Source organism: Streptomyces sp. NRRL F-5755 (genome assembly GCF_001279365.1).
Taxonomy (GTDB): Bacteria; Actinomycetota; Actinomycetes; order Streptomycetales; family Streptomycetaceae; genus Streptomyces; species Streptomyces rimosus.
On the sequence record NZ_LGCW01000003.1, the window covers coordinates 1 to 57,671 of the forward strand.

Genomic DNA, 57,671 nt, shown 5'->3' on the forward strand with positions numbered 1-57,671 from the left:
AGCCGTCGTCTTCCTGGAGAAGTCCGGCGTCGACCTGTCCGCCGCCCTCGACGTCCTCAACGGCGGGCTGGCCGGCTCGACCGTGCTGACCCGTAAGAAAGACAACTTCCTCACCCGCGACTTCACGCCCGGCTTCCGCATCGATCTGCACCACAAGGACATGGGCATCGTCACCGACGCCGCCCGCACGGTCGGCGCCGCCCTGCCCGTCGGCACCCTGGTCGCCTCCCTGATCGCGGCGCTGCGCGCCCAGGGCGACGGCGGCCTCGACCACTCCGCCCTCCTGCGCGGCGTCGAACGCCTCTCCGGCCACACCACCGGCTGAGTCCGGCCCGTACCGTACAAGGACCGCCCGAGCCACCGCCGCGCCCGCAACCCGCGACGGTGGCTCGGGCACACCTGTGGCCGGACCCCTACGGCTCGCGCCCCACGCCCGTCATGCCGGGTCCGGCCAGTCGTCGCCCGCAACACGGGCGTGCAAGTGCTCGTCGTGCCAGCCGTCGGCGTGCAACAGCGCGCTGCGCATGGTGCCTTCGAGCCGGAAGCCGGCCCTTTCCGCCACACGGCAGGACGCAGGGTTGGCGACGGAGTGCGAGATCCGCAGTCGGTGCAGGCCCAATTCGTCCATGGCCCACCGGCTGATCCGTACGGTCGCCGACACGGCCAGTCCGCGTCCGCGTCCGGCCGGCAGCAGCCAGTAGAGGAACTCGGCGCTGCCACCGCGGAGATCGATGTCCCCGATCCCGGCCAGCCCCACCGCCGCGCCGCCGCCCGCGCCCGCGACGGCCCAGATGGCGGCCTGTTCGTCGTGCCACCGCCGGTGCCAGTGGGCGATCTTGTCCCGGGCGCCGTCCGGCGAGATCCGCGCGGGCCGGTTCCAGTGGACGATGTCCGGGTCCTGGCACGCGGCGACCAGCACCTGCGCATCGGCGGGCCGCCACGGACGCAACTCGGCGTCCGTGGACAGCGCGAGGGTGGGCTGCTCACTGTCGCGCAGCCGGCCTGCGGGCACGACGGGAGGTATCGGGGAAGCCGTGGGGGAGGACGCGGGTGAAGTCATGGGTGGATCTTGCCAAGAGCCGTGTACGGGCGGTGTATGGGAAGGCCGCCGCGCCTCTTGCGCCAGCCGTGCCGCTCCGGCGCACTTCCGTATCACGAAGAGCGCTCCCTCATATGGGCGACAATTCAGGTAATGGACCAGTGATGGTGGTCAATATCGCTATGGTGGCGAAGTGTCTGGTTCGGCCCCATCGGCTGGACCGGCCTTCCGGGTCACCCCACGTTTCTCGATGTGCGGCGTCGGCCGCTCTCCCACCTGGCCGGCGCACGCCGTACCGCCGGGCACCGCGCATCCGGCGGTGTCCGGGTCGCGCGCTCCGACGACTGATGGAACCGGATCACGCCTGCCTGTGGGGCGTGAGGCCCCGCCGGGGCAGCACCGGGCCTCGCCAGATCGCAGGAGGTACAGGGTCCCTTGGCAGAACCAGCACCCGCCCCCACTTCGCACTTCAGGCTCTTCACCCCGACAGCGGTCCCGGCCGAGCCCTGGGCGGGCGCTCCCTGGACCGGTGTTTGCGTACTGGTCGCCGAGGCGGCGGCCGGTCCCCTGGCCGGAGAACTCGCGCGGGAACTGGCGCTGGCGGGCGCCCGGGTCCAGGCGCTCGACGTGGTGGAGCTGACCGGCCGCCGGACGGACGGGACGGCGCCGGTGCCGCGGCAGGCACGGGCCCTGACCGAGCCGACGGGGCCCCGCTGGCTGGTGTGGGTATCGGCACGCGGCGGAACCGGTCAGGCTCCGCTGAGCAGTTCCGACGGTGCACGCACGCTGGCCGAGCTGGCTTGTCTGCGGGCCCTGGTCAAGGAGTTGGCCGAGGGCTGGGAGCGATACGGTCCGGGCGGTCTGCTGCTGGTCACCGCGGCGGACGGCCGGTCCGGTGGCTCCCCGGCGGGGCTCGACCCGGCGGGCGGTGCTCTGGCGGGCTTCGCCCGGGCGCTCCGTGATGAGTATCCGTCGGTGGCCACCCTCCTCGTCGACGTCGGCCGGGGCCCGCACCGGTCGGCGGCCCGCCGTATCGCCCGCATGGGCCGCCCGGCCGGCGGTCGGCACGCCCTCGGCCTGAGCGCGGGCGGCTGCTGGACAACGCGGCTGACCGCCCTACCACTCACCGACCGCGATCAGGACGCTTCCACACCGGGGCTGTTGGACGCGCTGCGGGAACCGGGTGCCGCGATTCTCGTGTCCGGCGGCACGACCGGCATCGTCGGCGATGCGCTGTGCGCCGCGGCGGAGCGGCTGTCCGGTCCGCTGCCGGGAAAGCTGGTGCTGCTGGAGCGCGCACCACACGTATCCCAGCGCCGTCGGCATCGCCCGTCGCGCCCGCCCGCCGCCCGGTCGGCGCCGCCCCGGCTGCGCGGCATGGGCGTCACGGTGGACCACGAGGTGATCGACGTCTGTGACGTACGGGCCATGCGCGTCCTCGGCGAGCGGCTCGGCCTGCTCGGACTGACGGTCCGTACCGTCCTGCACGGCGCCGGGAGCGAGCACCCCCTCAAGCTCACCGAGAAGCCCGCCGACGCTTGGGAGAACACCGCTGCGGCGAGGATCGCGGGGTTCCACAATCTGCTGGACGCCGCCGGGGACGGACTCAGGCTGGCCGTCGTCTACGGCTCCGGCTCCGCGGGCCTGCCCGGCCGGACGGACTCCGCAGCCGGTGACGCATACCTTGCCACCGCCGTCGCCAGGCTCCGGGCGGGACGCCGGGACGTCACGGCACAGTGCGTCGCCTGGCCGGTCCGGGACCACCCTGGGACGGACGATCTTCCGTGCACGCAGCGGCTCGAAAGCACCGGACCGTGGTGCCTGGACCCGGACCAGGGCGCGCGCTGGGCCACGGCCATCACCGCGCAGGCGCGCACGCTCCCGGCCCACGTGCTGCTGCTGCCCGTTCCGCTCACGGGCCAGGCGGCTGCGGACTGCACGCCCGTCGAGGGAGGAGTCCCGTGGACACGGTGACCTGCCCGGGAGCGACGGCGCGGGCGGGATCACGTCTCGGGCGCGGCACCGGTACGCCACCGCGGGCCGGTCTTCACGGAGTACGGCCGCGGCCACCCGCGCTCCGGCTCCGGGCCGGTGAGCGACACCACCAGCCGACCGTCCCTGTGACCGGCCCCCGCCAGAGGAGTTGACGTGAGGAAACGTGTACTGATCACCGGAGGCGGCGGCTTCATCGGGCACAGTCTGATCCAGCGGCTGTCCCGACGGCGCGACTCCCTCGAACTGGTGGCGGCGGACACCGACAGCCCCCGCCTGCCCGCCGGCGCTCCGGCCATGACCGGGCACATCGCGGCGCTGCGCAGACGCCGCGTCGCGGACCTGGCGACGCTGGTGCCGCTCGATGTGCGGGACCCGGTGAGCGTCACCGACCTGATCCACGAGGTGGCCCCGTCGGTCGTGGTGCATCTCGCCGCGGTGTCCGTCGCGGAGGACGCGGCCCGCGAGCGGGCGCTCGGTGAGCAGGTGAACGTCACCGGTCTGCGCCACGTCCTCGACGCGCTGGCCGGCCGGCGGGCCCGGCTGGTCTTCGTCTCCTCCAGCTTCGTCTACGGGGACTTCGAGTCCTCGTCCGTGGACGAGAGCCATCCGCTGCGGCCCAGCGGGGCGTACGGCGTGGGGAAGTTCCGGGGCGAGGAGATGGTGCGCGCGGCGAGCGCCCTCGACGGGCAGAGCGCCGTGATCGTCCGGCCGTCCGCCGTCTACGGGCCGTACGACTCCAACGGCCGCATCGTGCAGAGGCTGCTGGAGCAGGCACGTACGGGTGTGCCGGGCACGCTGCGCGGGGCCGGAAGCGCGCTGGACTTCACCTACGTGGACGACCTCGCCGCCGGGCTCGATCTCGTCGCGTTCCATCCGCGGGCGCCCGGCCGCACGTTCAATCTCACCGCGGGCAGAGGCCGTACGCTGCGGGAGCTGGCGGACATTCTGCGTACCCACTTTCCCGGTTACACGGTGCACGAAGAGCCCGCCGATCCGAACAAGCCGAAGCGCGGCACCCTGGACATCGGCCACGCCCGACGTGTGCTCGGGTACCGGCCGTGCTTCGATCTGGAGTCCGGCATCGAGCGGTACGCCGACTTCTACCGTTCGCTCGACGCGCCTGCCGCGACGGAACCCCTGCCCGGCCCGCGCGTGGCGGGGGCGAACTCCGAGCCTTCGAGGTGACGGGCGGTGCTACGGGTACTGCACCTGATCACGTGTACGTCTCCCGCCCCGCGGACCGGGCCCGGCCCTGCCGACCAGGTTCTCCGACTGGCCCGGGCGCTGGCCGCCGCGGGCGTGTCGGGCGGGGTCGTCGCGGCGACGGCGGGGCGGCCCGAGGAGGATGCCCGCACCATGAGCCACCACCCCGGTGTGTCCGTCGTGGAATTCCCATGGGTTCCCCCAGAAGACCCCGCGCGCTGCCTCCCGGCACCGGCCGAACTGGCGGACGGACTGTCCGCAGGGCTGCGCGCGCTGCTCGGCAGGGTGGCCGGCTTCGATCTCGTACACGCCCACGACCCCGTATTCGCGCCGCAGTTGGCGGCCATGACCAGGTCGCTGACCGGCACGCCGTTCCTGACCTCCAGCCATCAATTCCCTACGGCCGGCGAGCCGGGCACCCTGACCCACCGGCTGCTGAGAGCGAACGACTACGGCGCCGCGCTCATCGTGCCGCACACGCAAGCACGAGACCAGCTGACCGCGGTGGCCTGCGCCACCCCTGTGCTCGTCGTCCCGCCGGGAATCGAAACGGCCGGTCCTCCGGAGGCGCCTCCCGGCGGGCGTACGGCTGACGAGGTGCTTTTCGCCGGCCCTCCGCAGGACACCGTGCACCTGCCCGCGTTGCTCACCGCCCTGTCCGAGCTCCGGCCCGGCATGCGGCTGCGGACCGTCGGAGCGGAGCCGCTGCCGGACCCCGTCATGCGGCGCGTCGCGCTCGTCGTGGCGGCGGGCAACGTGGCGGACCGTACGCGGGAATGGGTGCTGACCGCCGCCGCAAGCGGCCTCCCGGTGATCGCCGCCGACTGTGACGGCGCGGCCGACGCCCTGGGCCCCGGCTACCCCGGCCTGCTCCCGCTCCCGCTGGCGGAGACACCCGTACGGCGGGTCGTCGCCCTGGCCGAGCAGCTGTTGACAACGGGAGCCGCGGAGAAGGCGCTTGACGCGGCACGCGGACGGATCGTGGAGCGTTACGGATGGGGCGCGGTGGCCGACCGGCACCGCGAGATCTACGAGTCCGTGGCCCACGGGCGGTCACCGCGCGTGGACCCGGGCCCGTACGACCGTGTCCCGATGGCCCCGCCCGACGTCACGGACCGGGACGTACGCGCCGCCGGTACCGCTCTGCTCTCCGGACGGCTGACAGCGGGCCACGAAGTGGAGAGTTTCGAGCGGGAGTTCGCCGACTGGCACGGGGCGCGGCACGCGGTCACGGTCAATTCGGCGGCCTCCGCGCTGTTCGCCGTCCTGAGCTGCGCGGGCGTCCGCGGCGAGGTCCTGGTGCCGAGCTTCACCTGGGCGGCCACCGCGAACGCGGTGGTGGCGGCCGGAGCGGTGCCGGTCTGGGTGGACATCGACCCGGACACCCTGGGCATGAGCCCGCGAGCGGCTGCCGCCGCGATCGGGCCCCGTACCGAAGCCGTGCTGTGCGTGCACTACGCCGGTCACCCGTGCCGGGTGGCGGAACTGTCCGGGCTCTGCGAACGGCACGGTCTGCTGCTGGTGGAGGACTCCGCGGAAGCGGCGGGCGCGCGGCAGGGCGGCAGGCTCACGGGAACCTTCGGTACCGGCTGCTTCAGCTTCTATCCGACCAAGAACATGACCACCGGAGAGGGCGGCATGGTCCTCACCGACGACCCCGGGATCGCCTCCGCGGTCCGGACGCTGCGCGCGCACGGCATGCGGCCGGTGCCCGGCTCCCCGTACCCCTGGCGGAAGGAAGCCGTCGTCGCCGGCTTCAACTTCCGCATGCCGGAGCCGCTCGCCGCCGTCGGCCGCCGCCAGCTGGAGCGCCTGACCGGTATGAACGAGCGCAGACGCGCGGTCGCCGCCCTGCTGGACTCCGCGCTGGCGGACTTCGGTGACCGGCTGCGTCCGCACGGCGAACTGCCCGGCTTCCACCACGTGTACCAGATGTACGTGATCCGGCTGGCGGACCCGTCGATCAGGGACGGGCTGGTGGCGGGCCTGCGCGCGGCCGGTGTCGAGGCGTCGGTGCACTTCGATCCCCCCGTGCACCGGCACCGCTTCTACCGCGAACGGTTCCCGGCCGGACCGGCGGAGCTGCCGGTCACCGACGACCTGGCACGCCGTGTCGTGACCCTGCCCATGCACGCCCGCCTGACGGACCGGGCCGCCCTGCGGATCGCCTCGTCGCTCGGCCGGGCGCTCGAAACCGGAGTGACCCGATGACCCCGGCCCTCTACACGTCACCCGCGGGATTGTGGCACGCCGGGCGCTACCGGACGGCACGGGGCGAGATCGAGGTGCCCGCGCTCTGGGGGCGGCCGACGGACGTCGTGGCCCACCTCATGGACTGGGTCCACCAGCACGTACGGAAGGCGCTGCCCGACGAGCGGTGGATGCGGACCCGCTTCCTGAAACGCTCGGTGCCGGACATCCTCGCCGAAGGCACGACCTACTGCCTGAGGCCGTGCGCGGAACGGACCCTCGTCGCCGCCACCCTGCTCTCGCTGCACGGATTCCGCCACCGCATCGTGACCCACGAACGCCGGCTCGCCGGTCTCGGCCCGCCGAGCGGCCACCTGGCCATCGAGTTCGACACCGAGCACGGGCCATACTGGTTCGACTTCGGCACCTGGGAATCGAAGTTCTTCGCGGGCACGTACACCTTCCGCCAGGAGATCGGACGCACGACGGCGGTCGAACGGGTCCGGTCGCCGTTCGGACAGGACACGCTGCACACCGCGTTCTGCGATCTCATGCCCCTGCTGCCCTCCCAGGTGACCGCCGCCGACCTGGAGCAAGGCAAGGAGTGGTTCATCCGCAAGGAACTGCCGCACGCCCGCCCGAGGCATCTGTCCGACCGCGTCGTCTTCAGCAAGGAGGCCAGCCGCTACACCCCGCGCTGGCAGCGGCTCGGCCTTCCCGAGCCCGACGGCCCGGCCTCCGACGGGACGGGGTGGACCTCATGACGCCACCGGCCCACGGCGGCCCGGAGGCCGTCATCACCCTCCGCCACGTGACACACCACTACCCCGGACTCGTGCGGCCCGCGCTGGACCGCGTCTCCCTGACCGTCGCCCCCGGGGAGCTGTGCGGCATCCTCGGCCGCAACGGAGCCGGCAAGACCACTCTCGTACGCACCATGGTGGGGGCCCTGCGCCCGGCGCACGGCGAAGCCAGGCTCTACGGGGCTCCGGCGGCCGCGGCCGGGGCGGCCCGGTCGTCCACCGGCTACCTCGCCCAGGACGCCACGCCCATGTGCCTGCTCACCCCCGCCGAGGCGGTACGGCTGACCGCACGGCTGCGCGGACTGCCGAGGGCCGCGGCGCGCGACGAACGGGACGCGCTCATCGACTGGTGGGGGCTCGGCGCCTTCGCCCGCCGGCGGCTGAACCACCTGTCCGGGGGCCAGCGGCAGCTCGCCCTGATCGCGATGGCCTGCGCGGGCGCGGTGTCCCTGGTGATTCTGGACGAGCCGACCGCCGGCCTGGACCCGGGCCGCCGCGCCGAGGTCTGGAGCAGGCTCGGCGAACTCAACCGGAGCCTCGGGCGCACGATCGTCCTGGTGACCCACGACCCCCTGGAGGCGGAACGGGTCCTGGGCAAGGTCGTCATCCTGGTCGCGGGCCGGGTCGCCGCGGCCGGCCGCCCGGCCGAACTGAAACGCCGGCTCGGCAGCGCGCTGCGTGTCGAGGTGGTCGGTGACGGCGCCCTGGGGCCGGATCTGCCGCCGGAGTACGCGTGGGACCGGGCCGGGGCCGGCCTGTGGCGCACCCTCGCCGAACCGGAGGCCGTCACGGGGCTGTTCAAGCGGATGGGGGACAACGACCGCATCGCCGACATCCGGGTACGTTCCGCGAATCTGGAGGATCTGTACTTCCACCATGCCGAACACCACTGAAACCGCCGATACGGCCGGTGTCCTGCCCGTCATGCAGCCGCCGGACGCCCGGTCCCGGCCCGGCATCCTCACCGAACTCGGCCAGCTGATCAGCCTGCAAATCCTCAACTGGCGATGGACCTGGCGCACCTTCCTGGTCCTCGGCACGATCCTGCCGGTCCTCTACGGACTGATGCTGGGCACCGCGCTGCGCCATGCGACCCCCGGCGCGGTCAGCCACGCCCTGATCGGGGCGGTGCTGCTGTCCGCCTCCGTGGACTCCATGGGCAAGACGTCCGCCCACTTCGTCAACCTGCGGCAGACCGGCGGTCTCGATCATCTGCTGCGACTGCCCATCCGGCCCGCGCTGCTGATCGTCTCGACCGGCGCGGCCTTCTGCGCGTTCGCGCTGCCCGGCATCATGGCCACCATCGTGCTCGACGCCTGGCTGCTCGACGTCGAACTGGCCGTCTCGCCGCTCGCCGTCCTGGTCGTCCCGGTCGCGGTCTTCGCCTACGTCGGCGTCGGCGCGCTCATCGGCGGCCTCACCCCCACACCCGAACTGGCCTCGCCGCTCAGCCTGCTGGTCTCCCTCACCTCGCTGGGGGCCGGGGCGGTCGTCCTGCCCGCCCCGCTCCTCCCGCCGGCCCTGCGAGCCGTCGGCGACTTCAATCCCGCGACCTATATCGCCGACGCCCTGCGCGGGGTCCTGCTGCCGGGCGACCACCCGCACCTCGCGATCGGCGTTCTGATCACCTGCGTCTTCACCGCGACGGCGGTCGTGTCCGCCGGCGCCTGGGTCCGCCGGTGGGCGGCCTGAGCCGGACGGCCGCACGGCCGTCCACGACCAGCCGGAGGCAACCGTGCATCTGCTCGTCATGGGAAAGTCCGCCTACAGCCGGGTGATCGACGGGACCCCGGTGCCCATCACGATCGCCGGGCACACCGCCCAGTTCACGCGGCCGCTCATCTCGTACGCGCTCGCCCGCGGCATGGCGGTGTCCTACGCCTATCCGCTGCGCCCCTCGGGGTGCCTGATGCTCGATCCGCGCGACGCGGTGCCCGACGGGGTGGTGGAGGTCCCGTTCAACGACCTGTCCGCGCAGAAGGCGCCCCTGCACATCGGCTGGCTCTCGGTGGAGGCGTCCCTGCGCCAGGCCGTGGAACGGCAGGGCGGCATCGACTGGGTCTTCCTCCCCTACGCGTTCCCGCTCGCACCGCTGCTGGCCGGGCTGAAGGAGAAGTACGGTTACCGGCTCGCCCTCTTCCTGCGCGGCGGCGACGGCTACCAGTGGCCGGACCCGCGATGGGTCGCCGAAACCCTCGGCGACGCCGGTCACGCGCACCAGGTGTGCGGCCTGTACAAGGAATCGCTGGCGGCGGCGGACTTCGTCGGCGTGGCCTCGAAGTGGCTCGGCGACGTCGTGGCGGGACACGGGGTGCGCTGGCACGCCGTGGTGGAATCGCCCGCCGCGATGTGGCTGGGCACCGGGCCGGAGCCGCCCTGGGACAGGGCCCGGTTCAGCGCCGATCCGGGCGTGACCCGCAGGATCGGGGATCTGGACGCGTCGAAGAAGTGGGTGCTGTCGGCCGGGCGGATCCACCCGGACAAGCACCTGGACCTGGCGGCCGACATCTTCGCCTCGGCCGGACTGGACGGCTGGCAACTCGTCCTCTCCGGGGTGGGCACCGGCCTCGACGGCCTCGCGACCGGCGCCCTGGCGGAACTCGTGGCGAAGGGATCGGCATGCGTGCTGGAGGTGCCGCCGCGCATCGTGCACGCCCTCTTCCAGGTCTCCGACGCCTATCTCCAGACATCGCTGCCCTCGGCGACCTTCGTCGACGCACGCCCGTCGTCGGTGACCTCGGCGGCCTTCCACGGCAAGCCCGTCGTCCTGCCCATCGCGGCCGCCGGGGGCGTGTCCGAGAGCGTGGCGCCGGAGAACCTGCGGGAGTTCGGCTTCGACGTACGGGGCCTGGACCCCACCGGCCCGGACGGCCGCGCCGAGACGGTACGCCGCGGCGCCGCCGCGCTCCGCGGCCTGGAGGACGCCGACCTGGCCGCCCGGGCCGGCGCCGCGAACGCGCGGCACGCGAGCGGTTCCTCGGTCGACGCGGTGTTCGACCGGGTATGGGCCCGGCTCGGGGAGCGCTGAGCGGAGCCGGGCCGGCGCCCTACGGCTGCGGGGTGGCCGGCCGCCCCAGCACCCGCAGGCCCCGCAGCCGGTTCAGGGCCGCGGCGACCTCGTGGCGGCGGGGCAGCGCGAAGTCCTCGTCGCGGACGGCGAGGAGGCGGTGCGCGCCGTCCGCCAGGTCGCCGTCGAGCAGGTCGAGCGCCTCGGCCAGCGTGCGCCCGCCGTCCACGTACCCGCGCCGCACCATCAGTTCCAGGGCCAGGCCGATGCCCACCACCTGGCGCGCGTCCGCGATCTGCTCGACGGCCCGCAGGTCGACGTCGTGCTCGCCGAAGGTCAGCGCGTCGTCGCCGCGGGCGCGGATACGGGAGCGGCCGCGTACCGACGTGTCGAGCGAGCCGGGGTCCGGGCGGCGGTGCGCGACGCCGGGGAAGGACTCCGCCTCCGCGGTCCGGCCGGTCGGCACCGCCGCCAACTGCCGTGCCCGCGCGGTGACATCGGACGGCAGGTACGCGTCCATCATGAGCACCTGGTCCGCGACCTCCATGTAGTCGCCGGAGCCGCCCATCACCAGCACGGTGGAGACGCCGTGGTCCCGGTGCAGCGAGCGCACCAGGTCCACGAACGGCGTCAGCGGCTCCCGCTCCTTGGCCACCAGCGCCTGCATCCGCGCGTCGCGGATCATGAGGTTGGTGGCCGCGGTGTCCTCGTCGATGAGCAGCACCCGGGCGCCCGCCTCGACGGCCTCGCACAGGGAGGCGGCCTGCGAGGTGGATCCGGAGGCGTTGTCCGTACGGAAGTCGGTGGTGTCCGCGCCGCTCGGCAGGTGGTCGACGAAGGCGTGCACGTCCACCCGCTCGACCCGCCGGCCGTCCTCGGAACGGATCTTGACGGTGTCGGGCCGGGCCACCACCAGCTCACGGCCGTCGCCCGGCACGTGGTCCCAGATGCCGGTCTCCAGGGCGCGCAGCAGCGTCGACTTGCCGTGGAAGCCGCCGCCGACGATCAGGGTGACGCCCTCGCGGACGCCCATGCCGGTGACCGTCCCGGCGTGCGGCAGGTCGACCGAGACCCGCAGCTCCTCGGGCGAGGCGAAGGGGACGACCCCGCCGCCGGCCGCCGGGCGGTCGTCCACGCCGCTGCGCCGCGGCAGCACCGCACCGTCCGCGACGAACGCCACCAGGCCGAGGCCGGGCAGCGCGGCCCGCAGCGCGTCCGAGTCCTCGACGGCGTCCGCGAAAGCGCGTACGTCATCGGCGTCCAGCGCCGTGTAGCGCAGCGCGCGCTCGACGACCTTCGGCAGCAGGCCGCACAGAACGTGCTCCGCCGCGTGCCCGTCGATGCGGCGGCCGTGCCCCGGCAGGTCCACGCCCAGCCGCAGCGTCACCGCGCCGTCCCGCGCGTCCACCAGGCACGAGCTGCGCTCCAGCACCTCCTGGCCACCCGCGTCCACACGCAGCGACCGGTGGTCCGCCGCCTCGGCGGCCCGCCGGGCCAGGTAGCTCGCCAGCGCCCGCCGCCGCACCGGCGACTCCCACAGGTCCGCCGGGAAGCCCGCCTCCTCGGCCGGTACGCGCAGGGCGACCCGCGCGGGCGGTGCGTACGGGTCGGACTGCCCGCGGATCACCTCCAGGGTGAAGCCGGGCATGGCCCAGGAGCCGAGGAGGGACTTGTACCTGCCGTACGAGGCACCGTCCATCCGGCGCAGCTCCCCGGCCAGGCCGTCACGGATGCCCTGCGGGCGTCCGGCCGGGCGCCGGTCGGAGGAACGGCCGTGGCCGCGGTCCCGCCCGTATTCGTGGCCTCGGCCGTATTCGCGGCCTCGGTCGTGGTCACGGCCTTGAGGGCGTCGCACAGCGCCTGCACCTTTCGCGTCGCGTCATCCGGTCACCGGCTGGATCACCGGCCCGACGGCCGACGATACCCAGACGGGCGCCGTGGCGTCGCACGCCGGTCCGGTGCCGTGGCGCGGGCGGGGCCCGGGAGCGGCCCCGCCCGTTCCGTACCTGGTCCCGGCCCCGTCCCCGTCAGTACACGGAGAACGGGAACAGCCGCCGGGCCTCGTCCCCCCGCGCGTCCCGGCCGCCATCCGTACGCGCCGGCTGTACGCCGACCAGGGTGGCTTCGCCGCACGCGCAGATCACGGACGTGGCGATCCGCAGCCGGCCGGAGCAGTCGACGACCGGAGTGGTGAAGACGCGCGGCTCCGGCGCGCCGCACCGCCGGCACGGCGCCGCCCCCGGCGATCCGCTCACCGCCCCCACCTCGCTCCGCCCGCAGCGGCGGCCGGCGTCAGCGCCGACGCCGCGAGCAGAACCCAGAGGGCGTCCTGCGAGAGGGGGAATCCGGTGGGGGCGGGCGTCACCAGCGTGACGCCCACGATGAGCACCGCCAGGAAGGCGGTCCCCGTACAGCGAAGGGCTATCCTGCAATTGACGAACATGAGGTCTCCTTGTGCGTGACGTACACGGGGTCTCCTGATTCCGGCAGAAGGCCGTTCCCTGCTTCCCGCCAGAAGCTCCAGGGAGCGGCCTCTGTGTTGCGCTGCGGCGGTAGGGGACGCTTCCGCCTCCCGCCCGGTCGAGGTCATCGGTCAGGTCACATGGCGCGCTCCTTTCCTCCCGTCGGATGCCGTGCGCGGTGGCGCGGCCCGTAACGGCAGTCTCGGCCCCGCGCTCACCTGCGCCCATGCCTGAGCGACGGGCGGCGGAATACATGAGCACCAGGACGGCGCGCACGGACACTGGCGAACACCCGTGACACGGGCGGACAATGACGGACAGGCGCGGAACATCTGTGTCACCCCATCCGTGCCACCGCCGCCACCGCGCATCCGGGGGGAAGATCCATTGACCGGCCGGTCCCCGTCCTCGCCCGCACCCCAGCCCGTACCGGAACCCGTGGCGGCCTTCGCCGAGCAGCTGCGCGAACTGCGCCTGCGGTGCTTCGAGCCCACGGAGGCGCGCCTCGCCCTCCAGATGAAGTGCGGACGCAGCTCGGTGTCCGCGATGCTCAACGGCCGCCGCTTCCCCAGCTGGGAGCTGACCTGCGCCTTCGTGACCGCGTGCGGGGAGGAGCCGGGGGACTGGCTGGACCGGTGGCGGGACGCGAAGCGCCGCCTGGACGCGCTGCGCAGGGACCCGGCCGGAGGCGTAGCGCCGGCGCGCCCGGCAGCGCTGCCGGACGTCGGCGGCGACGCGCTGCTCGCCGCGACCTGGTACCGCAGCAACCCCGAGTTCTACTCCGCCGCGGCGCGCAGCGTCCGTTCGGCGCGCTCGGAGATCCGGGTCACGTACACCCGCCGCTACCCGCCCGACCAGTACACGACCAAGGCGTCCGCCGACTACTTCGCGGACATCCTGGCCTGGGCCCGCGAGGACACCGAGGACCAGCGCAGCGTCCGCCGCATCATCGGCATCCCGGAGACCGGCGGCGTGCCCGACAAGGACGTCCTCGCCTGGGCCCGGCGGCACCGCGACGAGACCGACGACATCCTCAACTACGAGGCCAGTGTGCTGCGGTGGACGGCCGCTGCGGACGGTTTGAACATGGCCCTGATCGACGACAGCGTCGTCTTCCTCGCCTTCTCCGGCGGCTCCCGCCAGAAGCTGAACGGCTTCAGCGTCCAGGACCGCACCTACATGTCCTACTTCGCCGCCTACTTCGAACAGCTGTGGACCCCGCTCCAGCCGCTGGGCGCCTATCTGGACGCGACGGCCGGGGGGTGACAGCGGGCGCTCAGCCGTCGTAGTGCTGAACGCGGTTGCCGTGGCCGCGGTCGAGCAGAGCGGGCAGCCGGCCGCGGATCTCCGCGGTGATCGCGGGCACGTCGAGGGTGAGCAGGCGGCGGTCGCGCATGAGGACGCGGCCGTCCACGACGGTGGTGCGGACATCGCCGGAGCGGACGCTGTGCACCAGGGCGGTGGCCAGGTCGTGCACCGGCTGGATGTGCGGCGCGGTCAGGTCCACCAGCACGATGTCCGCCCGGTGCCCCGGCGCGAGCCGCCCCACCTGCCCGTCCAGGCCGAGTGCGCGGGCGCTCTGCGTCGTCGCGTGATCGAGTGCCTGACGGGCGGTCAGCCACCGCGGGTCCCGTTCCGCCGCCTTCTGCACCAGAGCCGTGAGGGTCATGCTCTCCCAGACGTCCAGGGTGTTGTTCGACGCGGCGCCGTCCGTCGCCAGGCCGACCGGGACGCCGACCGAGCGCAGCAGCCGTACGGGCGTCGTGTCCCACGCGAACTTCAGGTAGCCCCTGGGGGCGGTGGCCACGCCGACACGTGCGGTGGCGCTGCCGAGCACCGGGAGATCCCGCTCCAGGATGCCGGTGCCGTGGGCGATCAGAACGTCCACGTCCAGCAGACCGGCGCGGTGCAGCGTCTCGATCGGGGTGCGGCCGTGGCGGGCGAGGCTGTGCTCGGTCTGTTCGCGGTTCTCGGCGGCGTGGAGATGGACGGGCAGGCCGTGGTCGCGGGCGAGCCCGGCGGTCGCGCGCAGGTCGGCGTCGGAGACGGTGTACGGCGCGTGCGGCGCGAGCGAGGTGGTGATCCGGCCGCCGGCCCCGCCGCGGCGGCGCAGCGCGAAGTCCAGCGAGCGTTCGCGGCCCGCCGGGCCCATCGAGGAGAAGTACGCCCACCCGAGGTTCGCCCGCAGCCCGCTCACCTCCACGGCGTGCGCCAGCTCGTCCATCGCGAAGTAGTGGTCGGCGAACGTGGTGACACCGCGGCTGATCATCTCGGCGCAGGCGAGCAGCGCGCCGAGCCGTACGTCGTGGTCGGTGAGGTTGGTCTCGGCCGGCCAGATCCGCTCGTTGAACCACTCCTCGGTGGGCAGGTCCTCGGCGCTCCCCCGGAAGAGCACCATCGGCGCGTGGGTATGGCAGTTGATCAGGCCGGGCAGCACGGCCTGGCCGCGGGCATCGAGGCGTTCGGCGGCGGGCAGGTCCGCCACCGCAGCGGCCGTGGTGACCGCGTCGATCCGGCCGCTCCGTACGACGATCGCGGCGTCCTCGGCGAAGCCGATGCCGTCCTGGTCGTCGTGGACGAGGACGGTGCCGCCCGCGATCACCAGGTCGGCGGCGTCGGGGCGGGAGGGGGTCTGCGGGGTGCGGTCGGGCACGGTGGCTCCCTGGGGTGGGACGGTGTGCCACGACGATGGCACGGGAGGGGCGCGGGTGGGGGAGGGGCGGGGCAACCGGCCGTCCGGTCGCCCGGACCCACGCCTGCCGCGCCCCTCGGCGCCCCCGGCGCCTACCGCGCGTCGGCCGGTGCCAGTACGTCGTCCGCGAACCGCGGAACCTCCGCGTTCTCGTTCTGCCCGCCGTTCTTCTCGCGGATCCACTTGCCGGCCAGGGCGGGAATCCACGCCGAGAACTCGCTCTGCGTCAGGTCGCCCGGCACCTCGCCGCCCAGCTTGTTGATGTCCGCGGCGGGCAGGCCGCCGGGCGCGTCGAGGCGCTCGGACGGGGCGTCCTTCATCGTCGCGTCCCAGACCTGGAGGGCGAAGGTGGTGCAGTTGCGCGCGGACGTGCCCGCCCAGCCACCGGTGAAGACGAAATTCCAGCTCGGCAGGAGCGTGTACTTCTCGTTGATTTCCGCCCGCCGCCGGATTTCCTGGCCGAATGCCTTCTGCTGGGTGCCGGTCAGCTTCTTGCAGCGCGCGGCGCGCGGCGCATACGCCTGGCCCTGGTCCTGCTTGCGGCTCGGCCGGTCCCATTCGACCAGGGGCTTGCCCGGGACGTTGATGTCGTAGCCGGTGTAATTGACGGACATGCCGTCGACCGGAGAACCGTCGCCGTTGGTGCCGTCCGGGTCGTTGGGCTGGAACGAATAGGTGTCGTAGCGGGCCTCTTCGCCTCCGTCGAGTTTCCGGTGCAGTGCGCCGCCGGAGTTGAAGTGCACGAGCCAGCTGTGACCGAACACGTGCTGGCTCACGTTCAGTTCGTACAGCAGCTTGTTCATCTGCTCGGCGTAGGACAGCTTCCCGTACTCGCGCTGGAAGTCCTCGCTCTTCCACAGCGCGTGGGCCCGCTTGGCGACGTCCCACACGTAACCGCCGGTGGTGCGGTCGGTGATCTCGGTGCTGTAGATGCACAGCACATTGTCCAGGGCGCGGGCACCGGACGGCGGCGGACCGCCTGCGGCCTGGGCGGCGGGTGCCTGGAGCAGCCCCGCGAACAGGGCCGTCGCGGCGGCCGAGGCGAGCACGGCGGGCTTGCGTAATGTCATGACGTGCGGAGATTTCCCTTCGGTCGGCCGGCGGCCAGGACGCGCCGCCGGCCCGGCGTATCAAGATCATTTCGCCGTACGGTCCCGTGCACCATGGGCGGAAAGTCCTGACGGGACGGGACTTTCGCCCCCTGGCCGCGGTGGGGACCCACGGGGACGCGTGATCAACTGGACCGGTCCGGGCGCGAGGCGGACCTCCGGCCGGCACCACCGTTCACGACGTTCGACCCGGGAGAGTGGTCCGCGATGAGCAGCATCAGTTACGAGGACGTGCGGGCGGCGGCCGGCCGGATCGCCGGGGACGTGCGCCCGGTGACCGTCGCACCGGTCGACCCCGGCACCTTCGGGCCCGCCGAAGGCTGGCTCGCCTACGAGTTCACCCAGCACACCGGCTCCTTCAAGGCCCGCGGCGCGGCGAATTTCATCGCGGCGCACCGCGCGGCCGGCACCCTGCCCGAGGCCGGCGTGGTCATCGCCTCCGGGGGCAACGCCGGACTGGCCTGCGCCTGGGCCGCGGCCCGGCACGGGATCAGGGCGACCGTGTTCGTGCCGGAGACCGCGCCGCCGGTCAAGGTCGCCAAGCTGCGGCGGCTCGGCGCCGACGTACGCCAGGCGGGCACCGAATACGCCGCCGCCCTGGAGGCGTCCCGCGAACACATCGCGCGGACCGGGGCGCTGGAGTCGCACGCGTACGACCACCCGCTGATCGCGGCCGGCGCCGGCACCCTGCTGGAGGAGATCCGCGCCGCGCTGCCCGGCCTGGACACGGTGGTGGTCGCGGTGGGCGGCGGTGGCCTGTTCAGCGGGGTCGCGGCGGCCGCCCACCACCACGGCGTACGGGTCGTGGCCGTCGAACCGGAGCACTGCCGGGCGCTGAACGCGGCGATCGAGGCCGGCCGGGTGGTCGACGTGCCGGTGCGATCCGTCGCCGCCGACTCGCTGGGCGCCCGCCGCGTCACGCACATGGCCCTGGACTGGGCCCGGCGCGCCGAGGCGGTCTCGCTGCTCGTACCGGACGAAGCGATCCTCGACGCGCGCCGTGCGCTGTGGGACGACCGCAGACTGGCGGTCGAGCACGGCACGGCGGCCGCCTACGCCGCGCTCCGCTCGGGCGCGTACCGGCCCGCGCCGGGGGAGCGGGTGTGCGTCGTCGTGTGCGGCGCGAACACCGACCCGTCGGACCTGATACGCCCCGGAGAGTGACCCCGGCAGCATGCTTTGGCGCACATATTCGACGTACGCGTGACCGCCGGACCGGGTGCCGGTCCGCGGTCCGGCGCCCGGCGCCGCCCCGCGCGCCCCCGGAATTTTGCCGGTGAGCTGCGCGTGGACGGCCGTCCGGGCGGCCCGCGTACCGTGCGCCGCCCCCGTCTCCGCACACCTGTGCAAAGAGATTTGCCGACGAACCGATACACCCGTCATGTGTGCTCGTTGGCCCTGTATGGCGCGTGAGGTGCGACCGGTCGGGTGGCCCCGCCACCGGCCCGGCCGCCGTGAAGACCAGCACCTTCGTCAGGAGACGGCAAGCATGAACAGGAAGCCAGGCAACCGCGGTCGCCGAATGCCGCTGACCGTCGCGCAGACGGGAGTGTGGTTCTCCCAGGAGCTGGACACGGAGAACCCGATCTACCGTGCCGCCGAGTACGTGGACATCCACGGCCCGGTCGACCTGGCCCTGCTCGACGCCGCGGTGCACCGCGCCGTGGCCGACATCGACACCGTACGGGTCCGCTTCGAGACCGACGAGGACGGCGGCGTGTGGCAGGTGCCCGACCTGGCGGACGACTGGCCGCTGCCCGTCGTGGACCTGCGGGACCCCGACACCGCCGGGCCGCGCGACCCGTATGCCCGGGCCGAGGAATGGATGTGGGACGACCTGCGCCGGCCCGTCGACCTGCGGCACTCCCCGCTGTTCAGCTTCGCGGTGCTGCGGCTGCCCGACGACCACTGCGTGCTCTATATGGCCCTGCACCACATCACCCTGGACGGCTACGGCTTCTCCCTCCTCATCCAGCGCGTCGCCGAGGTCTACACCGCGCTGGAGGCAGGCGAGGAGATCCCCCCGTGCCCGCTGAACACGCTGGAAGAACTGCTGGCCGACGAGGCCGCGTACCACGCCTCCGAACGGTTCACCCGCGACCGCGCCTTCTGGGCCGAGCAGTTCGCCGGCCGGGCCACCGACACCGATCTCGCGAGCCGGCTGGCCTCCGTGCCGCACCGCTTCGTCCGCGAGACCGCCCACCTGCCCGCGCCCGCCGCCGACGGACTGCGCGCCCTGGCCCGGCAGACCCGCTCCGGACTGCCCGTGGTCGCGATGGCCGCCCTCGCGCTGTACGTGCACCGGATGAGCGGCAACACCGACGTGACGCTGGACCTCACGGTCACCGGCCGCGTCGGCGCCGTACCCCGCAACACGCCGTGCATGCTCGCCAACGTGCTGCCGCTGCACGTCGGACTGGGCCCGTACACGACCGTACGGGAGCTGGTGCGCCACACCTCCGAGCGGGCCCGCGGGCTGCTGCGCCACCAGCGCTACCCCTCGCCGTACCTCGTCCAGGAGCTGGGCGCCGCGCACACCGGCGGCCACCTCGGCGACTGGGGCATCAACATCATGAACTACGACCCGGGGCTGAGCTTCGGGCAGCACCCGGCCACCCTGCACAACCTCTCCAACGGGCCGGTCACCGGCCTCGGTGTCAACGTCTACGAGCGCACCGACGACGGCCGCCTGCGCGTCGACTTCCAGGCCGACCCCGGCCTGTACGACGCCGAGGTCACCGCCGCCCACCAGCGCCGCTTCCTGGCCCTGCTGGACACGCTCGCCGAGGTCGATCCCGAGCAGCCCGTCGGCGGCATCGACCTGCTGCCGGCCGTCGAGCGCCGCAGGGTGACCACCGGCTGGAACGACACCGCCCGTACCGTCCCGGTCACCACCCTGCCCGACCTCTTCCAGGAGCAGGCCCGCCGCACCCCCGACGCCACCGCGCTCGTCTGCGGCGCCACCACCTGGACGTACGCCGAACTGAACGCCCGCGCCAACCGGCTGGCGCACGCGCTGATCGCACGCGGCGCCGGACCCGAGACACGCGTGGCGCTGGCGCTGCCGCGCACGGCCGAGCACATCGCGGGCCTGCTGGCGGTGCTCAAGACCGGCGCCGCGTATGTGCCGGTCGATCCGGAACTGCCCGCCGAACGCATCCGCTTCCTGCTCGCCGACACCCGCCCCGGATGCGTCCTCACCACGACGGAGGCCGGCGGGCGCCTGCCGGACACCGCCGCCACGCTGTGCCTCGACGACCCCGCCACCGTACGGGACTTGGGAAGCCGGCCGGTCACCGACCCCACGGACGCCGACCGCCGGAGCCCGCTCACGCCCGGCCACCCGGCCTACGTGAGCTACACCTCCGGATCCACCGGGCAGCCCAAGGGCATCGTCGTCGAACACCGCCAGCTGACGAACCTCTTCTTCGACCACAAGGCCGAACTGATCGACCCGGAGACGGCCGCGGCCCGGCGCCGCCTGCGGGCCGCGCTGACCGCCGCGTTCTCCTTCGACACCGCCTGGGAGGGCCCGCTGTTCCTGGCCGCAGGCCACGAACTCCACCTGGTCGAGGATGCCGTACGCCTCGACCCGCCCGCCCTCGTCGCCTACATCGCCGACCGGCGCATCGACTTCCTCGACCTCACCCCCACCTACCTCCACCAGCTGCTCGCCGCCGGGCTGTGCACCGGCGAACGGCACCGCCCGCGCATCCTCATGGTGGGCGGCGAGGCCATCGACACCGCCCTGTGGGAGAAGCTGCGCACCCTGCCCGGCACCACCGCGTACAACTACTACGGGCCGACCGAGTGCACCGTCGACGCGGTGTACTGCCGCATCGCCGACCAGGACGAACAGCCCGTCATCGGACGCCCCGGGCGCAACGTCCAGGCGTACGTCCTCGACGCCGCGCTCAACCCGGTGCCGGCCGGGGTACCGGGCGAGCTGTACCTCGCCGGCGACCAGATCGCCCGCGGCTACCTCGGCCGGCCCGCGCTGACCGCGGAGCGGTTCGTCGCCAACCCGTTCGCCCACGCGGGCAGCGGATCGGCCGGCGGCACCTGCGGCGACCCCGGCGTGCCCTGCACCTGCGGCGCGCCGGGCTCACGCATGTACCGCACCGGCGACCGGGCGCGCTGGACGCCCGACGGCATCCTCGAATACCTCGGCCGCGCCGACGGCCAGGTCAAGGTACGCGGCTTCCGCATCGAACCCGGCGAGATCGAGACCGCGCTGGCCCGGCACCCGGGCGTCGCCCACGCGGTGGTCACCGTACGGGAGGACACCCCCGGCGACCGGCGCCTGGCCGCGTACGTGGTCCCCGCTGCCGGAACCCCCGGCCGCGCCGCGCACCCCCGCATCCCCGCCTCACGGCGCGCCGACGGCCGTACGTCCCCCGATCCCGCACCGGTCGACGCCGGGACCCTGCGCGCCTGGGCCGCCGCCCGCCTGCCCGAATACATGGTCCCCGGCGCCTTCGTCCTCCTGGACCAGCTGCCCCTGACCTCGAACGGCAAGCTCGACCGCGCCGCGCTGCCCGCCCCCGAAGCCCCCGCCGCCCGCAACGGCCGGGCGCCGCGCAGTTCCCGGGAGAAGGTGCTGTGCGCGCTGTTCGCCGAGACCCTCGGGGTACGGCAGGTCGGCATCGACGACGACTTCTTCGCCCTCGGCGGGCACTCCCTGCTCGCGGCCAAACTCATCAGCCGTATCCGCTCCGCCCTGGGCGCCGAACTCTCCATCCGCACCCTGTTCGAAGCGCCGACCGTCGCCGAGCTGGTCGAGGCGCTGGAGACCGGCGGCGATACCGACGGCTTCGAGGTGCTGCTGCCGCTGCGCACCCAGGGCACCCGGCCCCCGCTCTTCTGCGTCCACCCCTCCGGCGGGCTCAGCTGGTGCTATGCGGGGCTGCTGCGCCACCTCGGCCCCGACCTGCCGGTGTACGGACTCCAGGCGCGCGGCCTGGCCCAGCGCACCACGCTGCCCACCACCTTCGAGGAGATGGTCGCCGACTACGTCGGCCAGATCCGCGCCGTCCAGCCCACCGGCCCCTACCACCTGCTCGGCTGGTCCCTCGGCGGCGCGCTCGCCCACGCCATCGCCGTCCGGCTCCAGGCCAGGGGAGAACGGGTCGCACTGCTCGCCATGCTCGACTCGCGCCCCATCGACCCCCACGGAGCGACCGGCGCCGCGGTGACGGAACACGACATCTTGGCCCTCCTCCTGGAAGCGGCGGGCCACGACCCGGACCGGTTCCCGCGCCCGCTGACGGTCCCCGGCGTGGCAGCGGCGCTACGGAGCCAGAGCGGCGGCGACCAACTCCTCGACTCGCTCAGGGAACACCCCGCACTCGGCGAGGACCGCCTCACCGCCGTCACCGAGGTGTTCACCAACTCGGTCAAACTCCTCCCGACCTTCTCCGAAGGCATCTACGAAGGCGACCTCCTCTACTTCCACGCCACCGAGAACAAGCCCCCGCACGCCCCCACCGCCGAATCCTGGCGCCACCTGGTCACCGGCCACATCGAGAACCACGACATCGCCTGCACCCATCACGCGATGACGCAGGCGGGGGCGTTGGCGCGGGTCGGCAGGGTGGTGGGGGAGCATTTGGAGGCGGGGGTGGGGGCGCGTCGGTGAGACTCTTCAGAGGAAGCGCGCGGGCGAGACGGCCCGGACGTGCACCAGCGCGTCGAACCAGTCCGCGAGGGAGCCGCCGGACAGATGGTGCGCGGCATCGCCGTGAGCGTCGTAGCGCGGCCCGACCAGCCGCGTCCTGACCGGCGCGGCGAGCCACTCCCGTACGGCCGCCGGGCTCGGTGCGCGCAGGTTCCAGAGGTACGCGTCCGGAAGGCCGGAGCGTCCCAGCGTGGCTTGGGCGGACTCCTCCGGCGGGGCCGGAACGGCCATCGGGGCCGAGCCGTGGTGAAAGGTCAGGCCGAGCGAGACGTATCCGCTGCCGTAGCGTTCGTGCAGGTAACCGCCCGCGTTGCGGTGCGTCTCCGGTGGTGAGGAGGGGGAGACGGTCCGGGGGTCGCCCTTGACGGTGTGCGCGAGGCCGCCCCAGTAGACGACCTTGTCGCCGGTGTGCTGCTGCCATCGGATGACGTCCTCCGCCAAGTCGCGCTCGATCCCTGCGAGCCCGCCCGGCCCCCGTCCCTGTGGCGCCCGCTGCCCCTCGGGAGCACCGGCGAACCGCACCGGATCATCCGGATGCGCGACGTTGTACGCCCGCATCCACTCCACGGCTTCGGCGATCTCCTCGATCCGCCAGAACGGCCGCGCCTGCGCGAGCATCGCCCGCGGGTCCCCGGCGCCGGTCCGGACATACCCGTCCAGCCCGGCCCTGTACGGCATCGTCCCCCTCCAGCGCCAGCGAACGGAAACCGTGGCGCTCGACCAGGAACCGGAGGATCCGGTGGGAGACAGCGGCCAACTCGTGCGACAGCCGCGTCGAGGCACCGACCGCGACGATCCGCGCGTCCCGGACGAGGCCGTCCAGCGGGGCGAGACCGGCGGCCGGGGCGCCGGGCTCCGTCGTGGTGAGCGGACGGGCGTGGTCCCGTATCCAAGCGGCGGCGGCCGTTGCGGTCATGGCTGGTCCTCCTCGGGCGGTGAGCGCCGTACGGCGGGTGCGTGACACCTGAGGAGCCTGGGGCCTCAAGCGGACTTGATGTCAAGTCGGGGCGGGGCGCTTCACACGGTGAGGTAGCTCAGAGCCGCGCGGGCGAACCCGGCGATGTTGCGCGGACAGTGCCAGTGGGCCGGGACGTATTCGTCCGGGGCCCCGGCCCTCTGGGATATCAGGGCCGAGAACGCGGAGGGGAGTTCTTCGAGCTGGGTGTCCAAGTCGTCTTTGTACGGCTCGAAGGGGTGCTTCTCGTGTGCGCATATCCGGTCACCGTGCGCGCGGGCCACCACGGAGAGCACCTCGGCCGCCCGGGCTTCGACTCCGGGGCCCGGCGCTGCCGCGGCGACGTAGGGAACCAGCGTGACCAGCCCGAGGGTCCACAGGAGGGCGTCCGGGCCCGTCGGGTCGGCGTCGAGGTGATGGATGCACTGGAGGACCGCTTCGTCCGCTTCGCCGAGGTAGTACCCGTTGCGGATGTCGTCCCAGTCGTCCAGCAGGTCCCGCCACGCGTCGGGCGTGGTGGGGGCGGGAGCGACGGGCTCTGGAGCGGTGGGCCGGGTGGTGCTGGTGCTCATGTCTCGTACGACGAAGGAGCGGGTGTCGGAGTTCCCGGGTAACGGTCGGTGACGAAGAAGAATTCACGCGTCGAGGGTCAGCCCCCGTACCGCCGCGCCAATTCGCCCGCCACCCGCCCCACTTCCGCCCGAAGTTCCTCCGGCCCCAGTACCTCCGCCTCCGTGCCGAGTCTGAGGAGGTCGCCGACGGCTACGGCCGGGGTTTCGACCGGGAGGTCTACTTCAGTCCAGCCGTCATCGTCCGGTGGGCCGGCGGTTTTCAGGGCCTGGGTGCCTGCCGCGCCGAATTGCATGGGCAGGAGGCGTTGGGCGCGGGGGGAGATGCGTAGGCGTGCTGTGCCCTGGTGGAGTTGGGATTCGAGGCGGCGGGAGGAGTCGGTCCAGTAGGCGGCCAGGTCGAAGGCGGGGGGCCGGTCGAAGGGGGTGTTCGTTGCTTCGGCGGATAGGAGGCGGGAGATGCGGTACGTACGGGGGGTTGGTGCGTCGGCCGGGTTGGCGACCGCGTACCAGATGCCGCCCTTGAGGACGAGGCCGAGCGGGTGCAGTTCCCGTTCCGCGACGGTGCCGCCCCAGGCCCGGTACTGGACGCGCAGCGTGTGCTGTTCCCATACGGCGCGTGCCACGGACGCCAGGTGGGGGACCGGGTCGGCGTCCCGGAACCAGGCGGGGGCGTCCAGGTGGAAGCGGTCCTGGAGGCGGCGGGCCCGGTCGGCCGGGCCGGGCGGGAGTGCGGCCTGGAGTTTGAGCTGGGCGGTCGCCAGGACGGCGCCCAGGCCGAGTTCGCGGGCGGCACCGGGTACGCCCGCGAGGAACAGGGACTCCGCCTCGGCGTCGGACAGTCCGGTCAGCCGGGTGCGGTAGCCGTCCATGAGCGAGTAGCCGCCGTCCGGGCCGCGTTCGGAGCGGACCGGGATGCCCGCGGCGCCGAGGGCTTCGACGTCCCGGTAGACCGTGCGCGGCGACACCTCGAACTCGGCGGCCAGTTCGGTGGCGGTCATCCGGCCACGGTTCTGGAGGAGCAGAAGGAGGGAGAGCAGACGGTCGGCGCGCATGCGGTCATTGTCGCGCCGTACCTGACAGGAGGTGTCAGGTACGGGAGACAGGCTGTGATCGACCGCCGCGCGGACCGGTTCCGGTGCCGCGCCGACGAACGACCGGAAGGATCACCATGTCCACGCGGACCAGCGCCCGCCGTACGCAGCTCACCGGCCACTTCACCTATGCCGGCTGGGAGGAACGCGTCCTCGGGGACCGCCCGGAGGGTGCGTACCCGCGCCTCGCGCACGCCGCCGTCACCAACGCCTTCTCCGGCGGCATCGAGGCGGGCGACACGACCTGCGAGTACACGATCGTCTATCTCACGGAGAAGACCGGCACGTTCACCGGTATGGAACTGCTGGACGGGAGTGTGGACGGGTGCCGGGGCACGTTCGTCGTGGAGGAGCGCGGGTCGTTCGACGAGCGGGGGAGCGTGCGCTGCACCTTCGAGGTCGTGCCGGGCTCGGGCACCGGGGAACTGGCCGGGCTGCGCGGCACCGGCGCGTTCACCCAGGAGCCCGGCCAGGCGTCCGTTCCGTACACCTTCGACTACGACTTCGGCTGAGCGGCCGGCATCCGCCGGACGACGGGGGCGAGCGCCGTGCCCGCGAGGGTGGCCGCGGCGATGGCGCCGAGCGTGATGCCCCAGGCCACCGGGCCCATCGGGGTGCAGCCGAAGAACCGGCTGACGCCCGGCGTCTGGATGACCGCCGCCAGCACCGCGGCCGACCCCAGGCCCGCGATCAGCACCCTGCGGTCCGGCCCGCCGATGAGCACCGTCTGCGCGAGCTGGGTGCCGACCACCGCGGCCAGCGCGACGGTGCCCGCGCGGCGGCGCCGGCCGGTGAGCCGGGCCGCGCCCCAGGCCAGCGTCGCGCCGAGGGTCGTGGTGAAGCCGCGCAGCAGCAGTTCCCGGGTGAGCGCGGTGCCCAGGGAGCGGTCGGGGCCCTCGCGCAGCAGGCGTTCGCCGCCGTCGCCGGGCGGTTCGCGGATCGCGATGGCCAGCGCAGGTGCCAGGTCGGTGAGCAGGTTGACCAGCATGATCTGCCGGGCGGTCAGCGGGGCCCGGCCGGTGAGGGCTGCGGCGAGCACACTGAAGCCGATCTCGCCGAGGTTGCCGCCGATGAGGACGGCCAGCGCGGCGCGGACCGAGGTCCACATCGCCCGGCCCTCCATCAGCGCGGCGATGATCGTCTCCAGCCGGTCGTCGCTGACCACCAGGTCGGCGGCGGCGGTGGCGGCCGGGGTGCCCCGGCGGCCCAGCGCGATGCCGATGTCCGCGAGCCGGATGGCGGGCGCGTCGTTGGCGCCGTCGCCGGTCATCGCCACCACCCGGCCGATGCGCTGGTACGCCTGCACGATGCGGACCTTGTGGTGCGGGCTGCACCGGGCGATCACATCGACCCGGGGCAGCAGCGCGTCGAGCGCGTCGTCGTCCAGTTCGTCCAGTTCGGCGGCGCCGCACACGCGCTGGGAGGCGCCGTTGTTGATGGTGGAGGCGATCGCGTCGGCGGTGGCCGGATGGTCCCCGGTGAGCATGACGATCTGCACCCCGGCCTCGCGCAGCCGCTCGGCGGCGGGCGGCGCTCCGGCCCGTACGGGATCGGACAGGGTGAGGAAGCCGAGCAGCACGAGCCCGTCCACGGCCTCTTCGGCGAGGGGTTCGCCGGGCTCCATCGGGCGTTCGGCGACCGCCAGGACCCGGCGGCCCGCCCCGGCCAGTTCCTCGGCGGTCGCGGTCAGGCGGGCGCGTTCCCCGTCGTCGAGCGGGCGGTCGGACGTGCTGCCGGTACGGCGCCGGGCGCAGCGTTCCAGCACGTTCTCGGGCGCGCCCTTCACGCTGAGCAGTGCGCCGTGCGAGGACCGCCCGGTGGTGGCGTGATAGGCGCGGGACGGCTCGAACGGCAGGTCGTCGGTACGGTGCCAGCCGGGCGCGCCGTCCCGTACGGTGACGTGCCGCCGGCGGGCCCCGGACACCACCGCCCGGTCGGTCTGGTGCGCCAGCGGCTCCGAGGACTGCTCGGACGGGGTGGCGCGCAGGGCCGCGGCCAGGATCTTCCGGCGTGTGTCGTCCAACCGGCGGGCGGGCAGCGCCCGTTCGCCGTCGCTGACCTCCGCGAGCTCCAGCGTGCCTTCGGTGAGCGTGCCGGTCTTGTCGAAGCACAGCACGTCGGCGCGGCCGAGCGCCTCGATCGTACGGGGATTGCGCACCAGCGCCCCGTGCTCGGCGAGGCGCCGGGCGGCGGCCAGTTGGGCCGCGCTGACCAGGAACGGCAGCCCTTCGGGGACGGAGGCGACCGCCAGGTTCACCGCGGAGGCCAGCGTGTGGTGCAGGCGCCTGCCGTGCAGCAGCCCGGCCCCGGCCACGGCGGCAGCCGACCCCAGCGCGATCGGCAGGCTCGCCTTGGTCAGCGACGCCAGCCGCTTCTCCACACCGGCCGTGGGGGCGGCCTGCCGCGCGGTGGCCAGACTGCGCCCGACCTCCGTGGCCGGGCCGGTGGCGACGACCACGGCCGTGGCCCGGCCCGCGGCCACCGTCGTCCCCTCGTACAGCATCGAGCGCCGGTCCGCGAGCTGCGCCGCCACCACCGGCGCGGGGTCCTTGGCGACCGGCAGGGACTCGCCGGTCAGCGACGACTCGTCCACCTCCAGGCCCTCGGCCGTCAGCAGGCGGCAGTCGGCCGGCACCACGTCCTCGGTGCCCCCCAGCACGATGATGTCCCCGGGGACCAGTTCACCGGCGCTCACCTGCCGCTCGTCGCCGTCCCGCCGTACCCGCGCGTTGATCGCGGAGCGCTCGAACAGCTCGGCAAGCGCCCGTTCCGTACGCACCCGCTGGACGCCGCCGACGAGCGCCGAGGTGCCGGTGATGGCGGCCACGAGCGCCGCGTCGGTGCGCGAGCCGACGGCGGCGGACAGCGCGGCGCCCGCCGCGAGGACCGGGGTGAGCGGGTTGGCCAGCTCCTCGACGAACGCGGTGGCGAGGCCGGTGTGCCGCGGGCCGTCGGTGCGCCGCGCGGGCGACGAACGGGCCGTGGCCTCACGGGACGTCAGCCCGTCCGGCGTCGCCGTCAGGCGCTCCAGCACCTGGGAGACCGGCATCAGATGCCATGGCGTGCTCTGCGCCGCCGGGAGCGGCGGGCGGGCCAGCAACTGCCGGGCGCGCCAGACGCCGAGGCAGAAGGCGGCCGATCCGGCGGTGTGCCCGGCGGCCGCGGCGCGGCGGGTGGCACGGAACGCGCGGGCCTGTACGGCGGCCACCGCCCCCACCCCGCTGCCGCCCGCGGCCAGCATCGCGCTCTCCCGGTCCACCTGCGCGGCCACCGCCACCGCGTCCACGATCAGCCCGGCCGTACTCAGATCGCCGCCGACCAGCAGGTGCGCGCCCCAGGGCGGCGCCTTCCCCTTGCGGTGTACGCCGATGCCGCAGTCGGCGGCGCCCAGGGCGCGGCGGTTTCCCGAGACGAGCAGGACGACCGCGCCGTTGCCCTGGAGTTCCCGTACGGACGCCACCAGCCGCTTGCCACCGGGCAGGACGGCGTCGGCGTATCGGCATTCCGTGTCCGGGCGGTCGGAGGCCAGCACGATCCGCGCCCCGGCGCGGCGCGCGGCGGCCGCCACGGCCTGCGCGCCCGGCGCGGTCTGCGCCGCCAGCGCCGCGATCGCCTGCGGTTTCCCGTCCCGCGCCAGGCCCAGCAGGTGGTCGTAGCCCTTCTTCCGCAGCCGGCGCACGGCGTCCCCGGCCCCGCTGTCGTGCTCGCCGTCCTTCCGGCCCGGCAGGTCCGCCGCCGGGCCGAGCACCCAGCCGTCCGCCGACCGGCGTGTCTCCAGGGGCTCGTCGGCGTCGAACAGCTCGAAGAGGCGGGCGGTGGTGCCGTCCGGGTCAGCGTCCGCCAGCAGCTCCAGGTCGGCGAGGTCGTACCGGTCGCCGCGCAGCGCCGTACCGTCCAGCACCACGCAGTCCACCTGACCGAGCCGCCGCAGCACACCGCGGTCCATGGCCACCACGCCGCGCAGCGCCAGGGACCGGCCCAGGTACGTGGCGAACCCCTCCCGCCCGGCCGCCGGCGCCTTCGGCATGCCCGCCAGCGCCACGGCCAGCCCGCGGCGCGGCCCGGCGAACGGCACGGCCGCCGCACCGGCCGCCATCCCGGCGATCAGCGACCGGTCGGTGTAGCGGTCCATCGAGTCCTTCGGCACCGGCACCGGGCGCTCGACCACGATCGGCTCCGCGGCGGCGTCCCGCGGGCCGCGCACCAACTGCGGCTCCACCGCCTCCCAGGCGTTCTTGTACGCGCCGGCCTCCCGCCACTGGGCGATCCGCTGCACCGCGTCCAGCATCAGCCCACCGCCCCGGGTGGCCACGCCCTGCGCCAGCGCGCTGACCGCCGGCAGCAGCGACTCGGCCTGCGCCGGACCGGCCAGGCCGCGCGCCACCCAGGCACGCAACCGGGGATGGTGCTCGAACAGCCCTGCCAGCGATCCCAGCTCGGCGGGCAGCGGCGCCCACGGGGTCAGGCGGACGAGTGTGGCGATGCCCAGACCGACCGTGTCGGCGGCCAGTCCCGTCATCGACTGGCGGGTCCGCGGCCCCTCGCAGGGGTGGTGCGGCTCCTGGCACCACTCGCCGTGCTCGTCGCACCGCGCATCCGTACGCGCTTCCGCGTCCGCGCCGCCCGCCTCGGCCTCCGCCACCAGCGCGATCAGCTCCCGCTGCCGCGGTGCCCCGGCCCCCAGCGCGACGACCACCCGCCCGGACGGGCTGTTCACCCGCGCCCACTCCACCCCCGGCTGCCGCTCCAGGACCTCTTCCACCCGCCGCGCGAGCCGCTCCCCGCCCGCCGTCTGCACCCCGTGCACCGCGATGTAACAGCGCCCCGGCCGCGACCACACCGCCCGGCCGGGCACCCCCGCCATCTGCCAGGCCACCTCCAGGGCCCCACGGGCACCCGCCCGCACGCCCCGTACCACCGGGCCGGGCAGCGGCAGCGACGGCTTCGGCACGTGGGGCACACGGAGACCGGATAGGCCGGGCACACCGGACAACAGTGACATCGAGGGCCCCTCACTCGAAGGACTCCCGGCGAACCCCGCCGGGGTACCGCATTGGGTAACCCTCCGGCGTCGCCCTACACGCGCCGGCCGCACTCCGCGGCGCTGTATGTGCCATCCGGGTGCGGGGCGGCTGTGTGATGGCGGTGGTATGCCGCTGTATCGGCGCGATGTCCGCACCGTGTCCGCGCATGAAGATCACGTGACGGCCGTACGGCACACCCCATGCCCCCGTAGGGCCGCTGCCCCGGAGCGGCCTCGCCGGCCGCTCCCGGCCCGGTAGAACACCCTCGTGACAAGCCCCGACACGACAACACCCCAGGTGACGGCCGAGCCCCTGACCGCGATACCGGCAGGCGAGGTCGTCCTCCGGGACGAGGCCGCGAAGACGGACCGGCGGGCCCGGGTCGCGGCCTTCCGGCTGGCGCCGTACCCGGTCACCCGCGAGCTGTACCGAGCCGTACTGGGTACGGCGCCCGCCGGCCAGGCAGGCCCCCGGACGCCGGTGACCGAGGTCTCCTGGCTGGACGCCGTACGGTTCTGCAACCTGCTCTCCCGCGCGACGGGCCGGCAGCCCTGCTACACGACGGGCACCGACCCCGACGCACAGGACGTGGTCTGCGACCGGCGGGCCGACGGCTACCGCCTGCCGACCGAGGCGGAATGGGAGTACGCGTGCCGGGCCGGGACCTCCGGCGTCCGCTACGGCGAGCTGGACGAGATCGCCTGGTACCGGGACAACTCCGGCGGTGAGGTGCATGACGTGGCCACCAGGGCCCCCAATGCCTGGGGTCTGTACGACATGATCGGCAACGTATGGGAGTGGTGCTGGGACGTCTATGACGCCCAGGTTTACGGCCCGTACCGCACATTCCGCGGCGGCGGCCGGCTGGACCGGCCCCGGGGCTGCCGTGCCGCCTGCCGCCGCAAGAGCCATCCGACGCTGCGCATCGACGACCTCGGATTCCGGCTGGCCCGGTCGGGCTAGGGCTTTTCCCGTCCGCGGTGCGGCCGGCGCTATTTCCGTGCGGACGCCACGCAACCCTCCCGGGCTTTTCGCCATCTAGCCTGTAGACATCACTGCCCCGCCGCCCCGGTCGAGAGAACGTGCGCGTGTGAGCCGCGGTATCTGGACTTTCGCGCCCTGTACGACGGTGTACCAGGGCCCGGGGCGGCATCCGCGGCCCGGCTGACCGGCCGCCCGTAAGAAAGCACCACATGGGTCTGACCAGCAAGAAAGTGCTGCTCCTGGCCGTCCTTTTCGCGGTAGCACTCTTCGTTCTCACCATCTGGCTGTGGCCGCGCCTGTCCAGGCACAACTGGCGCACGGTCCTCGGCCGTGTCGGCCTGCTGCTGGCGACCCAGCTGTCGATCTTCGCGGCGGTCGGCCTGCTCGCGAACAATGCGCACCTTTTCTTCGGCTCCTGGGGAGAGCTGCTCGGCATGAAGCAGGATTCCGTGAGCACCGGCCCGAACGGCGCCAAGGTGAAGGTGCTCGGCATCGAGCATGCGGGCCTGCCCGGCGGTTCCCGGCCCCAGGCCGCGGGCCGGATCGAGAAGGTCGTGCTCAAGGGCGAGAAATCCAAGATCAACAGCCAGGCATTCGTCTACCTGCCGCCGGAGTACTTCCAGCCGGAGTACGCGAAGAAGCGCTTCCCGGCGTCCGTGGTGCTGACCGGCTACCCGGGCATCGCGCAGAACCTCTTCAAGAAGCTGGACTTCCCGCAGACCCAGCACGAGCTGGTCCGCAAGAACAAGGCGCAGCCGACCATACTGGTGATGATGAGCCCGGCCGTCGTGCAGGGGCGCGACACGGAGTGCGTGGACGTCCCGAACGGCCCGCAGACCGAGACCTTTTTCACCCAGGACGTACGCCGTGACATGGCCGGCCACTACCGGGTGGGCACCGACGCGAAGAACTGGGGCGTCATAGGGGACTCCACGGGCGGCTACTGCGCCCTGAAAATGCCGATGCGCCACCCGAAGACGTTCTCCACCGGCGTGGCCCTCTCCGCCGATTACCGGGCCCCCCGCGACGCCAAGACCGGCGACCTGTTCGGTGGCGACAAGCAACTGGAGCGGGAGAACGACCTGCTGTGGCGGCAGAAAAACCTTCCTGCGGCGCCGGTGAACCTTCTGGTCACCTCCAGCAAGCAGGGCGAGCCGAATTACCCGGACACGCTGAAGTTCATCCAGCAGACCAAGTCCCCTGGCCGCATCGCGTCGATCATCCTCGACAGCGGCGGTCACAGCTTCAACACCTGGCGCCGTGAGATACCGGCCGCCTTGGAGTGGATGAGCGGCCACCTCAAGGCGTAGGCCCTGCGGCCAAGGCCCCGCCCTCTCCGCTTGTGCCCCCGAACCCTATGATCGGGCGACGTCCGGCGGGCAGCCCCGCCGGACGACGCTCGATGATCAGCACATAACGGGGAAACGGGGCAGCAGCAGTGCAGCGCAACAAGTGGATACGTACGGCGGCAACAGTGGGCCTGGTGGTCGCGGCGGCGACCGCGTGCGGGTCGTCACCGGACCCGCTGCTCACCAACGGCACCCCCGTACCGAGCCCGACGGCCGCACCGTCCGGGAAGGCCGCGCCCCAGCACCCCGCGCCCGGCAAGAAGGCACCGGTACTGGACCAGATCAAGTACGACCTGGAGAGCCGCGTCCTGGCCATGGGTGGTGGCGTGCCCCAGCAGACCGCCACCACCTGCGACACCGCCGAAGTCGGCGACCAGCCGCAGAAGTTCACGTGCACCGTCAAGTACCTGGGCGTCGACGTGCCCTTCAACGTCGAGACCAAGGGCGGCTTCATCCTGATGCAGTACACGGCCACCCCGACGAAGGGCGGCGTGGTCACCGACGAGGGAGTCCGCGCCCGCGCGTGGAAGCAGTACGGGATCTACGGCGGCAAGGCCGCCAGGTCACTGCGCTGCGACAAGGTCCCCAAGGTCCGCCTGGTCCCGCTCGACAAGCCCTCGGGCTACCGGTGCTATGTGGGCGAGGGGGGCCTCAAGGGGGCTTACGACGTGATCGTCACGGCTAATGGGATGCGGTTGACGTGATGTGGGGCGGGTGTGTGGTCCGCGCCCCATGGGGGTGATCATGGGGCCGTCGGCGCCGTCTCTTTCCGGTAGGTGAGCCAGCCATGTCCGTGCCGAGTCTGCTCGGGGTCTTCGCCCACCCCGACGACGAGTCCCTGGCGGCGGGCGGTGTGCTCGCCCGGCACGCCGCCGAGGGTGCGCGGACCGCGGTCGTGACGGCGACCTGGGCCGCGGACTCCCCGCGCGCCGCGGAGTTGGCCGAGGCGCTGCGCATTCTCGGGGCGGGCGAGCCCCGGATGCTCGGTTACGCCGACGCGCGGGTGCCGCGGTCGGCTCCGGGCAGTGCGAGGTTTCTGGACGCGCCGCTCGACGAGGCGGTGCGACGTGTGGTGGCGCATATCCGGGAGTTCCGTCCGGACATCGTCGTGACCCATGACGCGTACGGCGGCCTGCCCGGCCATCCGGACCACGTGCACACCCACCGGGTGACCACGCCGGCGGCCCGGGCGGCCGGGCTCGAACAGCTCTACCCCGAGGCCGGCGCCCCCTGGCAGCCGCGCGCCCTCTACCTGGCCACGCACCCGCACTCGGCGGTGCCGGCGCTGAGGGAGCTGATCGGCGCGCGCAAAGCGGTGTACAGCGTTCCGGACGAACGGGTCACCGCGACCGTCGACGTCGGCCCCTGGCTCGGGCAGAAGGCCGCTGCCGTACTGGCGCACCGCAGTGAAGTGGAGCGGGGAGCCCTGCCAGGTCTGATCGCCGGTCTCGCGCCGGAGGTCCGGGAGCGGCTGTTGGCCACCGAGTGGTACGTACGCCACACCCTGGCTCCCGCGCCGCCTCCGCAGACCGGACTCACCGTCTGATCACCGGAGCCGGGAACAGGCGCCGGGCACCCCACCCCCGTGAGGGTGCCCGTCCGCACCCCGGTGCGTCCGTGCGCCGTCGGACGCCCGCGGTGACGCGGGCACCAGGCCGGGACACGGATACCTCCACTCCACCGCACCGCGGATTGTTTAGCAGCCCGTTTCCGTGGGGCTAATCAATGGCTGTGGCGAATCCTTCGAGGAGGTCGCGCAGTTGGGAGCGGGCGGTGATGCCCAGTTTGGGGAAGCTGCGGTAGAGGTGGGAGCCGACCGTGCGGGGGGAGAGGAAGAGTTTCTCGCCGATCTCGCGGTTGGTGAGCCCGCGGGCGGCGAGACGGACGATGTGTTGTTGTTGCGGGGTGAGTTCGGCGAGCGCGTCGGGGGGTGTGTCCGTGACATCGAGGCCGGCGGCGCGCGCTTCGGTACGGGCGCGTTCGATCCACGGGCGGGCGCCGAGGCGCCGGAAGGTCTCCAGGGCCGCGGTGAGCGGAGCCCGCGCCTCCGCGATGCGCCGACGGCGACGCAGCCACTCGGCGAAGTCCAGCAGGGTCTGCGCGCGTTCGAAGGGCCAGTGCTCCAGTACGGGGTCCGCGAGGGCCGCCCGGAAGTGCGGCTCGGCGTCCTCGGGGTCCGCCAGCAGGCCGCGGGCCTGGCTGATCAGCGCGCGCAGCCGGGGCGAGGCGTTGTCCGCGAGCGCGCGGGCGGACTGTTCGACGATCTGCGCGGCCTCCTCGTGGTGGCCGGTACGTACAGCGGCGGCGGCCAGGTCCGCGAGGGCGGGGTAGGACGCGTGGTAGTGCAGGGGCGCACCGTCCGCCGTGAAGGACATGCGGAGTTGGCCGTACGCACTCTCGTACGCACCTTCCGCAGCCGACGCGGCACCGAGCGCGCGGCGGGCGTAGACGGCGACCGAGCGGCTTTCCAGCGGATCAACCAGGGCGAGCGCGTCCTCGGCCCGGGCGCGCGCTGCCGCCGCATCGCCCTGATAGGCCAGTACGGTGGCGTCCACCGCGGCCGCGCAGGCCACGGCATGGTCGAGGCCGGCGGACCGGCCGACCGCGGTGATACGGGCGCAGCCCTCGCGAACCTGCCCCCAGCGCCCCCGCTCGACATAGGCCCAGGCCACCGCGCCGCCCAGCCCCTCCGGCAGCGGCCCCTGCGACTCCCAGCGGCCGAAGGCCGCGTCGAAGGCGCGGACGGCCTGGGGGGTTTCGTCCAGGAGCCACGCCATGATGCCGACCGTGACGAGCCGTTCCGGGTGGGTTTCCGCATCGGCAGACAACCGGGGGAGGAGGGAGGCGAGGTGGGGACGGTTGCCGAAGGGGTCGGACACGGCCTGTATCCAGGTGCGCAGGCCCAGGTGCGCGGCGTCTTCGGGGAGGCGCCGCAGGATGGCCTGGATACGGTGCCGCTGGGCGTCCTCGCCGGAGTAGAAGCGGACCACGGCGGCGCCGGCCAGGAGGTCCAGAGCGGGGGCAGGGCGGGAGTCGGCCAACTGGTCGGCTGCGTCGGCGAGTCGGGAGAACACGGCCGTGTGGCGTACGGTCAGGGCCGCCAGCCGCCCGGCCTGTACCGCCGCGGCGGTCAGCAGTGACGCGTCATCCGTACGCGCCTGTACCGCGGCGGCCAGTTCCTCGACCCAGGCAGGGTCCCCGGTGAACACGGCCGCCCGAGCGGCTTCGACCAGCAGCCGGGCACCGTCCTCGCGATCCGGCGCCAGCTCCGCGGCGCGCTGAAGCGCCTTGGCCGCCGCCGCGTAACCGCCGCGCCGACGGGCCCGGCCGGCGGTCCGTTCCAGCTCCGCCGCCACGGCCGCGTCCGGGCCCGGACAGGCGGCGGCCCGATGCCAGGCGCGCCGGTCCGGTTCGTCCCGCAGCAGCTCGGCCAGCGTGCGGTGAGCCGCGCGCCGGGCGTCCGAGGGCGCGAAGTGGTACACGGCGGACCGGACCAGCGGGTGGCGGAACCGGACGCTCCGGCCGGCCCGCCGTACCAGCGCGGCCTCTTCGGCGGGCAGCCACACCGCGTCCCCGGCTTCCGGCAGTCCGGCCGGTACGGCGAGCGCGGAATCGACGCTGTCCATCGCGGCCAGAAGCAGCAGGGCTTGTGCGGTGGGGGCGGGGAGGCCGTCCAGGCGGGCGGCGAAGAGGCGTTCCAGGCGGTCGGTGAGCGGGAGCGGGCCCGCGGACGGGAGGGACGCCCCCGCGCCGTGGAGGGTCGCGGCCCTCGTCAGCTCGGCCAGTGCCAGAGGATTGCCGTCGGCCTGGTCGAGGATCTGCGTTCTGGTGCGGTGGGTGGGGCTGTCCGGCTGGAGGTCCAGAAGCTGGTTGGCCGCGGTGTGGTCGAGCGGTCCCAGGGTGAGCGTCGGTATGTGACGGTCGAGTCCCGGTAGGTGGGCGTTACGGGTGGCGGCCAGCACTGTCACCGGATCGTCGCCGTCCAGCCGTCTGGTGGCGAAGGCCAGGGCGTCCAGGGAGGCGCGGTCGCACCACTGCGCGTCGTCCAGCACGACGAGTACGGGCTGCCGGTCGCCCAGGGCGGAGAGCAGGCTCAGGACGGCGACCCCGATCAGCAGGGGATCGGGTGCGCTCGTATGTGCAGGGGTCGCCGCTCCCGCGCCGAAGGCGTCGCGGAGCGCCGCGCGCTGCCGCTCCGGAAGCCGGTCCATTTCGGCGGCCACCGGCCGCAGCAACTGATGCAGCGCGGAGAACGCGAGGCCCGACTCCGATTCGCTCCCCTCGGCGCGCAGTACGTGCGTGCCGTCGGCCGCGGCGCGCCGCGCCACATGGGACAGCAGCGCGCTCTTTCCCATGCCCACGTCGCCGACCAGCATCAGAACCCGCTCGGCCGACGCCGGGTCCACCGTACGCAGGAGGCGCGCCAGCTCGGCGTCCCGGCCGACGACCGGCTCCGTATCGGGTCTCGATTCCGTGGCCGTACCGAGGTCGCCTGCGTGCCCGTCCACGGAGTCTCCAGAAGCTGTGGCTCCTCTTGTCGGAGCCGTTTTCCCTTGCCCGTTCAGGCTACAAGCGGCCGGGACTGCTGCCCGGGCCGCGTACAGGTGCAGTCAGGTGACGGATACCGCGAGCGCCGAGGCCGCTCGTACGGTTCCGGTAAATCCTCCGAATTGCCAGGGACGCACCATGGAACAGATAACACTCGGCGATGTCACCGTCACCCGGGTATGGGAATACTTCGGTCCCGTCGACATGACGCCCGAGACATTCTTTCCGGACAGTCCGAAGGACGTGTGGGAGGACGGCGCCTCCTGGCTGGAGCCGCATTTCCTGGATTCCGGGACACGTATCGTGAACTCGGCCATCCAGACCTGGCTGCTGCGCAGCGAGGGACGGACCATTCTGGTCGACACCGGCGTGGGCAACCACAAGGAGCGCCCGTACGCACCGGTCTGGAGCCATCGGGAGACGGACTTCCTGGCGCATCTCGCCCGGGCCGGTGTCGCGCCCGAGGACGTGGACATCGTGATCAACACGCATCTCCACATCGATCACGTCGGCTGGAACACCTACCTGGACGGACGGAGCTGGGTGCCCACCTTTCCCCGTGCCACCTATCTGATGCCGAAGGACGATTTCGACTTCTGGAATCCCGAGAACGGTCACAAGACGGTGCTCGGCCGCGGTAATCAGAACGTCTTCGAGGACAGCGTGGCCCCGGTGCACCGGGCGGGGCAGACGCTGTTGTGGGAGAACAGCCACCGGATCGACGCGAACCTCCGCCTGGAAGCGGCCCCCGGACACACCCCCGGCTCCTCCGTACTGACCCTCGCCTCCGGGACGGACCGCGCGGTGTTCGTCGGCGACATGCTGCACAACCCCGTGCAAATCCTCGAACCGGACACCAACAGCTGCTTCTGCGAGGACCCGGCGGGCGCCCGCGCCACCCGCCGCAAGGTGCTGGGCCGGGCGGCCGACACCAACGCCCTCGTGATCCCCGCGCACTTCGGCGGCCACGGTGCCGTGGAAGTGGCACGTGAGGGAGAGCAGTTCGCCATCAAGGGCTGGGCGCCCTTCACCCCATACACCGAGCAGCGCTGAAGCCCGCGGAGAGGCACCACTGTGAACCACCACCCCGCCCCCGTCGTCACCACGGCGCAGGGAGCCGTCCGCGGCCTGCGGCGCGGCGACACCGCCGCCTTCCTGAACATTCCCTACGCCGCCCCTCCCCGCGGCGCCGGCCGGTTCGCGCCGCCCCGGCCGCACGAGCCGTGGGACGGCGTACGGGACGCCACCGTGCCGGGGCCCAACGCGCCGCAGTCCGAGCGCGCGCTCGGCAGCGTGGACATGTCCCCGTACTTCGGCACCGGCTGGAGCCGCGGCGAGGACTACCTCACCGTCAACGTCTGGACGCCCGCCGCGCCGGGCGGCGGCCTGCCCGTCATGGTCTTCGTCCACGGCGGCGGATTCGTCGCCGGATCGACGCGGTCCGCGCTGTATGACGGGTCCGCGTTCGCCCGCGACGGCGTCGTCCTCGTCACCCTCAACTACCGGCTCGGCATCGCCGGGTTCCTCGACATCCCCGGCGCGCCCGCCAACCGCGGACTGCTCGATGCCGCCGCGGCCCTGCGCTGGGTGCAGGAGAACATCGCCGCCTTCGGCGGTGACCCGGGCAACGTCACCCTCTTCGGCCAGTCGGCCGGGGCCACCATCGTCGGCGGCCTCCTCGCCATTCCTGAGGCCGCGGGCCTCTTCCGCCGGGCGATCGTCCAGAGCGGCAACGGCCTGGGGGCGTTCACCGGCGAGCAGGCCGCCCGCGTCACCGGGGCGGCGGCCGGGAACCTGGGCATCGCACCCCGTGTCGACGCCTTCGCGGAGGTCTCCGACGAGCGCCTGGTCGAGGCCGCCACCCGGCTCGCGGGCATCGACCTCCGGACCGTGACGCACCGCGACCCGCTGCTCGGGCTCAGCCCCTTCGGCCTCGTCCTCGCCACCCAGCCCGCCGAGGCCGTCGCCACCGGCCCCGGAACCGGCGTCGACCTGCTCATCGGAACCAACACCGAGGAGGCGAACCTCTACCTCGTGCCCGTGGACACGTACGCCACCTCGACCGCCGAGGACGTCGATGCCACGGCGGCCCGCTCGCACCCGGACCCGGCCCGGCTCGTCGCCACCTACCGCAAGACCCGACCCGGGGCGTCGCACGGCGCGCTGCGGTCCGCCGTCATGGGCGACGCGCTGTTCGGCGCGGGCAGTTGGGCCCTGGCCGACGCCCATGCCGCCCACGCCGGGTCCGCCACGTACGCGTACGAATTCGCCTGGCGCTCGCGCGCGCTGGACGGGCAACTGGGCGCCACCCACGCGGTCGAGCTGCCCTTCGTCTTCGACCTCGCGCACCTTTCCCGGCTGCGCGGGCCGAACGCCCTGCTCGGCCCCGACGAGCCGCCCGCGGACCTCGCCGCCCGCATGCACGGGGCATGGGTACGCTTCGCCGCCACCGGTGACCCCGGCTGGACCCCGTACGACACCGAGCGCCGAGCCACGATGCGTATCGACGCCGCATGGTCCCAGGACGACGATCCCCGCGGCCCGGAACGACGGGCATGGGTCAACTTCGAACAAATTTAGGGTCGTTGTGATCGCCCCTCCCGTCTGGTGCGGCTGCGCTGTCAGAGGTAGGTGGTAGAGCTAGACCACATGGGGGCTGTGCGCACCGGCCGGGAAAGCCCGGACGGTGCGCGGGGAGGGGGAGCCATGAGCACTCCGGCGGCGCTGCGGTTGCTGCGCGGTACCGATCTGCTGGACCTGACGTTCGGCTTCGCCGGACTGAAGGTCGAGGAGACCGGCGGGAACAGACGGCTGGTGCGCGCGGACCCGCAGGCGGACGGCTGGATCGCCGTCACCTTCGGGCCGCAGCACACGGCGGAGCAGGCATTCAGCGACGAAGTGCCGGGGGAGTCCCGCGCGCTGCCGGTGGGCTCGCTCATCAGCGGCCGGAGCGTCCTCGTCTTCGACGTGGGCCCGCAGGACGCGGTGCCCTTCTCCGAGGACGGCCTGCTCGACGCCATGCGACGGCTGCCGCTGCGCGTCGTGGACGCCGCGCGCGCACCGGAGACGGCGACGGCCCCGGCGCTCGGACCACCGCCCGCAGCCGGTGAGGACGCCGCGGCCCGGGCCATGACCCTGGTGCGGCTGCTCCGTACGACGGCCGAACTCACCGCCCGCCACGGCCCGGAAACCGCGCTCGCCCTCGCGCGGGCCGCGGGCGTGCCGACCGCTTCCGCCGGGGCCGCGGCGCCGCTCGCCGCGACCGGCCCGCAGGACCCGCTGGCCGACCCCGCCCACCCCCGCACCGGCATCGAACTGCCCTACCGGCTGTATCTGTCCCCCTCCCAGAAAGCCCGCTGGATCCACCGGGACCGGGTCCCCGCACCCGGTCCCGGCACCCGCATCGAGCTCTGGCACACCCGGCTCGACGCCGGTACGGTCCGCGCGGTCTGGAACCGGGAGCGCGGCGGCGACCCCGGCGCCCCGTACGCCTTCCGGCAGGCGCTGGAGCCCGAGGACCGCCGGGACATCGTGGACCTCACCACCGGCGCCGGTCTCCTCAAGCCCGACGGCACGCCGTACGTCCCGGAACCGGTCGCCGTACGGCTGCTGATGCTCTCGACGGCCGGCGGCTGGCTGGACGGTCTCGGCAGCTGGCCGCGGCGGCCCCGCGGCGTCTCGCTCTCCGAATGGCGCCACCGTGCCTCCATGGGCCGCGACCAGTACGTACGGGTGATGCGCGAGGGCTTCCTCTGCCCGTTCGGACACAAGGCGGTGTACGTCCGCGTCACGGAGCGGAAGTTCGACGACACCCGCGGCGCCTACCTGATCCAGCGCGAATTCGTGGTCGTCCGGCAGCCGTTGAAGACGTACGACCCGAACACCCCGCTGCCCGCCGGGACCGACCCCGCGAGCGACCTGGCGAACGTGCTGTTCCCCTTCACCAGCGTACGGCTCGACACCCCGCAGACACCGAACCTCGTCCCGCCCGCCGACCGGCGGAAGTTCTTCCCCGCCACACCCGCCGAGCAGCCCTTCCACTTCAAGGTCACCGCGGTGGACCACGGCGGCACCGCGGTGGAATTCCGTACGCCGCTGCTGTTCCTCGATGAAACCCTGGCCACCGGCGAGGGGCTGGCCGCCGCAGTCGCCGAGTACAACGCGCTGGACCGCAACCCGCCGGACCCGGCGGCCGCGGCCGGTGCCGTCGCGGTGGCGCACCCGCCCGAGGCCAGCGCCGACCTCCTCGGCCAGTCGGTGGCCCTCGCGCCCGTCCTGCGGCCCGACGACACCCGGCTCGACGTGGCCCGGATGGTGTGGGGCATGGCGGCGCCGCCCGCGCTGGCGGACCCGGCGCCGGGCCATCCGGCCGTGTCGAAGAACGCCCCGTTCCTGCCGCAGCTGCGCTGGGCACAGGCCGCCGTGCCCGCCGTGGGCCGGCTCAGCGGCAGGGACGCCACCGTGCCCGTCGCCTACGCGCAGCGATATGCCCTGTCCGGCTTCGACACCGTCGGCGGCCCGGTCCGCAAGGCCAACGCCGGGCAGGTCTTCCTCAGCCTGCTCACCCCCGCCGACCAGCCGCTGCGGATGGACTTCGGCGGGCAGCGGGACCGGTCCGGCGGCCTCACCGCACCCAGCATGATCGTGTCCGGACTGTCCCGGCTGACCGGGCCGGTCTCCGGCGTTCCGGTGGCGGGCGGGCAGGACGCGCTCGACCGCATCGCGAACGGCACCTTCAAGCCCGAGGAGTTCTTCCGCCCGCTGGACGTACTGGACGAGATCGGGCCCAGCCTGCTGGGTGTGGTCCCGCTGGCCCAGGTGATCAAGGGCGTGGAAGGGTTGGGCAAGGCCCTGAAGGTGCCCAACTTCTTCACCGAGACCGTCAGCGCGGTCACCGGCTTCCTCTCCGACCTCGGCCGCGCCCGGCAACTGCTCACCCACGAACTGGACCGCTATCCGCCGGCCGCCCGCCAGGTCGCCGACACGGCGGAGAAGTTCGCCACCGTCGTCGCCGACTTCGTCGCCCAGGGACTCGCCGGGCGCACCGGACCGATCACGATGCGGCAGGTGGACGACGCCTTCAACGCCTTCGCCGCCGCGCTGGCGGATCTGGCCGGCACCCTGCCCGCCGGTACGGACCCGGGCGTACGGACGCTGCTGACCCGCGTACAGCAGCAGATCGCGACCTGGACCCGGGCCGCCGGAGAGGTCGTCGCACTGCGCGACGCCGTACAGGCCGCCGCCAACGGCTTCAAGCTGCCGGAGACCGTCAACGCGCGGCTGGAGTGGAACCCCGACATCCAGCCCGTGCTTCTCGACGGCTCGCCGGTCTTCCTGCCGGACACCGGCGGGCGGCTGTCCCTCGTCGTGGACCTGCGCGGCTCCCTGCGCGGGGACCTGAGCGCCGGCGCCGACATCAGCTGCAGCCTGGAAAACTTCTCCCTCATCCTGGTGCCGAAGTTCAACGCGCTGCGGCTGAGCTTCGAACACATCCGCTTCGTCGCGCGCGCCGGGCGCAAACCCGACATCGACGTCGTCCTCAAGAGCGTCGACTTCATCGGCCCGCTCGCCTTCGTCCAGACGCTGCGCAAGCTGATCCCGGTGGACGGCTTCAGCGACCCGCCCGGCATCCAGGTCACACCGTCCGGCATCGTCGCCCGGTACGGGCTGCCGCTGCCGAACCTGGCCATCGGCGTGTTCAGCCTGGAGAACCTGCGGCTGGACGCCTATCTCGACCTGCCCTTCCTCGGCCGGTCACTGGAGATCGGGTTCGCCTTCTGCAGCCGCCAGGCCCCGTTCCGGCTCACCGTCTCGCTGCTCGGCGGCGGGGGCTTCTTCGGCATCGTGCTGACGCCGAAGCGAGTGGCCGTACTGGAAGCCGCCCTCGAATTCGGCGCGGCCGTCTCGCTCAACTTCGGGGTGGCCGGCGGCAGCCTGTCCGTCATGGCCGGCATCTACTTCCGCCTGGAGCTGGCCACCGGCGAAGCCCGGCTGACCGGCTACTTCCGGGCCCGCGGCGAGGTCGACGTCCTCGGCATCGTCTCCGCCTCCATCGAGATCTACCTCGACCTCACCTTCGAGACCGCGACCGGCACCGTCTACGGGCGCGCCAGAATCTCCGTCAGCGTGCACATCGGCTTCTGGTCGCAGTCGGTCACCATCGAGTGCGAGAAGCGGTTCGTGGGCAGCGGGCCCGCCCCCGCGCCGCTCGGCACGGCGGCCGAGGAGCCGCCGCGGCCACCCGCCTTCGCCGAGATGATGGCGCCCTACACCGATCCGGTCACCGGGGCCCGGCGCGACCCCGTCGCCGAATACTGCACCGCCTTCGCGGAGGTGAGCTGAGCCATGCCCGAGACGATCCGCTGGACCGTACTGCCCGACGGCCAGGCCGCCGACGGCACGCTCCGGCTGACCGTGCTGGTCAGCCCCCGCCTCACCGGCGGCACCCGGCTGGACGCCTTCGACGGCTTCCGGGACTGGCCGGACACCCTGCGCAGGTACGCGCCCGCGCTCCGGATCGAGTTCCTGGCACCCGACGCCACCGGACCCGGAGTCCTCGTCCCCACCACGGCCAGGACCGGGCGCTTCCCGCCGGCCGACAGCGTGCTGTGGGGCGAACTGTTCAAAGGCGACACGGTGGTCCGTGCGCCCGCCGGTGCCTTCGCCGCCGCGGCCGAACGGCCCCCGACGCTGCGCTCGTACCCCGCCGGGGCGGTCCGCGATCAGGTCACGGCGCTGTACGAGGCGGCGGTCAGCGCCACCGCGGCCCGCCGGGCGGAACCCCCGTCGGGCGGCGGCGCGGAGAACGGCGCGGCACTGACGGCCGGGCAGACCTCGGTCCCGGCCGCCAGTTGGGACCACCCCGAGAGCCGCGATCTCCGCGGCGTGCTGACCACCGCCATCCGGACCTTCGCGGGCCGGGTCGGCGCCGGCTATCCGCGCCTCGACGAACTCCTCGCCCGCCCGGCACGCAGCCGGCCCGGCGCCGCCGCGGACCCGAACCCGTACCGCCCCCGGCACATGAACCGCGCCGCGCGCGAGTACGCGGAGGACGGCGCGCTGCTCGGACTCGCCGAGATGTACCGGTTCTACGACCGCACGCCGCGATCTGCGGCGTCCGGAGCCGATACGGGCCAGGCAGCAGCCGAAGCCGAACCGCCGCCCGCGAAACCGGACTTCGACTTCCACACCGCGTGCGCCCTGCTCGCCGACTACCCGGAACTCCTGCGCCGCTTCGGCCTCGCCCTGGACCTGGTGGCCACCCCGCCGGCCGGGCTCGCCGACGGGTGGCAGGCCCGGGTGACCTTCACCGCCGCCCAGGGGCAGCTGAACACCGACGAGTCGCTGCGGCCCTGGACGGCGCTGCGCCACGTACCGGGCCGGCGCTTCGAACCGTACGCCGCCGACGACGGATTCCACGGCCACCGGATGCTCAAGCTGGGCGCCGACACCGTGCACGTCACGGACCTGGACCTGGACGGCGCCGCGATGAAATGCGTGGAGTTCTCCCGCGTCCTCGACCAGTACCTGAGCGGCACGAACGAGCCGGGCACGGCCGCCGCCGCGGATCCCACCGCCCTCCCCGCCCTGCACGGCGCGGGCCTGACCGTCGTCCACGACGACCGCGACCGGGCCCTGGCCGACCAGATGGAGGCCGACGCCCGGCACACGGCGGGCGTCGGCCCCGACAGCAAGCCCGTCGCCGCCGCGGTCCTGGATGCCGCGCACCTCGTCCGCGGCCTGCGCGTCGATGTCGGCCCGGCGGACGAGCGGACCGGGCGCGTCGCCGCCTGGTACCCGCTGTGCGCCCGTACGGGGGAGTACGCGATCAGGCGGCCCGGAGCGCCCGCCGTGCCGATCGGCGCCGCACCCGACGAAGGCCACGTCAAGGCGTCCGCCGTCACCCGGGACCGCGCCGACGACCAGCAGCTCTACGTCCACCAGGCGCTCTTCGGCTGGCACGGCTGGAGCCTCGCCGCGCCACCGCCCGGCCGGACCCTGGGCCCCGGCGACCGGCCGCAGGTGCCCCATCCCGAGATCTCCGACCGCTTCCCGCTCGCCGCCGCGTTCCGGCCGACCCCCGGCACCCTGCCCGCCCTGCGCTACGGCCGCACCTACCGGCTGCGCGCCCGCCTGGTCGACCTCGCCGGCAACAGCCTCGCCCCCGAGGCCCCCTCCGTGGAAGGCACCGCCACCGAGCCCGTCACCTACGGCCGCTGGGAACCCGTACCACCGCCCGTCATCGTGCCGAGGTGGCCGTTCCTGGAAGGCGAGTCGGAACCGCATCTGGTCATCCGCAGCACCATCGACGCGTCCGGACGGCCGCTGTCGCCCGGTGAGTGGGCCGCCCTGCGCAACGGACAGGTCCCCGACCACGAGCAGGTGTCGCCCGCCGACGGACTCGACCGCCGCTACCGCGCCTTCGACGAACGCCACCTGAGCCCGCCCAAGAGCTCGCTCCAGATGGCCGAACAGCACGGTGTGTACGACGCGGTCTTCGGCCCCGGCAAGCCGGACGCGCTGCGCCGCCAGTACTTCGCCGCGGCGTCCCGCGAGTCCGGCAGCTACCTCGACACGGTCGTCAGCCTCCCGGAGGACCCGCGCGTCATCCGCGACCTCAAGGCCGCCGGGGAGATCCACGTCGCCAAGCACAGCCCGCACGACATGTCCCCGCTGACCGAGCTGCCCGTGCCACGCGGCAGCGGCCTGCACACCGGCGAGTACGTCGTCCACGACGCCCCGCAACTGCTGCTGCCGTACCTGCCCGACGTGCCCGCACGCGGCATCGCCCTGCGCGGCCTGCCGGGCACGGGCACGGGGACGGACGCGGGACCCCACCGCACGTACGACTTCACCGGCACCTGGCCCCAGGCGAGGCCGCTGCGGCTGCGGATCGTGGAAGGGGACCGCCCGCCGGACCCGCCGACGGGCGGCGTCCTGACCGTGTACGTCCCCAAGGCGGAGGTGGTGACCGTCCGTCTGAGCTGCCGGATCGCCGAAGAGGACCTCCGGCTGTTCCGCGTCTGGCAGCTGCTCACCGCCTCGCCCCTGTGGAACGACCCGCTGCGCCTGACCCCGGACAAGCGGCGCGAACTGACAGTGGCGTCGGCGGCCGGCGAGAACTGGATGATCACGCCGTGGACGGAACTCACCCTCGTCCACGCCGTCGAGAAGCCGCTGGCGCCGCCGTCCCTGGCGGACCTGCGGTTCAGCCGTACGGCGGGGGAGACCTCCGCGCTCGTCGCGGGCGTGCTCTCCCTGCACGCCAGGAGCACCGGCCGGATCGACCTCGACGCGACCTGGCAGGAGTGGCTCGACGACGTCAAGGAGCCCGCGCCCCGGCGGGTGACCGGGTACGACCACGTGGGCGACCTCACGCCCGGCCCCCGCAGCGACACCTTCACCTTCAGCGGCGTACGGCACGAGTTCCGCGACACCCGCCACCGCAACGTCACCTACACACCGACCGCCACCACCCGCTTCCGCGAGTACTTCCACCCGGCGATCACCGACCGGCCCGAACTGATCACCAGCCGGGGGCCCGCCGCCTCCGGGCCCACCGGGCGGGGCTGGGCGGTCCCGGCCACCCGGCGCCCGGAGCCGCCCGAAGTGAGCCATATCGTCCCCACCTTCACCTGGGAACACGCCGTGGACACCGACGCGCACCGGGTGACCCGCACCCGCCGCGCCGCGGGCATCCGCGTATACCTCCGCCGCCCGTGGTTCAGCTCCGGTGACGACGAACTCCTCGCCGTCGTCCTCGACCCGGGCAGCCGCCTCCCGGCCGAACTCGTCACCCGCTGCGGCATCGATCCCGTATGGGCCGACGACTCCGTCCTGCCGCGGCTGCGCCCCGCCAACATCCCGAACGCGGCCGGGACCGCCACCGGCCGGACCCTGGCCGAAACCGTCGGCGGCACACCCGCCACGGTCTCGGTCGCCACCTTCGCCCCCGTCTTCGACGCACAGCTGGGCCTGTGGTCCTGCGACATCGACGTGAACCTCGGCGACCTCGCCGACAGCCCCGCGTACTCCCCCTTCCTGCGGCCCGCCCTCGCCCGCTACCAGCCGTACGCCGTCGACCCGCTCCACCTGTCGAAGGTGGTCACCGGGGAATGCGTCCAGCTGATGCCCGACCGCACGGTCACCGCGGCGATGACGGCGGACGGCCGGATCCACATCGAGCTGAGCGGCCCGGCGGCGGCCAACGACGTCGGCGAGTTCACCGGGCCGGGACACGACGGCGCCGCCGCGAGCCGCCGCGTCGTCGCCACCGTGCAGCAGCGGCCCCGCACCGCCGGCGACCTCGAATGGACGCCGACCGACGCCACCGCCGAACTCACCTGTACACCCCGCGGCACCGGTTTCGTCTGGACCGGCGACCTGACCCCGCCCCCGGGCCGCTTCCCGTCCCCCGCCCGCCACCGCCTCCTGATCGAGGAGTCCGAGACCTGCTTCACCGACCGCACCACGGCCACCGCCACGGTCACCGCGGGCGGCGTCACCCGCCCGGTGTCCCGGCGGCTCGTCCACGCGGACTTCTTCGCGCTGACGACGACGGTGTTCGGGAAGGTCGTACTGGAGGAATGAGGAGGCGGGGCTGCGCCGCCCGCCTCCTCGTCTCCCGGTCGGTGGTCGTCCGCGCAACCGTCTCACCTGGGCCTTTACCCGAGAGGCACGGCCGGAGGAAAAAGTCCGTACTCCCGGAGTGTGAGCCGCGCATGCCTGGACACAAGAGCGTCAGTGCTTCGGAACCGCAGGCACCCCGTCACAGAGGGGCCAGTCTGCCGTGTTCCGGCGAGTGGCCACTCGTAAGCCTGCGGACCACCCACCAGCGTCTAAGGAGAGCCGGCGATGGCCACCACCACGATCGCGCGCCACCACGGGCGCCGTGCCGACGACCCCGACACCACCGAAGAGATGCGGCTGCTGATCACGCTGCCGGACGGGCCCAAGAAGGAGCGGCTCCGGCAGCGGGTGATCACCGCCTGGCTGCCGCTGGCGCACCGGCAGGCGGTCCGGCTGCGGGAGCGCGGGGAGCAGCTCGACGACCTCAAGCAGGTCGCCGCGCTCGGCCTGGTCAAGGCGGTCGACCGATTCGATCCCGAGCGTGCCGACGCCTTCGAGCAGTTCGCCATCCCCACCATCACCGGCGAACTCAAGCGGCACTTCCGCGACCACACCTGGGACGTGCATGTGCCCCGGCGCACCCAGGAGCTGCGCAACAAGGTCCGCAAGGCCGTGCGCGAGCTGAGCACGACCCTGGACGGGCGCTCGCCGACCGTGGCGCAGATCGCCCGGCACGCCCGGCTGACCGAGGAGGAGGCCGTCCTCGGGCTGGAGGCCCTGGAGACCTACCGGACGCTGTCGCTGGACGTGGCCCTGGACCGCAGCGGCGACAACGACGACTACACCCTCAAGGACACCCTCGGCTCGGCCGACGGCCGCTTCGGGCTCATAGAGGACCGCGAAGCCGTCAAGCCCGCCCTGGCCCGGCTGCCCGAACGGGAACGCCGCATCCTGTACCTGCGGTTCTTCAAGGACATGACGCAGAGCGCCATAGCCGCCGAGCTGGGCCTGTCCCAGATGCACGTCTCGCGCCTGATCAGCCGGGCCCTGGCCCGGGTGCGCGCCGAGGTCACCCGGAAGGCGGACGAGGGGCACCGGGCCGCCGCGTGACGGCGCTCCCGAGGGGCGGGCACCGTATCGCGGAACCGGAATCCGTGGGACAACTGGGATAACTCAGCGCGCTCCGCCTGCCCCCGGGCGCCGCCGGCCCGTCCGGCCCCGGCGGCGCCCTCCCCGGTGTCCCCTCCCCGCTCACCGCCGAGTCCCCGCACCCCTGCGCCCCGCCGACGCAGGAGCCTGACGCGGACACCGCTCACCTCGCCCACCAAGACGGCCAATTCCGCTCAGCGGCAACGGAATTCCCGGCGGAAACTCCTGTACGCACGGGCGAATGTCGCGTTTTCGAGGTGGACCCTTACACCCGCGTCGGTAGAGTGCTCCATGCGCGAATCACAGCTTGCCGTCTACAGGAACGGAGAGCGGAATGGTCGCCGGTGTCATAGCGCAGAAATCGGACCAGTGGTTCAACCTGGCGGACGTCAACGGTAATGGCTACATCGAGGAGGACGACCTCCGGCAACTGGCCGAACGGACGCTGACGCACTTCGGTTACAGCAAGGAGAGCCCCAAGTGGGCGCGCCTGCACGAGGCGTATGCCAAAGCCTGGCAGATCATGTATGAATTGACCGACACGGACAAGGACAACAGGATTTCGCGGACCGAGTTCCAGGGTTACATGGACCGCAACGCGAAGCCGTCCACGGCCGACGGTCTGCTCCGTCCGATCACGGACGCGGAGTTCGACGTGGCGGACAGGGACGACGACGGGTACCTGTCCCCGGACGAGTACGCCGAACTGCTGCGTGCGTTCGGTCTGTCGACCCGCGACGCCCGGACCGGCGCCCGCAGCATCGACACCGACAGCGACGGTCGCATCAGCCGCGAGGAGTATTTCGTGGCCTGTCGTGACCTCTACTCCAGGGAAGCCGCGGACGACCGCAGCAGCCAGGTGTTCGGGCCGCTGACCCGTACCTGAAATCCTGGCGGAGACGAACAGCGGAATTCGCGGTCGGCACGCGGAATCCGGGCGGAGACCGGGCTGGGCCCGGCCTCCGCTTTCCGTCTGCTCACCAGGTGACCGGCAGCTCCTCGATCCGCCGGATGATCAGGTCGGCGCGCCATGGCAGCTCCTCGTCCGGCGCGGCCAGCCGCAGGCCGGGGTGGCCGAGCAGGGCGGCCACGGCCACCTTCACCAGCATCCGCACCAGCGGCGGCCCCATGCAGTGGTGGGTGCCGTGGCCGAAGGACAGGTGCGGGTTGCCGCCGCGGTGGAAGTCCAGCCGCTCCGGCTCGGCGAACATCCGCGGGTCGTGGTTGCCGGCCGGCAGCGCGGGCAGCACCTGCTCACCGGCCCGTACGAGGGTGCCGCCGACCTCCACGTCCTCGGTGGCGTACCGGGCGAAGGTGACGTGCGAGGGGAACGGCGCGTAGCGCAGCAGCTCGTCGGCCGCCCGCGGCAGCAGGTCCGGGTCGGCCGCCAGCTCCCGGAAGTGGGCGGGGGAGGAGAGCAGCACGTAACAGGCGTTGGTGAGCTGGGTGGTGACGTTGTCGACGGCGAGCAGAATGTCGTTGACCAGCTCGCCCAGCTCCTCCATCGACAGCCCGTCGTCCTGGCCCAGCCGGGCCACCAGGCGGCTGACCAGGTCCTCCCGCGGCCGCTGCCGGCGGTCGGCGATGAGCCGGGCCGTGTAGCGGGAGATCTCCTCGATACGGGACTCCACCACGTCGGCGGGCAGGCCGGTGCCCGCGAACCCCTCGAACCAGTCGAGGAAGACCGCCAGGTCCTCTTCGGGGATGCCGATCAGCGGACACAGGATGGCCACGGTGAGCGGCTTGGTGTACGCGGCGGCCAGGTCGGCCGGGGGCGGCTCGGCCGTACAGCGGGCCAGCAGCCGCCGCGCCTCCCCGGTGGCCAGTTCCTCCAGGTCACGGATGTGCTCGGCGTTGAACTTGAGGCCCTGGGCGAGGGCCTTGCGCAGGCGGGGCTGCTGGGGCGGATCGGTGTTCAGGATGCTGTCCTGCAGCGGCAGCGGGGTCAGCCGCGCCTCGTCGCTGCCCGGCGGGGGCGTGCGGACGAACCGCCGGTCCCGCAGGACGAAGCGGATGTCCGCGTAGCGCGTCACCAGCCAGGCGTGGTCACCGTACGGCGGCCGGATCCACGTCAGGCCGGGGCGGCTGCGGCAGTCCTCGTATTCCGGATCGACGGTGAGCCCGGACGGCTCGGAAAAAGGGTAATCGATGGGTTCGGGGTGTGTGTCCACGGAATCTCCAGTACGGAAGTAGGAGCCCTGCCCGCGATCGTCTTTCCCCGGTGCCGGTGCCCCGGGTGTGCGGTGCTTTCCGTGCCTGCGGCGCGTCCGGGTGCCACCCGGCGCGGCAACTCACCGGAAAGACGTTAGTGCCGCCGTGCCGCCGAGGGGCGACCCCTATTGGTCATTTCCCGGGCCGTACGCGGAAGGTGGCCGATTCTGCCGGAGCGCGAGGTGCGGAACGGAACGCGCGAGGTGTCGAAGGGGATGGTGGGATGCAATCGAATTGCCCCGCCGGGTACGTCGGCGGCGGCCCGCCCGGAGCGTTCCGGCCGGGTGCCGACGGGTGGCCAAAACCGTTGCTTGACGCCCGCCCGGCCCTCGGCAACTCTTGCAGCCGGATGCCGGACCTCCAGGAGCGCTCCCGGCATCGCGTTGTTTTCGTACCGCCGGACTTCCGGCGCCGCGGGGTGGCACCGCATTGCCCGCGCGGCTGCCCGTACTTGCATTTTCGCGTGCCGGCAGCGGGAAGAGGGAGGAGGGCAGCGGCAGGCGGTCCCGGCCGGTCCGTAATTCGGTACAGATCACGACGGAGGGTATTTCCGCATGTCCGCCGAACCGAGTTGGACCGGGGCCTTTTCCCACCAGGAGATCGAGCGCACCTACGCCATGCTCACCGTCCTCGAAGAGGACGCCGCCGGGCCCGACCGGCATTTCGGCCTGTGGACCGGCGCCGACGACCCGGCGACCGTCGAGGAGGCCACCGAGCGGCTGACCGCCCTGGTGCTCTCCCAGCTCGACGCCGCCCCGGGCAGCCGCGTCCTGGACGTGGGCTGCGGCAACGGCCGACCCGCCGTCCGCCTCGCCGAGACCTCGGGCGCGAGCGTCGTCGGCATCGACATCGACGACCGGGCCCTGGCCGCCGCGTCCGCCTACGCCCGGCAGCTCGGGCTCGGCCACGCGGTGCGCTTCCAGCACGCCGACGCGCTGCGGCCGCCGTTCGAGGACGGCTCCTTCGACGCGGCGCTGGCCTTCGAGAGCACCCCGCACTTCGACGTCGCGGAGCTGTACGGAGCCCTGTCCCGGGTGCTGCGGCCGGGCGGCCGGCTCGTCGTCGAGACCCCGTACGTCCGCGGCCGGATCACCCCGGACCTGCTGGACCGCATCGGCCCCTACCTCAGCCTGCTGAACGCGGTGTCGCTGGACCCGCCGCACACGCACCTGGCGGCGGCCCGCGAGGCCGGGCTGCACATCACCGAACTCCGGGACCTCACCGAGAACGTACGGGGCTCCTTCGGCCGGCTGCTGGCCCGGCTCGAAAAGGTCCGCGCCCGCCTGGCGGACACGCTGGGGGACGAACAGGCCGGCCGCCTCCTCGCGGCCTTCGCCGGCTGGGCCGAGGCGCCCGAGGTCGGCGCCATCCTCATGACCTTCACCAGGACGGAGCACTGACATGGCGGACGTGACCGTGATCGGCACCGGTGTGATCGGCTCGGGTGTGGTCCGGGCCTGCGCCGCGGCCGGCCTGGAGGTGGCGGTGTGGAACCGCACCGGGCGGCGCGCCCGGGACGTGGCGGCCGAGAGCCCGCGCATCCGGGTCCACCCCACCGCGGCCGGGGCGATCGGCGCCTCCCGGACCACCCTGCTGTGTCTGCTCAACTACCCGGTCACCCACCAGGTGCTGGAGGAGTCCGGCGCCGACCTGTCCGGGCGGCTGGTCGTCCAGCATTCCAGCGGCGTGCCGGAGAGCGTCGGGCCGCTCCAGGGCCGAGTGACCGATGCCGGGGGCCGCTACATGGAGGCGGCCATCCTCAACTACCCGGACGCCATCGGCACCGACGCCTGCTTCACCGTCTACGGCGGGGCGCCGGAGGACTTCGCCGAGCTGGGCCCGGTGACCAAGGCGATGTCCGGCCACCAGGTGCACCTGCACGCCGAACCGCGCTATGCGAAGGCGTACCACGTCGTGGCCAGCGCCTTCTACTACGCGTTCGTCAGCGGCTTCCTGGAGTGCGCGGCGATCGCCGAGCACATCGGGGTACCGCTCGGCGCGTTCGCCGACTCGGTGCCGCTGTACGACCCGGGCTTCGAGAACACCGTACGGGTCGGCCTCGACCTGATCGAACGCGGCGACTACCACTTCGAGCAGGCCCCGCTGACCACCCACATCGACGTCCTGGAGAACCTGACCGGAGCGGCCGAGAGCGCCGGGATCGACGCCTCGTACCTCAAGGCCCTGCGCGACCGGGTGCGCACCGCGCTGGACCAGGGCCACCGGCGCGAGCACATCGCCATCCTCACCGAACAGTTCCGTGCCCGCCGGGGCGCCGCCCCACGCCCGATGGAGGGCGCGTGACGGGCGGCGGCCGGGCAGGGGAGGGCGCGGTCGCGCTCTTTCGGCAGCGGGCGCGCGCGGTGCCCGGGCGCACCGCGCTGGAATACCCCGGCGGCCGGCTGACCTACGCCGAACTGGACGGCCGGGCCCGCGCCCTGGCCGCCGAACTGGCCCTGGCCGGAGTGCGGCCGGGCGACACCGTCGGCGTCACGATGGAGCGCTCGCCCCTGCTGCCCGTGGCGGTGCTGGCCCTCTGGACGGCGGGCGGCGCCCATGTGCCGCTGCCGGCCTCGTACCCGGCCGCGCGCAACCGGACGGTGCTCCGGGAGGCCGGGGTACGGACGGTGCTCACCGACCGGGAGCCGGACCCCGACGTGCTGTCCGGCCCCGCCGGGGACGCGGTGACCTGCGTACGCCTGACGGACCGCACCCTCCGGGCGCCCGCACGCCCACCCGCGCCGGCCGCCCCGCCCGGCCACGCCGCCGGTTCCGAAGACCTCGCCTACGTCCTGCACACCTCGGGCTCGTCCGGCGCGCCCAAGGGCGTACGGATACCGCACCGCGCGGTCGTGAACCTCGCGCGCGGGCTCCAGCACGTCTACGGCGATCTGGACGGCGCGCGCGTGCTGCAGTTCGCGCCGTTCACCTTCGACGTGTGGATCTGGGAGCTGGCCATGAGCCTGCTCAGCGGCGGCACCCTCGTCGTCCCGCGCGCCGACGTGCCTCTGCACGGGCCCGAACTCAGCCGAGTTTTACGTGAGTTGGACATCAGTCACCTCTCCGGCGCCGCCTCGCTGGTGGCGACGCTGCCGGAGGAGGAGCCCATCCCCGTCACCACCCTGACCTCCGGCGGCGAGCCGCTGCCCGAGTACCTGGTACGGCGCTGGGGCGGCCGGGTGCGCCTGTTCAACGCGTACGGGCCGACCGAGGCGGGCGTCTGCGCCACCATGGGCCGATGCCGCCCCGGACAGGGCACCCCGGGCATCGGGCACCCGCTGCCCGGCGTCTCCGTACACCTCCTGGACGAGCGGGGAGCCCCCGTACCGGACGGGGAACCCGGCGAGGTCCACATCGGCGGCCCCGGCGTCGGACTCGGCTACCTCGACCGCCCGGCGGAAACCCGGCGCCACTTCGTCCCCGACCGCTTCGCGGCGGACCGCCCCGGCCGCCTGCTCTACCGCACCGGCGACCTGGCCCGCCGCCTCCCGGACGGCTCCTACCTGTTCCTCGGGCGGATCGACGCGCAGCTCAACGTCCGCGGCTACCGCATCGAGCCCGGCGAGGTGGAGGCGGCCCTGCTGCGCCACCCGGACGTCACCGCGGCCGCCGTGACCGCGACGCGCGGCGCGCCCGACGGCTCCGTACCGCCGCCGGGACCGGACGGCCCGCCACCCGTCGGCGGCACCGACCGGCTCACCGCGTACGTGCAAGCCGCCCCCGGCACCACGGTCACCGGCGCCGCGCTGCGCCGGCATCTGTCCGCGCTGCTGCCCGCCCACCTGGTGCCGTCGTCCTTCGTCCTCGTGGACCGGCTGCCGCTCACCGCGCACGGCAAGATCGACCGTACGGCCCTGGCGGCGCCCGCGGTACGGCGGTGCACCCCGCAGACCAGGCGCGACACCGCCGGCCCCGGGCGGGAACGGGACGTGGCGGAGCTGGTGGCCACCGTGCTGGGCCTGGACGAGGTGGCCCCCGACGACGACTTCGCCGATCTCGGCGCCACCTCGCTCGACATGATCCGCATCCAGGCGGCCGTCACCGCGCGCTGGGGCATCCGGCTGGCCGCCGCCGACTTGATGGACGCCCGCACGGTGCGGCGACTGGCCGCGCTCCTCGACCGTACGCGCAACGGCGCCCGGGGCGCGGGCACCGCACCGCCCGGCGCCGCGCGCGCTCCCGGGCACCCTCTACCGGCCGTACGCACGGTGAAAGGCGGATTCAAGTGACCGCAGCGCGCAGCGAGCCGGCGGGCGGGGACAGCGGGCCCGTGACGCCGTCCGGCAGCGGGCCCGCAGCCTCGTCCGGCCGTGACCCGCAGGCCGTACCGGACCCCGCGCCCGGGCCCGGTCCCGCCCGGCGGGAGACCGATGTCGCGGTCGTCGGCATCGCCTGCCGCTTCCCCGGCGCCACCGGCGCGGACGAGTTCTGGCGCATGATCAACGAAGGGCGGCGCGGCATCGGGGAACTGACCCCCGAGCAGCTGGCCGAGGCGGGCGCCGGGCCCGCGCGCCTGGCCGACCCCGCGCTGGTGCCCGCCGCGGGCATCCTCTGGGACGCCGACCGGTTCGACTCCGCGTTCTTCGGCTACTCCGCGCGCGAGAGCGCCGTCATGGACCCCCAGCAGCGGATGTTCCTGGAAGCCGCCTGGCACGCCCTCGACGACACCGGCCACGACCCCGAACGGTTCCCCGGACGTGTCGGCATCTACGCGGGCCAGACCGTCGGCACCCACCGCACCCCGGACAGCTCCGTCTTCCTCGGCACCTCGGCGGACCTGCTGATGGCCGCGGACGACAAGGACTTTTTGCCGACCCGCGCCGCCTACAAACTGGGCCTGACCGGGCCCGCGTTCGCCGTGCAGGCGGCCTGCTCCACCTCGCTGGTCGCCGTCCACGTCGCCTGCCGGGCGCTGGCGGCGGGCGACTGCGACCTGGCGCTGGCCGGGGGCGTGTCCTGGTCGCCGTGGCGCCGCCAGGGCTATCTGCGCCGCGCGGGCGGCGTCTGGTCGGCCGACGGATACGTCCGCTGCTTCGACCGGGACGCCTCGGGCTTCGTCTCCGGCGACGGGCTGGGCATCGTGGCCCTGCGCCGCCTCGCCGACGCGCGCGCCGACGGGGACCGCGTCTACGCCGTGATCAAGGGCAGCGCCGTCAACAACGACGGCAACGACAAACTGAGTTACGCCGCGCCCGGCGTCCCCGGGCAGCAGGCCGTCATCGAAGCGGCGCTGCGGGACGCGGCCGTCCACCCGGACAGCATCGGTTACGTCGAGGCGCACGGCACAGCCACCGCGCTGGGCGACGCCATCGAGGTCACCGCCCTGACCCGCGCCTACCGCGCGGCCGGCGCCACCGGCCGCGGCACCTGCCGGCTGGGCTCGGTGAAGGCCAACATCGGACACGCCGACGCCGCCGCCGGGGTGGCCGGGTTCATCAAGGCCGCCCTCATGGTCCGCCACGGCCGCATCCCGCCCACTCCGAACGCCCCGTTCCGCCCCAACCCCGACATCGACTTCGCCACCGGCCCGTTCGTGCCCGCCGTGGCGGCGGAGGACTGGCCGCATACGTCGGCGCCCCGCCGTGCCGCCGTCAGCGCCTTCGGCGTCGGCGGCACCAACGCCCACGTCATTCTCCAGGAACCGCCCCCGGCCCGGCCGCCCGCGCCCGCCCGGCCCTGGCAGCTGCTGGCCTGGTCGGCGCGCGACGAGCGGGCGCTCGACGCGATGGCCGCCGCGCACCCCCGTACGCTGCGCGGCCTGCGCGACGAGGAGTTCGCCGACTACGCCCGCACCCTGGCCGTCGGGCGGCGCCGGCTGCCGCTGCGCCGCGCCGTGGTCCTGCGCGACCGCGCCCACGCGCTGACGGAATCCGCCTTCCGCACGGAAGCGGCGCTGCCGCGCGAAGGGCGCGCGGGCGAGGTGGCGTTCGTCTTCCCCGGCGGCGGTTCGCAGTACCCGGGGATGGGACGCGGGCTGTACCGCGACGAACCGGTGTTCCGGGAGACCGTGGACACCTGCCTGCGGCTGCTGCCCGACCGGGAGGCAGCCCGGCGCCTGCGCGCCTGGTGGCCCGCCGGGCCCGGCGCCGAGTCCGCGGCGGACATCCCGCCGGACGCCGACAACGATCCGCGCGTGGCGATGCCCGCCGTCTTCATCACCGAGATCGCCGTCGCCCGGCTGCTCGGCTCCTTCGGCGTGACGCCCACCGTCCTGATGGGCCACAGCCTCGGCGAGTACGCCGCCGCTCACCTCGCGGGCGTACTGTCCCTGCCGGACGCGCTCACCCTCGTCAGCAGCAGGGGCCGACTGCTGTCCGGCATCGACAACGGCGCCATGCTGGTCGTCCGCGCCGACGCCCGCGACCTCGAAGCCTTCCTCGGTGACGGCGTCTGCCTCGCGGTGGTCAACGGACCCGACGCGTGCGTCCTGTCCGGGCCCGCGCCCCGCATCGAGACGGTGTGCCGCCGCCTGACCGCGGAGGGCATCGCCTGCAACGTCCTGCAACTGGCCACCGCCGCACACTCCGCGCTCGTCGAGCCGGTGCTCGGCGCCTTCCGCGCCGTGGTGCGCGGCATCGCCCTGGACCGGCCCGCAGTACCGCTGATCTCCAACGTCACCGGCACCGCCGACGCCGATTTCACCGACCCCGAGTACTGGGTCGGCCACCTCAGGGAGACCGTCCGCTTCGACCTCGGGCTCGCCTGCCTGCGCGACCACGACCCGCGCGTCCTGCTCGAAGCGGGTCCCGGCACCACCCTGACCACGCTCGCCCGCACGCAGGGCCTCGACCGGGGCGTGCCCGCCATGCGGCACCCGCTGGAGGAACGCGACGACCGCGAGGTGCTGCTGACCGCGCTTGCCCGCACCTGGGAAGCGGGCATCGACGTCGATCTGGCCGCGCTGTGGCCGTCGCCCGGCCCGCGGGTGCCCGCGGCGCCGTACCCCTTCGCGCCCACACGGCACCGCCCGGCGGCGGCCGTCGCTCCGGCATCGGGTCAGGCAGCCGGGCCCTGGTACGGGATCGCCTGGCAGCGCGACCTC

General features: G+C 73.5%; 38 protein-coding genes (1 of these 38 running past the window's edge). 26 read left to right on the forward strand and 12 right to left on the reverse strand.

The features are described 5' to 3' along the window. On the forward strand, positions 1 to 325 hold a 325-nt coding region (locus tag ADK86_RS00920), incomplete at its 5' end, for an NAD-binding protein (protein ID WP_159393740.1). Between the two features lie 111 nt (positions 326 to 436). On the opposite strand, the gene ADK86_RS00925 is transcribed toward ADK86_RS00920, so the two are convergent. Further along, on the reverse strand, positions 437 to 1,060 hold the full coding sequence (locus ADK86_RS00925) for a GNAT family N-acetyltransferase (protein WP_053694788.1): 624 nt from the start codon (positions 1,058 to 1,060) through the stop codon (positions 437 to 439). A 414-nt stretch (positions 1,061 to 1,474) separates the two neighbouring features. Between ADK86_RS00925 and ADK86_RS42900 the strand changes: the two genes are divergently transcribed. The 7 genes from ADK86_RS42900 to ADK86_RS00960 all read left to right on the forward strand — a co-directional run bounded on the left by ADK86_RS42900 (position 1,475) and on the right by ADK86_RS00960 (position 10,258). Next, complete coding sequence (locus ADK86_RS42900) at positions 1,475 to 3,013, forward strand: KR domain-containing protein (RefSeq protein WP_053694789.1); 1,539 nt, start codon at positions 1,475 to 1,477, stop codon at positions 3,011 to 3,013. A gap of 174 nt (positions 3,014 to 3,187) precedes the next feature. Continuing rightward, a complete protein-coding gene (locus ADK86_RS00935; RefSeq protein ID WP_053694790.1) occupies positions 3,188 to 4,219 on the forward strand; it encodes an NAD-dependent epimerase/dehydratase family protein in 1,032 nt (343 codons plus the stop codon). A 6-nt stretch (positions 4,220 to 4,225) separates the two neighbouring features. After that, positions 4,226 to 6,448: a DegT/DnrJ/EryC1/StrS family aminotransferase gene (locus ADK86_RS40320; protein ID WP_053694791.1), complete on the forward strand. Its 2,223-nt coding sequence runs from the start codon at positions 4,226 to 4,228 to the stop codon at positions 6,446 to 6,448. Further along, positions 6,445 to 7,191 carry a hypothetical protein gene (locus tag ADK86_RS00945; RefSeq protein WP_053694792.1) on the forward strand — a complete coding sequence of 249 codons (747 nt, stop codon included), beginning with the start codon at positions 6,445 to 6,447 and terminating at the stop codon, positions 7,189 to 7,191. Before ADK86_RS40320 ends, ADK86_RS00945 begins: the two co-directional genes overlap by 4 nt. Continuing rightward, a complete protein-coding gene (locus ADK86_RS00950; RefSeq protein WP_159393741.1) occupies positions 7,188 to 8,123 on the forward strand; it encodes an ABC transporter ATP-binding protein in 936 nt (311 codons plus the stop codon). The genes ADK86_RS00945 and ADK86_RS00950 overlap by 4 nt, the downstream gene beginning before the upstream one ends. Further along, the gene (locus tag ADK86_RS00955; RefSeq protein WP_053694794.1) at positions 8,107 to 8,922 is read left to right on the forward strand and encodes an ABC transporter permease; all 816 of its coding nucleotides are present in this window, start codon (positions 8,107 to 8,109) and stop codon (positions 8,920 to 8,922) included. The genes ADK86_RS00950 and ADK86_RS00955 overlap by 17 nt, the downstream gene beginning before the upstream one ends. A 43-nt stretch (positions 8,923 to 8,965) precedes the next feature. Further along, positions 8,966 to 10,258: a glycosyltransferase gene (locus ADK86_RS00960; protein ID WP_053694795.1), complete on the forward strand. Its 1,293-nt coding sequence runs from the start codon at positions 8,966 to 8,968 to the stop codon at positions 10,256 to 10,258. 19 nt (positions 10,259 to 10,277) lie between these two features. Here the strand turns inward: ADK86_RS00960 and ADK86_RS00965 are convergent, their stop codons facing one another. The 3 genes from ADK86_RS00965 to ADK86_RS00975 all read right to left on the reverse strand — a co-directional run bounded on the left by ADK86_RS00965 (position 10,278) and on the right by ADK86_RS00975 (position 12,680). Beyond that, the gene (locus ADK86_RS00965; protein WP_078951673.1) at positions 10,278 to 12,092 is read right to left on the reverse strand and encodes an ABC-ATPase domain-containing protein; all 1,815 of its coding nucleotides are present in this window, start codon (positions 12,090 to 12,092) and stop codon (positions 10,278 to 10,280) included. 172 nt (positions 12,093 to 12,264) lie between these two features. Further along, positions 12,265 to 12,492, reverse strand: a complete 228-nt coding sequence (locus ADK86_RS00970; RefSeq protein WP_159393742.1) for a hypothetical protein — start codon at positions 12,490 to 12,492, stop codon at positions 12,265 to 12,267. Then, complete coding sequence (locus ADK86_RS00975; RefSeq protein ID WP_053694797.1) at positions 12,489 to 12,680, reverse strand: hypothetical protein; 192 nt, start codon at positions 12,678 to 12,680, stop codon at positions 12,489 to 12,491. Before ADK86_RS00975 ends, ADK86_RS00970 begins: the two co-directional genes overlap by 4 nt. A gap of 406 nt (positions 12,681 to 13,086) precedes the next feature. Between ADK86_RS00975 and ADK86_RS00980 the strand changes: the two genes are divergently transcribed. Beyond that, positions 13,087 to 13,965: a helix-turn-helix domain-containing protein gene (locus ADK86_RS00980; protein ID WP_159393743.1), complete on the forward strand. Its 879-nt coding sequence runs from the start codon at positions 13,087 to 13,089 to the stop codon at positions 13,963 to 13,965. Positions 13,966 to 13,975: 10 nt separating this feature from the next. On the opposite strand, the gene ADK86_RS00985 is transcribed toward ADK86_RS00980, so the two are convergent. Next, positions 13,976 to 15,352 carry an amidohydrolase gene (locus ADK86_RS00985; RefSeq protein WP_053694799.1) on the reverse strand — a complete coding sequence of 459 codons (1,377 nt, stop codon included), beginning with the start codon at positions 15,350 to 15,352 and terminating at the stop codon, positions 13,976 to 13,978. A gap of 131 nt (positions 15,353 to 15,483) precedes the next feature. Next, a complete protein-coding gene (locus ADK86_RS44090; protein ID WP_234345622.1) occupies positions 15,484 to 16,461 on the reverse strand; it encodes a hypothetical protein in 978 nt (325 codons plus the stop codon). Positions 16,462 to 16,707: 246 nt separating this feature from the next. Between ADK86_RS44090 and ADK86_RS00995 the strand changes: the two genes are divergently transcribed. Together ADK86_RS00995 and ADK86_RS01000 are read left to right on the forward strand one after the other, a co-directional pair. After that, positions 16,708 to 17,664: a threonine/serine dehydratase gene (locus ADK86_RS00995; protein WP_053694801.1), complete on the forward strand. Its 957-nt coding sequence runs from the start codon at positions 16,708 to 16,710 to the stop codon at positions 17,662 to 17,664. Positions 17,665 to 17,989: 325 nt separating this feature from the next. Continuing rightward, positions 17,990 to 22,138: a non-ribosomal peptide synthetase gene (locus ADK86_RS01000; protein WP_234345623.1), complete on the forward strand. Its 4,149-nt coding sequence runs from the start codon at positions 17,990 to 17,992 to the stop codon at positions 22,136 to 22,138. Between the two features lie 6 nt (positions 22,139 to 22,144). Here ADK86_RS01000 and ADK86_RS01005 read toward each other — a convergent pair whose 3' ends face one another. The 3 genes from ADK86_RS01005 to ADK86_RS01015 form a co-directional block, all read right to left on the reverse strand. After that, positions 22,145 to 22,855: an erythromycin esterase family protein gene (locus tag ADK86_RS01005; protein ID WP_234345625.1), complete on the reverse strand. Its 711-nt coding sequence runs from the start codon at positions 22,853 to 22,855 to the stop codon at positions 22,145 to 22,147. 339 nt (positions 22,856 to 23,194) lie between these two features. After that, on the reverse strand, positions 23,195 to 23,704 hold the full coding sequence (locus ADK86_RS01010; RefSeq protein ID WP_053694803.1) for a hypothetical protein: 510 nt from the start codon (positions 23,702 to 23,704) through the stop codon (positions 23,195 to 23,197). 77 nt (positions 23,705 to 23,781) lie between these two features. Then, positions 23,782 to 24,756 (reverse strand): helix-turn-helix transcriptional regulator, encoded by a 975-nt coding sequence (locus ADK86_RS01015; RefSeq protein ID WP_053694804.1) that lies wholly within the window; start codon positions 24,754 to 24,756, stop codon positions 23,782 to 23,784. Between the two features lie 116 nt (positions 24,757 to 24,872). On the opposite strand from ADK86_RS01015, the gene ADK86_RS01020 reads away from it, so the two are divergent. Next, positions 24,873 to 25,307 carry a DUF3224 domain-containing protein gene (locus ADK86_RS01020; RefSeq protein ID WP_053694805.1) on the forward strand — a complete coding sequence of 145 codons (435 nt, stop codon included), beginning with the start codon at positions 24,873 to 24,875 and terminating at the stop codon, positions 25,305 to 25,307. Here the strand turns inward: ADK86_RS01020 and ADK86_RS01025 are convergent. Beyond that, the gene (locus ADK86_RS01025) at positions 25,292 to 29,755 is read right to left on the reverse strand and encodes a cation-translocating P-type ATPase (protein WP_234345627.1); all 4,464 of its coding nucleotides are present in this window, start codon (positions 29,753 to 29,755) and stop codon (positions 25,292 to 25,294) included. The genes ADK86_RS01020 and ADK86_RS01025 overlap by 16 nt on opposite strands. A gap of 331 nt (positions 29,756 to 30,086) precedes the next feature. Between ADK86_RS01025 and ADK86_RS01030 the strand changes: the two genes are divergently transcribed. From ADK86_RS01030 to ADK86_RS01045, 4 genes are all read left to right on the forward strand, one after another. Further along, the gene (locus tag ADK86_RS01030; protein WP_053694807.1) at positions 30,087 to 30,782 is read left to right on the forward strand and encodes a formylglycine-generating enzyme family protein; all 696 of its coding nucleotides are present in this window, start codon (positions 30,087 to 30,089) and stop codon (positions 30,780 to 30,782) included. Between the two features lie 230 nt (positions 30,783 to 31,012). After that, positions 31,013 to 32,113: an alpha/beta hydrolase gene (locus tag ADK86_RS01035; protein ID WP_053694808.1), complete on the forward strand. Its 1,101-nt coding sequence runs from the start codon at positions 31,013 to 31,015 to the stop codon at positions 32,111 to 32,113. Positions 32,114 to 32,241: 128 nt separating this feature from the next. Then, complete coding sequence (locus ADK86_RS01040) at positions 32,242 to 32,856, forward strand: hypothetical protein (RefSeq protein WP_159393744.1); 615 nt, start codon at positions 32,242 to 32,244, stop codon at positions 32,854 to 32,856. Positions 32,857 to 32,939: 83 nt separating this feature from the next. Continuing rightward, complete coding sequence (locus tag ADK86_RS01045; protein ID WP_053694810.1) at positions 32,940 to 33,698, forward strand: PIG-L family deacetylase; 759 nt, start codon at positions 32,940 to 32,942, stop codon at positions 33,696 to 33,698. A gap of 172 nt (positions 33,699 to 33,870) precedes the next feature. Here ADK86_RS01045 and ADK86_RS01050 read toward each other — a convergent pair whose 3' ends face one another. Continuing rightward, positions 33,871 to 36,660, reverse strand: coding sequence for a helix-turn-helix transcriptional regulator (locus ADK86_RS01050; protein ID WP_053694811.1), 2,790 nt, complete (start codon positions 36,658 to 36,660; stop codon positions 33,871 to 33,873). A 178-nt stretch (positions 36,661 to 36,838) separates the two neighbouring features. On the opposite strand from ADK86_RS01050, the gene ADK86_RS01055 reads away from it, so the two are divergent. The 6 genes from ADK86_RS01055 (at position 36,839) to ADK86_RS01080 (ending at position 49,304) form a co-directional block, all read left to right on the forward strand. Beyond that, entirely contained in the window at positions 36,839 to 37,753 is a 915-nt protein-coding gene (locus ADK86_RS01055) for an MBL fold metallo-hydrolase (RefSeq protein WP_053694812.1), read from the forward strand. Positions 37,754 to 37,774: 21 nt separating this feature from the next. Beyond that, a complete protein-coding gene (locus tag ADK86_RS01060; protein WP_053694813.1) occupies positions 37,775 to 39,280 on the forward strand; it encodes a carboxylesterase/lipase family protein in 1,506 nt (501 codons plus the stop codon). A 126-nt stretch (positions 39,281 to 39,406) separates the two neighbouring features. Continuing rightward, positions 39,407 to 43,042 (forward strand): hypothetical protein, encoded by a 3,636-nt coding sequence (locus ADK86_RS01065; RefSeq protein ID WP_053694814.1) that lies wholly within the window; start codon positions 39,407 to 39,409, stop codon positions 43,040 to 43,042. A 3-nt stretch (positions 43,043 to 43,045) separates the two neighbouring features. Next, on the forward strand, positions 43,046 to 47,290 hold the full coding sequence (locus tag ADK86_RS01070; protein ID WP_053694815.1) for a hypothetical protein: 4,245 nt from the start codon (positions 43,046 to 43,048) through the stop codon (positions 47,288 to 47,290). 264 nt (positions 47,291 to 47,554) lie between these two features. After that, on the forward strand, positions 47,555 to 48,379 hold the full coding sequence (locus ADK86_RS01075) for a SigB/SigF/SigG family RNA polymerase sigma factor (protein ID WP_053694816.1): 825 nt from the start codon (positions 47,555 to 47,557) through the stop codon (positions 48,377 to 48,379). A 373-nt stretch (positions 48,380 to 48,752) separates the two neighbouring features. Then, entirely contained in the window at positions 48,753 to 49,304 is a 552-nt protein-coding gene (locus tag ADK86_RS01080) for an EF-hand domain-containing protein (RefSeq protein ID WP_053694817.1), read from the forward strand. Between the two features lie 91 nt (positions 49,305 to 49,395). Here ADK86_RS01080 and ADK86_RS01085 read toward each other — a convergent pair whose 3' ends face one another. Further along, positions 49,396 to 50,589: a cytochrome P450 gene (locus ADK86_RS01085; RefSeq protein WP_030595153.1), complete on the reverse strand. Its 1,194-nt coding sequence runs from the start codon at positions 50,587 to 50,589 to the stop codon at positions 49,396 to 49,398. A gap of 594 nt (positions 50,590 to 51,183) precedes the next feature. Between ADK86_RS01085 and ADK86_RS01090 the strand changes: the two genes are divergently transcribed. The 4 genes in view from ADK86_RS01090 to ADK86_RS01105 are tightly spaced (at most 1 nt apart) and all read left to right on the forward strand, a layout consistent with a single transcriptional unit that may run on beyond the window. Next, on the forward strand, positions 51,184 to 52,029 hold the full coding sequence (locus ADK86_RS01090) for a class I SAM-dependent methyltransferase (protein WP_053694818.1): 846 nt from the start codon (positions 51,184 to 51,186) through the stop codon (positions 52,027 to 52,029). A 1-nt stretch (position 52,030) separates the two neighbouring features. Further along, positions 52,031 to 52,933 (forward strand): NAD(P)-binding domain-containing protein, encoded by a 903-nt coding sequence (locus tag ADK86_RS01095; protein ID WP_053694819.1) that lies wholly within the window; start codon positions 52,031 to 52,033, stop codon positions 52,931 to 52,933. Then, the gene (locus ADK86_RS42905) at positions 52,930 to 54,858 is read left to right on the forward strand and encodes a non-ribosomal peptide synthetase (protein ID WP_053694820.1); all 1,929 of its coding nucleotides are present in this window, start codon (positions 52,930 to 52,932) and stop codon (positions 54,856 to 54,858) included. Before ADK86_RS01095 ends, ADK86_RS42905 begins: the two co-directional genes overlap by 4 nt. Then, positions 54,855 to 57,671 carry the 5' portion of a type I polyketide synthase gene (locus tag ADK86_RS01105; RefSeq protein WP_053694821.1) on the forward strand. It continues 1,803 nt past the right edge of the window, so only the first 2,817 of its 4,620 coding nucleotides appear in the window; its start codon is at positions 54,855 to 54,857; the stop codon falls past the right edge of the window. The genes ADK86_RS42905 and ADK86_RS01105 overlap by 4 nt, the downstream gene beginning before the upstream one ends.

What these genes read in the sequence shown, in the direction of transcription:
- ADK86_RS00925 (WP_053694788.1), bottom strand. Translation starts at nt 1,060, where the DNA reads ATGACTTCACCCGCGTCCTCCCCCACGGCTTCCCCGATACCTCCCGTC.
- ADK86_RS00945 (WP_053694792.1), top strand. Translation starts at nt 6,445, where the DNA reads ATGACCCCGGCCCTCTACACGTCACCCGCGGGATTGTGGCACGCCGGG.
- ADK86_RS00950 (WP_159393741.1), top strand. Translation starts at nt 7,188, where the DNA reads ATGACGCCACCGGCCCACGGCGGCCCGGAGGCCGTCATCACCCTCCGC.
- ADK86_RS00955 (WP_053694794.1), top strand. Translation starts at nt 8,107, where the DNA reads ATGCCGAACACCACTGAAACCGCCGATACGGCCGGTGTCCTGCCCGTC.
- ADK86_RS00975 (WP_053694797.1), bottom strand. Translation starts at nt 12,680, where the DNA reads ATGTTCGTCAATTGCAGGATAGCCCTTCGCTGTACGGGGACCGCCTTC.
- ADK86_RS44090 (WP_234345622.1), bottom strand. Translation starts at nt 16,461, where the DNA reads ATGACATTACGCAAGCCCGCCGTGCTCGCCTCGGCCGCCGCGACGGCC.
- ADK86_RS00995 (WP_053694801.1), top strand. Translation starts at nt 16,708, where the DNA reads ATGAGCAGCATCAGTTACGAGGACGTGCGGGCGGCGGCCGGCCGGATC.
- ADK86_RS01000 (WP_234345623.1), top strand. Translation starts at nt 17,990, where the DNA reads ATGAACAGGAAGCCAGGCAACCGCGGTCGCCGAATGCCGCTGACCGTC.
- ADK86_RS01005 (WP_234345625.1), bottom strand. Translation starts at nt 22,855, where the DNA reads ATGCCGTACAGGGCCGGGCTGGACGGGTATGTCCGGACCGGCGCCGGG.
- ADK86_RS01010 (WP_053694803.1), bottom strand. Translation starts at nt 23,704, where the DNA reads ATGAGCACCAGCACCACCCGGCCCACCGCTCCAGAGCCCGTCGCTCCC.
- ADK86_RS01015 (WP_053694804.1), bottom strand. Translation starts at nt 24,756, where the DNA reads ATGCGCGCCGACCGTCTGCTCTCCCTCCTTCTGCTCCTCCAGAACCGT.
- ADK86_RS01020 (WP_053694805.1), top strand. Translation starts at nt 24,873, where the DNA reads ATGTCCACGCGGACCAGCGCCCGCCGTACGCAGCTCACCGGCCACTTC.
- ADK86_RS01035 (WP_053694808.1), top strand. Translation starts at nt 31,013, where the DNA reads ATGGGTCTGACCAGCAAGAAAGTGCTGCTCCTGGCCGTCCTTTTCGCG.
- ADK86_RS01045 (WP_053694810.1), top strand. Translation starts at nt 32,940, where the DNA reads ATGTCCGTGCCGAGTCTGCTCGGGGTCTTCGCCCACCCCGACGACGAG.
- ADK86_RS01055 (WP_053694812.1), top strand. Translation starts at nt 36,839, where the DNA reads ATGGAACAGATAACACTCGGCGATGTCACCGTCACCCGGGTATGGGAA.
- ADK86_RS01065 (WP_053694814.1), top strand. Translation starts at nt 39,407, where the DNA reads ATGAGCACTCCGGCGGCGCTGCGGTTGCTGCGCGGTACCGATCTGCTG.
- ADK86_RS01070 (WP_053694815.1), top strand. Translation starts at nt 43,046, where the DNA reads ATGCCCGAGACGATCCGCTGGACCGTACTGCCCGACGGCCAGGCCGCC.
- ADK86_RS01075 (WP_053694816.1), top strand. Translation starts at nt 47,555, where the DNA reads ATGGCCACCACCACGATCGCGCGCCACCACGGGCGCCGTGCCGACGAC.
- ADK86_RS01080 (WP_053694817.1), top strand. Translation starts at nt 48,753, where the DNA reads ATGGTCGCCGGTGTCATAGCGCAGAAATCGGACCAGTGGTTCAACCTG.
- ADK86_RS01090 (WP_053694818.1), top strand. Translation starts at nt 51,184, where the DNA reads ATGTCCGCCGAACCGAGTTGGACCGGGGCCTTTTCCCACCAGGAGATC.
- ADK86_RS01095 (WP_053694819.1), top strand. Translation starts at nt 52,031, where the DNA reads ATGGCGGACGTGACCGTGATCGGCACCGGTGTGATCGGCTCGGGTGTG.